This is a genomic window from Flavobacterium sp. W22_SRS_FK3 (genome assembly GCF_052113665.1).
Lineage (GTDB): Bacteria > Bacteroidota > Bacteroidia > Flavobacteriales > Flavobacteriaceae > Flavobacterium.
The window spans coordinates 57,672-115,342 of the sequence record NZ_JBGQOF010000009.1 but is presented as its reverse complement, the minus strand read 5'-3'; the positions used below and the strand labels follow the sequence as shown (position 1 = coordinate 115,342).

At 32.5% G+C, this 57,671-nt stretch carries 50 protein-coding genes (2 of these 50 cut by a window edge); 11 read left to right on the top strand and 39 right to left on the bottom strand.

The window, feature by feature from the left end; genetic code table 11:
* Together ACEN2I_RS10805 and ACEN2I_RS10800 are read left to right on the top strand one after the other, a co-directional pair.
* On the top strand, nucleotides 1–895 hold the 3' portion of the coding sequence (locus tag ACEN2I_RS10805; protein WP_441766115.1) for an OmpH family outer membrane protein. The gene continues 128 nt to the left of window position 1, outside the view; the window shows 895 of its 1,023 coding nt (coding positions 129–1,023); its start codon lies off the left edge, out of view; it ends in the stop codon at nucleotides 893–895.
* A gap of 14 nt (nucleotides 896–909) precedes the next feature.
* The gene (locus tag ACEN2I_RS10800) at nucleotides 910–1,413 is read left to right on the top strand and encodes an OmpH family outer membrane protein (protein WP_441766114.1); all 504 of its coding nucleotides are present in this window, start codon (nucleotides 910–912) and stop codon (nucleotides 1,411–1,413) included.
* Between the two features lie 58 nt (nucleotides 1,414–1,471).
* Here the strand turns inward: ACEN2I_RS10800 and ACEN2I_RS10795 are convergent, their stop codons facing one another.
* Both ACEN2I_RS10795 and ACEN2I_RS10790 read right to left on the bottom strand, forming a co-directional pair.
* Nucleotides 1,472–3,652, bottom strand: coding sequence for a TonB-dependent receptor (locus ACEN2I_RS10795; RefSeq protein WP_441766113.1), 2,181 nt, complete (start codon nucleotides 3,650–3,652; stop codon nucleotides 1,472–1,474).
* A 70-nt stretch (nucleotides 3,653–3,722) separates the two neighbouring features.
* Complete coding sequence (locus tag ACEN2I_RS10790) at nucleotides 3,723–4,052, bottom strand: DUF6660 family protein (protein WP_441766112.1); 330 nt, start codon at nucleotides 4,050–4,052, stop codon at nucleotides 3,723–3,725.
* A gap of 131 nt (nucleotides 4,053–4,183) precedes the next feature.
* Here ACEN2I_RS10790 and murI point away from each other — a divergent pair, with 131 nt between their 5' ends.
* Entirely contained in the window at nucleotides 4,184–4,960 is a 777-nt protein-coding gene (gene murI, locus ACEN2I_RS10785; RefSeq protein ID WP_441766111.1) for a glutamate racemase, read from the top strand.
* A gap of 4 nt (nucleotides 4,961–4,964) precedes the next feature.
* Here murI and ACEN2I_RS10780 read toward each other — a convergent pair whose 3' ends face one another.
* Both ACEN2I_RS10780 and ACEN2I_RS10775 read right to left on the bottom strand, forming a co-directional pair.
* Nucleotides 4,965–6,200: an aromatic hydrocarbon degradation protein gene (locus tag ACEN2I_RS10780; protein WP_441766110.1), complete on the bottom strand. Its 1,236-nt coding sequence runs from the start codon at nucleotides 6,198–6,200 to the stop codon at nucleotides 4,965–4,967.
* Nucleotides 6,201–7,523 (bottom strand): DUF4270 family protein, encoded by a 1,323-nt coding sequence (locus ACEN2I_RS10775; protein WP_441766109.1) that lies wholly within the window; start codon nucleotides 7,521–7,523, stop codon nucleotides 6,201–6,203.
* 232 nt (nucleotides 7,524–7,755) lie between these two features.
* On the opposite strand from ACEN2I_RS10775, the gene ACEN2I_RS10770 reads away from it, so the two are divergent.
* From ACEN2I_RS10770 to ACEN2I_RS10750, 5 genes are all read left to right on the top strand, one after another.
* On the top strand, nucleotides 7,756–8,598 hold the full coding sequence (locus ACEN2I_RS10770) for a DUF6268 family outer membrane beta-barrel protein (RefSeq protein WP_441766108.1): 843 nt from the start codon (nucleotides 7,756–7,758) through the stop codon (nucleotides 8,596–8,598).
* A 15-nt stretch (nucleotides 8,599–8,613) separates the two neighbouring features.
* Nucleotides 8,614–9,621: a Kelch repeat-containing protein gene (locus ACEN2I_RS10765; RefSeq protein ID WP_441766107.1), complete on the top strand. Its 1,008-nt coding sequence runs from the start codon at nucleotides 8,614–8,616 to the stop codon at nucleotides 9,619–9,621.
* A complete protein-coding gene (locus ACEN2I_RS10760) occupies nucleotides 9,605–9,946 on the top strand; it encodes a DUF4907 domain-containing protein (protein ID WP_441766106.1) in 342 nt (113 codons plus the stop codon). The genes ACEN2I_RS10765 and ACEN2I_RS10760 overlap by 17 nt, the downstream gene beginning before the upstream one ends.
* Nucleotides 9,947–11,062 (top strand): sensor histidine kinase, encoded by a 1,116-nt coding sequence (locus ACEN2I_RS10755; RefSeq protein ID WP_441766105.1) that lies wholly within the window; start codon nucleotides 9,947–9,949, stop codon nucleotides 11,060–11,062.
* Nucleotides 11,063–11,153: 91 nt separating this feature from the next.
* Nucleotides 11,154–11,867: a LytR/AlgR family response regulator transcription factor gene (locus ACEN2I_RS10750; RefSeq protein WP_441766104.1), complete on the top strand. Its 714-nt coding sequence runs from the start codon at nucleotides 11,154–11,156 to the stop codon at nucleotides 11,865–11,867.
* A gap of 96 nt (nucleotides 11,868–11,963) precedes the next feature.
* Here ACEN2I_RS10750 and ACEN2I_RS10745 read toward each other — a convergent pair whose 3' ends face one another.
* Nucleotides 11,964–12,476 (bottom strand): gamma carbonic anhydrase family protein, encoded by a 513-nt coding sequence (locus ACEN2I_RS10745; RefSeq protein WP_441766103.1) that lies wholly within the window; start codon nucleotides 12,474–12,476, stop codon nucleotides 11,964–11,966.
* A gap of 12 nt (nucleotides 12,477–12,488) precedes the next feature.
* Nucleotides 12,489–13,478, bottom strand: a complete 990-nt coding sequence (locus ACEN2I_RS10740) for a PorP/SprF family type IX secretion system membrane protein (protein ID WP_441766102.1) — start codon at nucleotides 13,476–13,478, stop codon at nucleotides 12,489–12,491.
* A 141-nt stretch (nucleotides 13,479–13,619) separates the two neighbouring features.
* Between ACEN2I_RS10740 and ACEN2I_RS10735 the strand changes: the two genes are divergently transcribed.
* Both ACEN2I_RS10735 and ACEN2I_RS10730 read left to right on the top strand, forming a co-directional pair.
* The gene (locus ACEN2I_RS10735) at nucleotides 13,620–14,519 is read left to right on the top strand and encodes a NifU family protein (protein WP_441766101.1); all 900 of its coding nucleotides are present in this window, start codon (nucleotides 13,620–13,622) and stop codon (nucleotides 14,517–14,519) included.
* A gap of 114 nt (nucleotides 14,520–14,633) precedes the next feature.
* Complete coding sequence (locus ACEN2I_RS10730) at nucleotides 14,634–15,461, top strand: mechanosensitive ion channel family protein (protein WP_441766100.1); 828 nt, start codon at nucleotides 14,634–14,636, stop codon at nucleotides 15,459–15,461.
* A 15-nt stretch (nucleotides 15,462–15,476) separates the two neighbouring features.
* Here the strand turns inward: ACEN2I_RS10730 and tsaB are convergent, their stop codons facing one another.
* The 7 genes from tsaB to ACEN2I_RS10695 all read right to left on the bottom strand — a co-directional run bounded on the left by tsaB (nucleotide 15,477) and on the right by ACEN2I_RS10695 (nucleotide 23,305).
* Nucleotides 15,477–16,145, bottom strand: a complete 669-nt coding sequence (tsaB, locus tag ACEN2I_RS10725) for a tRNA (adenosine(37)-N6)-threonylcarbamoyltransferase complex dimerization subunit type 1 TsaB (protein ID WP_441766099.1) — start codon at nucleotides 16,143–16,145, stop codon at nucleotides 15,477–15,479.
* Between the two features lie 35 nt (nucleotides 16,146–16,180).
* Nucleotides 16,181–17,470 (bottom strand): efflux RND transporter periplasmic adaptor subunit, encoded by a 1,290-nt coding sequence (locus ACEN2I_RS10720; RefSeq protein WP_441766098.1) that lies wholly within the window; start codon nucleotides 17,468–17,470, stop codon nucleotides 16,181–16,183.
* A 6-nt stretch (nucleotides 17,471–17,476) separates the two neighbouring features.
* Nucleotides 17,477–18,865: a TolC family protein gene (locus ACEN2I_RS10715; RefSeq protein WP_441766097.1), complete on the bottom strand. Its 1,389-nt coding sequence runs from the start codon at nucleotides 18,863–18,865 to the stop codon at nucleotides 17,477–17,479.
* Nucleotides 18,866–18,946: 81 nt separating this feature from the next.
* Nucleotides 18,947–20,062, bottom strand: coding sequence for an efflux RND transporter periplasmic adaptor subunit (locus ACEN2I_RS10710; protein WP_441766096.1), 1,116 nt, complete (start codon nucleotides 20,060–20,062; stop codon nucleotides 18,947–18,949).
* A gap of 36 nt (nucleotides 20,063–20,098) precedes the next feature.
* Nucleotides 20,099–21,364, bottom strand: coding sequence for an ABC transporter permease (locus ACEN2I_RS10705; RefSeq protein WP_441766095.1), 1,266 nt, complete (start codon nucleotides 21,362–21,364; stop codon nucleotides 20,099–20,101).
* A 2-nt stretch (nucleotides 21,365–21,366) separates the two neighbouring features.
* Nucleotides 21,367–22,611: an ABC transporter permease gene (locus tag ACEN2I_RS10700; protein ID WP_441766094.1), complete on the bottom strand. Its 1,245-nt coding sequence runs from the start codon at nucleotides 22,609–22,611 to the stop codon at nucleotides 21,367–21,369.
* Nucleotides 22,604–23,305, bottom strand: a complete 702-nt coding sequence (locus ACEN2I_RS10695) for an ABC transporter ATP-binding protein (RefSeq protein ID WP_441766093.1) — start codon at nucleotides 23,303–23,305, stop codon at nucleotides 22,604–22,606. Before ACEN2I_RS10695 ends, ACEN2I_RS10700 begins: the two co-directional genes overlap by 8 nt.
* A gap of 172 nt (nucleotides 23,306–23,477) precedes the next feature.
* On the opposite strand from ACEN2I_RS10695, the gene ACEN2I_RS10690 reads away from it, so the two are divergent.
* Entirely contained in the window at nucleotides 23,478–24,884 is a 1,407-nt protein-coding gene (locus tag ACEN2I_RS10690) for a DUF4403 family protein (RefSeq protein WP_441766092.1), read from the top strand.
* Between the two features lie 17 nt (nucleotides 24,885–24,901).
* Here the strand turns inward: ACEN2I_RS10690 and ACEN2I_RS10685 are convergent, their stop codons facing one another.
* The 26 genes from ACEN2I_RS10685 to ACEN2I_RS10560 form a co-directional block, all read right to left on the bottom strand.
* Nucleotides 24,902–25,198, bottom strand: coding sequence for a hypothetical protein (locus ACEN2I_RS10685; RefSeq protein ID WP_441766091.1), 297 nt, complete (start codon nucleotides 25,196–25,198; stop codon nucleotides 24,902–24,904).
* The gene (locus tag ACEN2I_RS10680) at nucleotides 25,191–25,730 is read right to left on the bottom strand and encodes a DUF420 domain-containing protein (RefSeq protein ID WP_441766090.1); all 540 of its coding nucleotides are present in this window, start codon (nucleotides 25,728–25,730) and stop codon (nucleotides 25,191–25,193) included. The genes ACEN2I_RS10685 and ACEN2I_RS10680 overlap by 8 nt, the downstream gene beginning before the upstream one ends.
* Nucleotide 25,731: 1 nt before the next feature.
* Entirely contained in the window at nucleotides 25,732–26,421 is a 690-nt protein-coding gene (locus ACEN2I_RS10675; protein WP_441766089.1) for an SCO family protein, read from the bottom strand.
* Between the two features lie 12 nt (nucleotides 26,422–26,433).
* Nucleotides 26,434–27,090, bottom strand: coding sequence for a hypothetical protein (locus ACEN2I_RS10670; protein WP_441766088.1), 657 nt, complete (start codon nucleotides 27,088–27,090; stop codon nucleotides 26,434–26,436).
* A gap of 78 nt (nucleotides 27,091–27,168) precedes the next feature.
* The gene (locus ACEN2I_RS10665; protein WP_194657958.1) at nucleotides 27,169–27,519 is read right to left on the bottom strand and encodes a cytochrome C oxidase subunit IV family protein; all 351 of its coding nucleotides are present in this window, start codon (nucleotides 27,517–27,519) and stop codon (nucleotides 27,169–27,171) included.
* An 18-nt stretch (nucleotides 27,520–27,537) separates the two neighbouring features.
* Complete coding sequence (locus ACEN2I_RS10660; RefSeq protein WP_441766087.1) at nucleotides 27,538–28,521, bottom strand: cytochrome c oxidase subunit 3; 984 nt, start codon at nucleotides 28,519–28,521, stop codon at nucleotides 27,538–27,540.
* A gap of 42 nt (nucleotides 28,522–28,563) precedes the next feature.
* Nucleotides 28,564–29,169, bottom strand: a complete 606-nt coding sequence (locus tag ACEN2I_RS10655; RefSeq protein WP_441766086.1) for a cytochrome c oxidase subunit 3 — start codon at nucleotides 29,167–29,169, stop codon at nucleotides 28,564–28,566.
* 2 nt (nucleotides 29,170–29,171) lie between these two features.
* A complete protein-coding gene (gene cyoE, locus ACEN2I_RS10650; protein WP_441766085.1) occupies nucleotides 29,172–30,074 on the bottom strand; it encodes a heme o synthase in 903 nt (300 codons plus the stop codon).
* A 154-nt stretch (nucleotides 30,075–30,228) separates the two neighbouring features.
* A complete protein-coding gene (locus ACEN2I_RS10645; protein ID WP_441766084.1) occupies nucleotides 30,229–32,367 on the bottom strand; it encodes a gliding motility protein RemB in 2,139 nt (712 codons plus the stop codon).
* Nucleotides 32,367–33,110, bottom strand: a complete 744-nt coding sequence (deoC, locus tag ACEN2I_RS10640; RefSeq protein ID WP_441766083.1) for a deoxyribose-phosphate aldolase — start codon at nucleotides 33,108–33,110, stop codon at nucleotides 32,367–32,369. The genes ACEN2I_RS10645 and deoC overlap by 1 nt, the downstream gene beginning before the upstream one ends.
* Nucleotides 33,111–33,229: 119 nt before the next feature.
* Complete coding sequence (locus ACEN2I_RS10635) at nucleotides 33,230–33,613, bottom strand: VanZ family protein (RefSeq protein ID WP_441766082.1); 384 nt, start codon at nucleotides 33,611–33,613, stop codon at nucleotides 33,230–33,232.
* A complete protein-coding gene (gene gcvH, locus ACEN2I_RS10630; protein ID WP_441766081.1) occupies nucleotides 33,606–33,986 on the bottom strand; it encodes a glycine cleavage system protein GcvH in 381 nt (126 codons plus the stop codon). Before gcvH ends, ACEN2I_RS10635 begins: the two co-directional genes overlap by 8 nt.
* Nucleotides 33,987–34,071: 85 nt before the next feature.
* Nucleotides 34,072–41,328: a cell surface protein SprA gene (gene sprA / locus ACEN2I_RS10625; protein WP_441766080.1), complete on the bottom strand. Its 7,257-nt coding sequence runs from the start codon at nucleotides 41,326–41,328 to the stop codon at nucleotides 34,072–34,074.
* Nucleotides 41,329–41,353: 25 nt separating this feature from the next.
* Nucleotides 41,354–41,935, bottom strand: coding sequence for a Holliday junction branch migration protein RuvA (ruvA, locus tag ACEN2I_RS10620; RefSeq protein ID WP_441766079.1), 582 nt, complete (start codon nucleotides 41,933–41,935; stop codon nucleotides 41,354–41,356).
* A 69-nt stretch (nucleotides 41,936–42,004) separates the two neighbouring features.
* Entirely contained in the window at nucleotides 42,005–44,293 is a 2,289-nt protein-coding gene (locus ACEN2I_RS10615; protein WP_441766078.1) for an NADP-dependent malic enzyme, read from the bottom strand.
* A gap of 157 nt (nucleotides 44,294–44,450) precedes the next feature.
* Nucleotides 44,451–44,876, bottom strand: coding sequence for a CBS domain-containing protein (locus ACEN2I_RS10610; RefSeq protein WP_441766077.1), 426 nt, complete (start codon nucleotides 44,874–44,876; stop codon nucleotides 44,451–44,453).
* A 232-nt stretch (nucleotides 44,877–45,108) separates the two neighbouring features.
* Entirely contained in the window at nucleotides 45,109–46,035 is a 927-nt protein-coding gene (gene queG, locus ACEN2I_RS10605; RefSeq protein WP_441766076.1) for a tRNA epoxyqueuosine(34) reductase QueG, read from the bottom strand.
* Nucleotides 46,032–47,378, bottom strand: a complete 1,347-nt coding sequence (locus ACEN2I_RS10600; RefSeq protein WP_441766075.1) for a cytochrome P450 — start codon at nucleotides 47,376–47,378, stop codon at nucleotides 46,032–46,034. Before ACEN2I_RS10600 ends, queG begins: the two co-directional genes overlap by 4 nt.
* Before the next feature lie 10 nt (nucleotides 47,379–47,388).
* A complete protein-coding gene (gene ruvB, locus ACEN2I_RS10595; protein WP_055096839.1) occupies nucleotides 47,389–48,411 on the bottom strand; it encodes a Holliday junction branch migration DNA helicase RuvB in 1,023 nt (340 codons plus the stop codon).
* Nucleotides 48,412–48,521: 110 nt separating this feature from the next.
* A complete protein-coding gene (locus ACEN2I_RS10590; RefSeq protein WP_441766074.1) occupies nucleotides 48,522–50,327 on the bottom strand; it encodes a cytochrome c oxidase subunit I in 1,806 nt (601 codons plus the stop codon).
* Nucleotides 50,328–50,358: 31 nt separating this feature from the next.
* Nucleotides 50,359–51,546: a cytochrome c oxidase subunit II gene (locus ACEN2I_RS10585; RefSeq protein ID WP_441766073.1), complete on the bottom strand. Its 1,188-nt coding sequence runs from the start codon at nucleotides 51,544–51,546 to the stop codon at nucleotides 50,359–50,361.
* A 19-nt stretch (nucleotides 51,547–51,565) separates the two neighbouring features.
* The gene (locus tag ACEN2I_RS10580) at nucleotides 51,566–53,101 is read right to left on the bottom strand and encodes a quinol:cytochrome C oxidoreductase (protein ID WP_441766072.1); all 1,536 of its coding nucleotides are present in this window, start codon (nucleotides 53,099–53,101) and stop codon (nucleotides 51,566–51,568) included.
* Nucleotides 53,102–53,128: 27 nt separating this feature from the next.
* Complete coding sequence (locus ACEN2I_RS10575; protein WP_441766071.1) at nucleotides 53,129–53,674, bottom strand: c-type cytochrome; 546 nt, start codon at nucleotides 53,672–53,674, stop codon at nucleotides 53,129–53,131.
* An 8-nt stretch (nucleotides 53,675–53,682) separates the two neighbouring features.
* On the bottom strand, nucleotides 53,683–54,207 hold the full coding sequence (locus ACEN2I_RS10570) for a DUF3341 domain-containing protein (RefSeq protein ID WP_441766070.1): 525 nt from the start codon (nucleotides 54,205–54,207) through the stop codon (nucleotides 53,683–53,685).
* A complete protein-coding gene (nrfD, locus tag ACEN2I_RS10565; protein WP_042566279.1) occupies nucleotides 54,200–55,600 on the bottom strand; it encodes an NrfD/PsrC family molybdoenzyme membrane anchor subunit in 1,401 nt (466 codons plus the stop codon). The genes ACEN2I_RS10570 and nrfD overlap by 8 nt, the downstream gene beginning before the upstream one ends.
* A 32-nt stretch (nucleotides 55,601–55,632) precedes the next feature.
* A protein-coding gene (locus tag ACEN2I_RS10560; protein WP_441766069.1) for a TAT-variant-translocated molybdopterin oxidoreductase crosses the window boundary here: on the bottom strand, nucleotides 55,633–57,671 show its 3' portion. It continues 1,015 nt past the right edge of the window; only the last 2,039 of its 3,054 coding nucleotides appear in the window; its start codon lies off the right edge, out of view; the stop codon is at nucleotides 55,633–55,635.

Genomic DNA, 57,671 nt, shown 5'->3' with positions numbered 1-57,671 from the left:
AGAAGCTAAATCTCAATTAGAACTAAAAGCGACTAAATGGAAACAGGAAATTGAAACCAAAAAATTAGAGATAAATAAATTAAAAGAAAGTCTTAAAACTGAAAAAGCGCTACTTACAAAAGAACTTATTGAAGAAAGGGAAACGGAAATTAAATTTCTGGAAAATGAAATGCTGGAATATCAACAAAAGCAATTTGGAGTTGACGGAAATTTAATGCATCAAAAAGCATCTTTAGCAAAACCAATACAAGATCAGGTTTTTACAGCTGTTCAGGATATTGCAGAAGCGAAGAATTATGATTTTATTTTTGATAAATCATCAGACTTGACCATGCTCTTTTCAGCAAAAAGATTTGATATAAGTGACCAGGTTATTCGTATTTTAAATAGAACAGAAAAAAGGGAACAGCTCAATAAAAAACAATTAAAACAGCAGGAAGCCAAAGAAAATCTTGAAAATGAGATTGACGAAAATCCGGCAATGGCAGAGAGACAAAAAGCCCTGGATGCAAGAAAAGCAGCAAGAGAAAAATTAGTTGCAGATAGAAAATTAGAACAAGAAGCTAAAAGAAAAGAATACGAAGATAAAAGAAACGCAATCGCTGCTGAAAAAGCTGCCAAAAAAAATGGCACGGTTTCTGAAACTGCTAAAACAACAACAGAAGAAGAAATAAAAACTGACGGAACAGCTAAACCGGCAACAGAGTCAACAACAATAGAGCCTACAACTACGACAGTTGATCCTAATATTAATAAAGCAGAAGAAAGACAGAGACTTTATGAACAGCGTAAAAAAGAGTTAGAAGAAAGAAAGAAAAAAATCTTGGAAGAAAGAGAAGCTGCAAAAAAAGCCAAAGAGGCAGAAACGGAGAAAACAAATACGACCAATAATTAATTAATATTTTTAAAATGATGAAACAAATCAAAACTTTACTAATTGCTGCAGTGCTTATTTTAACTGCAAACAATACAATGAATGCGCAGGCTAAAACAGCTCATGTTGATGTTAGCGAGATTATGTCGAAGATGCCAGCTATGCTTGATGCTCAAACCCAATTACAAAAATTAAGTGGTACATATGATGCTGAATACAAAAAAATGATTGATGAGTATCAAACAAAAATCAAAAAGTATGAAACTGAAGCGGCTACTGCTACAGAAGCTGTAAACAATGAGCGTTCTAAAGAAGTTCAGGACATGCAAAAAAGAATTGGAGATTACAGAGACAATGCTCAAAAAGAATTGCAACAAAAAGAAACTGATATCGTAAAACCTTTAATGGAAAAAGTAAGAGCTTCTATCCAAAAAATTGGTAAAGCTAAGGGTTACCAATACGTATTAGATGGTTCAACTCTTTTATTAGCAGATGGTCCAAATATTACTGCTGATGTTAAAAAAGATTTAGGATTCTAAGAAACAAATTTCTAATTACAAAAAATGGCTCAACTGAAATTGAGCCATTTTTGTTTTTTTATAATTTTATTTTTACACCTCCATTGATCGTAAATCCTTCGGTATGTGTCCAGATATCATCAAAGGTTGGTTTGTTATGAGGATCATTGACAACTCTTTTATAGTTACTTTGTCGTGTATCGGTAAAGTTTTCAAAATTGATAAAGAAAGCAAAATTACGCCACAAAGTCTTTTCGACCATAAAGCCAAATTCCCAATATGTTGGTGTCTTTGTTCCATCATACAAAAATTGCTCATCGGTAAAATAGCCTTCTAATCCCATTTTAAAATTATTTTCCTTTTCATAAATCAAAGCCAGATTTACTTTATTATTTGGGAGTAAAGGTAAAAATTGATTTCCCTTTAAATATTTGGCTGTTGCATCTGTAAAAGTATATCCTGCAAAAAGTTTAAAATCTTCCCGAAAAATTAACTTAATATTGGTTTCAAAACCTTTGCTTAAAACTGGATCCGATGCATTTACAAAAAATGAATAAACTGCATCGTTTTCCAAAACCAATGGTTTACTAATTTTTGTTATAAAAAACATTTGGTTGACAGAAAATTTCAAATCAGATAAAATATTTACTTTATAATTTATGTCTGCCGTACCTCCAATACTTTTTTCGGCCTTAACATTTTGTAGAGCCAAGACATTTTGATATTGAACAGATTCAGTTTGCTCTGTAAAAACAGTTGGAATTTTGTATCCTAATCCAGCTCCAATTCTGCTGCTCCATTGTGAATTTATTTTAAACAATGCAGAAATTTTTGGCAAAAAGAAAGTTTGGTTTTTAGAAAAATTATTATTTGAATACGACACATTATCGAATCGCAAACCGTTTTCTAATTTGATAGTTTCCGAAACATCCCAAGTATGTTGAACATACATCCCTGTAGTAAAAGATTTAGCATCTAAAACACCTGAATTTCTTTGTTCAAAATTATCATAAACGAAATTCGCACCGCTTATCAAAGTATACTTTTCTTTGTTTATCACATAAGATGCATCTGTAAAAGCATTCACATTTATACCTGAAAACTCATAATCCGGAATATTGATTACTCTGTCAAAAAAGCTAAGGCTTTGTTTTAACTTAAAGCTACTCTGGCTTTCAAATTTTTTGTCCAATTCAAAAGTAGTTGTATTTCTAAATGTTTTGTTTTCTTCAAAATAAGCATGATACAAATTTGCATCTCCTGCAATTACATGCATATCTCCTCCTTCCATATTTGTTTTAGTAAAACTATTGCCGAGCATAAAACTCAAATTTTCTGAAGGATAATAAAACAAACGTGGATTAATGGTGAAATTATGAGATTTTGGAGTTTCAGAGAAATCGTCATCATCTACATCAAAAGCCTTTTGAAAATTGACTAAGCCTAATATCGAATATCCAAATTTACCTTTTCGTTGTGATGCATATCCCCCAATATTAGTCTGAGTGATATTCGATTGATTCAAAATAAAATTGTATTCTCCTTTTTCCTTAGGTGTTTTTGAGATAAAATTAATAACACCAGCGATTGCCCCTCCTCCATATAATGTTGAAGATGGCCCTTTTATAACCTCAACTTGCTGTAAATCCAAGGGTGGAATTTCAAGAATACTCAAACCACTTGCAAAATTTCCAAAGTTAGCATAACCATCTTTCAATAACTGTGTATAACGACCGTCAAGTCCCTGAACCCGAATACTTGCATTACCGCTTGTAGCAGATGTTTGCTGCACCTGCAAACCTGTACTTTCATGCAAAACCATGCTAACATTTGCAGGTTTCATATTTGCTTTTTCATCGAGTTCTTCAGCATCTATTGATTCGATCCTTGTTGGTGTATTTCTAATTGTTCTGCTGGTTCGGGTTGACTGAACAACTACCTCATCCAGTTCTTCTTCTTCACTGGTAATCAATTGAACTTTTAAAATCTTTCCATTCTGTTTTGGAAAAATTACATTTAATGAAAATTCTTCATAACCTAAAAAATTAAAAATGATTTTTTGGTCACCGTTTTCAACTGAATTAAATTCAATCGCACCATTTTCATCCGTTATTCCGGAAAGTTTAGTGTTTTGAATCTGAACAGAGACTCCAATTAATTCCTTCTGAGTTTTGTTATCTTTCACGATAACTTTTAACGTGTTTTGACTATACGCAAACGAACACATCAGCATAGCCAAAATAAATATATATTTTGTCATTTGTTATTAAATTAAATAAGATATTAATACTATCCGAAGCGAGAAACTACGGATAAAAGTCAATACTGATTTAACTTAATTTTGGCGGCTGCCAGATTCCCAAATAAATTGTTTTGTAGTGGTTGTAAACATAAAAATCAATTAGATTTTTAGCATCAACAAAATTGAAATCTTTTTCTTTTTTGAAAAAGTGATTTTGAAATTGAAACCCATGGGTTCCACAGCATGCACAGGAACATAATGGAGTACATTGATCGTTTTGAGAATCAGATTTTTGATCCTGAGGATGATTTTTATGTAGTTCTGTTTTTGCCAAACTGCTACAATTATCAATGTCATTACAAGGCATCAATGACAATGAAACAAGATATATCGAAAACAAAAACCAAATAAACTTCATGTTGTAAATATAAAAAATATTTCAGGACTGGTTTAATTAAGTAGGTCACATTACATAAAATTTCTAATTTATTTAACTTAAAATACAATAAAAAGTACGAATTTAGATTCTGAAAAATGTAATTTTGTTTTATGAACAATAACAATCCTATAGGCGTTTTTGATTCTGGAATTGGAGGAACTTCCATATGGAGCGCGATTTACGAACTTCTTCCAAACGAGAAAACCATTTATTTAGCAGATAGTAAAAATGCTCCTTACGGTCAAAAAACCAAAGAAGAAATTATTGCTTTAAGTAAAAAAAATGTAGATTTTTTAATTGAGAATGACTGCAAATTAATCGTTGTTGCCTGTAATACAGCTACTACAAACGCTATTCAAGAACTTCGTGCTGCTTATAACATTCCGTTTATAGGAATTGAACCGGCCATAAAACCGGCTGCTCATAATTCGAAAACCCAGGTTATTGGTATCTTAGCCACAAAAGGCACACTCAATAGTGAGCTGTTTAACAAGAATGCTGAAATGTTTCATGATACAAAAATTATAGAACAAATAGGACATGGTTTAGTTGAGCTTATTGAAAATGGTAATCTTAATTCTCCCGAAATGACACGTTTATTAGATTCTTATTTACGGCCCATGATTGAAGCCAATATTGATTATCTCGTTTTAGGCTGCAGTCATTATCCCTATTTAATTCCACAGATTAAAAAAATACTACCGGAGCATATTCAAATTATTGATTCGGGAGAAGCAGTGGCCAGGCAAACCAAAAACATTTTACGTGAAAAAGTAGGATTTTCGAATACTGAAAAAAGCGAACCTGTCTTTTATATCAATTCAAATCCTGCTGTTTTAACATCAATTTTAGACAGTAAATATAGTGTCATCCAAAAAGATTTTTAACTGATTAGTCTATTTTTCGTTTTACGAACCAAATTCCGTCCAGTGATAAATTGAGTGATAATTTATGATAATTCTCTTTTATCAAACCTTCCCCAATTTTTCCTTTTTGTCCGTAAGAGTAAGAAATATTAAGAACCGAAAACGTATTGTCAACCGGTAAGGAAACCCCAAGAGAGATTGCGGTATTATTGACTCGTTTTCCATCAACTTCCAGATATCCGGTATCAAAATTTAATCCTGTTCCAAATTGAACTCTATCCCAATAACTTCTAATATCTTTATTTTTTCTAAAGCTAAATCCTAAAGCAAAACGATCCTGATTTACAAAATCACCATATAATTCAGATTGATTTGTATCGTTCCATAAACTTTTTTCATAATCCAAGGTCATCGTCAAATTGTTTTTGAAGCGTTTACTAATCCCAAAACCAATTTCTAAAGGCATATAATAGTCATCTGTATCAGAAGCTGCATCAGATTCTATAGTACTTTCATTTGAATTACTTATATTGGCAACTGACTGAATTTTAGAAGCTTTAATCTGAGCTGGCAATTTAAAAGTCGAAGCAATCGTAAAAGTAGAATCAATTTTATACTGAGTACCCAAAGTTGTACGTAAACCACTGTAATCTGTTTTTTTATTAATTGAAGTTATTGAATTTGAAATTGTATAACTTCTTTCATCAGTTATATTTCCAAACAATACACTTCCCGAAAGTCCTATTGATAATTTTTTGCTTATGCGATACCCGTATGAAAAATCAAAATTATTTAATCCGCCTGATCCTTCAGCATTTAAAGTATAATATTCTGAAGTATTCGAAATAGGTAATTTTAAATCTGAAATTTTAAATGAAGCGCTTGAATATGGTCGCAAAGCAATACTGAAAGCAGCTTTTTTAGTAACCGGAAATGCAAAAGCGATATGCGAAAACTGAAAATTATTACGTTTTTCAGTTTTAGAACTGCTCTGAAAAGCTGTCCCAATTGCCTTTCCGCCTACTTCAAACATAAAATGGTTTAGTGGAAAATTTCCTAATGAAGCCGGATTGAGATTATTGATAAAAGTTTCCGATGGAAGTGCTATTCCGGAAGAACCAATTGAAGGTATTGAACCATAATCAGCATCATATAAACTTCCTAATCCATACAAGGAATAAGGAGAACTCGAAATACTTTGCGAAAATGAGCTTACATATATTAAAATGAAGCAAATTAAAAAGGCGATTTTATTTTTCATTTAATAAGAGAGGTAGTAAATTTTCAATTGGATTTTATTATTCGAATGTTTTTGATCGCCCAAAACAAGCCTGTTAACCGCCTTATTAATGGTTGGCAAAACAAAGACCAGCGAAGATTTAGAGTCTGACTGCTTAAGCATTTCTGTCTGCAAAAAATTCCCAAGAGACAATGAATACTGAACATTTTCATTAAACTCATCACTTTTTTTATTAAGACTTGCATATAAAGCAGTTCCGGAAGAACTATTTAAAGTACCGCTGATCCTGTTTAATTTATCAGCAACAAAAACACGTAATGAATCAGATAAGGGGAATTTTTCAGAGTATGTATTATTAACGGGTTTCAAAATCAATTCTGCATCGACAATGGCGCCTTTATCAGATATGTATTTGAGCTGTTTTATGTTTGGAAAATCAATTCTGCAGGCAACTCCGGTTCCTGACTGAATAAAACCCTGATTATTGGTTAACAAACTTGATAATTTACTGCTTGAGGCCGGTAAATTTTGAATTAACGTACCTGTATTGTCCAGTGCAACAGCATTAAATTGTTTAGCAGCATCTGTAATGGCAAAATCTTTTATAAAGGAATCTACATCGTCACCAAGATATTTTGAATAATACAACCGTACTTTACTTGTCAAATCAAATCCAATGACACTTGAAGAATTTTCAGTTGAAGGAACAAGCACGAGCCCTTTAAAATACTCTGTAAAACTATCAAAGTCTGTAATCTCTCTTTTCTTAAACTTTAAAAAAAGTGCTTCACCAAAAGCAGCATCCATTTTAATATTAATAGAGTCTTTTTCTAACGGTCTTGGTTTATAAGAAATGGCCCCTAAAATTTCTGTACTATAATTCAAAACCGAATTATTATAAAAAGAATCATCATCAGTATTAGGTTTAACTTTTTGAATTAATCGATGAATATTAAATGTTTGCACTTTGGTCGTATCTCCGTAATAATAATTATCATATTTTAAGATCATGGAAATAGAATCAAAAACATAATTTGTCGCTTCAGTATCAGACGAACCACTAATTAAACTATATGAATCTGGTGCCAATTGAAAATAACTGCTTGATTTTACTTTACCAAAAAGAGGATCGTCATAGTTTCCAATCAAAATCCTGCTTTGATTAGATGTAATAAGAGAATCGAAATTTATTGTAGACATTTCGACCGTAACAGTGTCAATTAAAATTACTTTATTATTTACTGCCAAATAATCAGATCCAACGACAAACTCTCCGGTATCTGTATCTGTACCGCATGAAACTATTGAAAAAGCAAAAAACAACATCAATATAAACTTATACATAATCCAATTTTTTGGGCAAATATAAAAGGCACATTTCTGGACAACACTATAACATATACAATCCCGCATTTTTAGACTATAGAAAGCATAAAATCATCTACAACCGGTTGATGGAAACAAATAATTGATTAAACCTGTAAAATTGCCATTTAGTCTATCAGAATCCCCCATACATATATCTTCTTTTTTTTAAAACTGGTTGCCCCCTACTTTTGGACCAATTAAAAAAGCAATGAAAACAAAGGTTTTAGTTTGGTTAGTGTTTTTTGTTTGCCCTTTTAGCATACAGGCACAAGAAAAGTTTTATGCCGATTTTAATTTAAACACGGAAACAACAAAGGAAATTAATTTTAACGAAGCAAATACCGGCATATTTATTTCTAAAAAAATAGACGATAAAAATGAAATTACAAATACAACTGAATACACAAATCTTAAGATAAAGTACGAAGCAGGAACTTATAATTATTTTGAAAACCTTAATCAGTTCAATAGGATTCAAAACAAATTTGAAATTTCGCATACAGTTTCAGATGCGACCAAATTCAGTTTATCTGTTACGCCAACAATTAATTTCCAGCAAAATTTAGGTTTTTCGGATGTAAGTGTTTTAGGCAGTTTTCAATTTTATCAGAAGTTAAATTCAAAATTAGCTTTAAATATTGGCATGGAGAGGTCAACAGTGTTTGGTTCACCTAAATTCATACCTATATTGTCATTTTCAGGAAAAATAAATAATCAAAGCAGTTTATTAATAGGTTTTCCGGATTCTAAAATAGAGTATTCTAATAATGAGCGAAACAAATTTAGTATGAGTAATAGTTTTAATGGTAGTTTTTACAACTTGGATGAGTCTGTAGCTATGTACGATACGGCAGCAAAAATTAGTTCTCACCAAATGACAACTTCCTTTGAATATCAAAGAAATATGGACACAAACTGGTTCATAAATTTTAAAGGAGGTTATGATTTTGATAAAAAATACAATCTTTTGGACGAAAATAATCATAAACTATATGATTTTAATACCGGTAACGGATACATTTTTAGCATTGGGATCAAATACAAACAATAAATAAATTAATATACTATGAATAATTTAAAAAAGGGAATATTATTCGCGGCACTATTTTCAAGTCTATTTTTCACAGGCTGTAGTAACGATGATGAAGATGATGATTTAATAGGAAACTGGATTAAAAAATCATCATTTGATGGACCTGCCAGATCTAGTGCAACCAGTTTTGTGATTGGAGATTATGCTTACGTTACCACTGGGTATACAGGAGATGAATATTTAAAAGATTTATGGGCATACAATTCAAATGGAGATTATTGGGAGCAAAAAGCTGATTTTATTGGAATAGGGAGAAGTTCTGCTTCTAGTTTTGCATTAAACGAAAAAGGATACATAGGCCTTGGGTATGACGGAACAAATAAACTGAAAGATTTTTATCAATACGACCCGGACAGTAATTCATGGACACAAAAAACTGAATTTACGGGATCAGCTCGCTACGGAGCTGTTGGTTTTCAGGTCGGTGGAAAAGCTTATTTTGGAACTGGATATGATGGAAATTATTTAAAAGATTTTTATCAATATGATGATTCTGCTAATACATGGACACTTGTTAGCGGTTTCAGCGGAAACAAAAGACGTAATGCTACCGTTTTTATTATAAATGACAAAGCGTATTTGGGGACTGGTGTAAATAACGGAACCAATCAGGTAGATTTTTGGGAGTTTGATCCATCTACCGATGTATGGACCAGAAAACGTGATATAGATCAGGACGATGATGACGACTACAGTTATAATGATGACTATGCAATAACACGTTCAAATGCGTCAAGTTTCAGCTTAAACGGACTAGGTTATGTTGTAGGTGGTGAGGGGATCAAAACGGTATGGGAATATAACCCCTCTACCGATATCTGGATCGAAAGAACACCTCTTGAAGGAGCCACCAGAACCGATGCAGTAGGTTTTGCAATTAATAACAGAGGTTTTTTAATGCTAGGACGAATTGGCTCCACTTATTTTGATGATGCTTGGGAATTTAAACCATTAGAAGAACAAAATGACGACGATAATTAATAACTCAAATGCTAAATTCTTTCAGAATAAAACCTGGAAGAATTTGTTTTTTATTTTATTTTTCCTGTTGCTAACGGGTTGCTCAAAAAAAGAAACACTACAAGTTGCTTCTATAAAAACAGCAACTGGCTGGGGTTATACAATTTTATATAAAAACAAAATTATAATCAAACAATCGATTATTCCTTTTATTAGTGAAAATAAAAGTTTTAACTCAGAAGATGATGCTTTAAAAGTAGCCGCTTTAGTCGTAAAAAAACTAAATCAAAACACATCGCCATCGGTAACCAAAAATGATTTAATTTTATTAAAAATAAAAATGTAAATGAATATCGGTGATCTTAAAAATATAAATTCAGATAAAACTTTGTTCCATATAACCATATGGACTTTCTTTATCTTGACATCATTAATTCAGTTTTACGAAAGTCCCTTTAAAATCAATAATGATTTTTATGTGCAATGGGGAACAGGAATTATTTTGTTTTATCTGAACTATTTTTATTTCGTACCTGTTTTACTTTTAGAAAAAAAATACTGGCTCTATTTTGTCATTATTCTGGCTCTTATTTTATTTTTTATGATGATCAGAATCCATTATTTTATTCCTGAATTTAATCATTTAAGGCCGCAAAACATGATGCCCCCAAAAATGATGCCTGAGGAAGAAGCAAGGATATTTATGAAAGACGGAAGAGTAAAAATGGGATTGCATAAACAACCACTCTTTTTTAAGATAGGCCCCTCTTTTTTTTATCTTTTAATTACAGCCATTAGTGCAATTATTAGAACCTTAACCGAATTTTATCAAAATCAACAAAATAAATTAATTGCCGAGACACATAGAACAAATACTGAGTTGAATTATTTACGAAAACAGACTAATCCGCACTTTCTGTTTAATTCTCTTAATAGCATCTATTCTTTAGCTCACAAAAAATCTGATTTGGTCCCTGATGCCATCGTAACATTGTCTGAATTAATGCGCTACATGCTGTATGAAACAGATAATAAAACGGTGGCTTTAGAAAAAGAGATTAATTATATTCAAAATTATATTGAATTACAAAAATTAAGGCTCAACAATATTGAAGACATTGTTATAAACGTTCACGGAAATACTAAAAATAAATTTATTGAACCTTTATTATTAATTTCATTTATAGAAAATGCTTTTAAATACGGAACCGATTACAAAGGAGCTACACATGTAAAAATTAAGATCATCATACTTGAAAATAATCTTGATTTTTGGATAGAAAACACAATCAAAAACTATGCAAAAGATCCTGAAAATTCCGGTATCGGATTAGCAAATATTCAAAGCAGACTGGATTTATTATACCCAAATGCACATGAATTGACAATAAAACAAGATAACAGATATTATCGTGTACATTTAAATTTAAAATTAGACAAAATTCAAACTGACATTCATTAAAATCAGTATTTTAACTAAATTTTAAAATGTAAGTTTTTCGTTTAAAGCTACTTTTGACCTGAACAATTTATTAAATTAAAATCTAAACCGAATGAAATGTGTAATTATAGATGATGAACCTTTAGCAGTAGATTTGTTAAAAGATTTTGTTAGCAAAGTAGATTCATTAGAATTAATCAGCACTTTCAACAATGCTATTGATGCAGTGTCATTTATTAATCAAAACAATGTAGAATTAATTTTCCTGGATATTCAGATGCCTCATTTTTCAGGGATTGAATTTTTAAATACAATCGAAAAAAAGCCTTTGATTATTTTTACAACAGCTTATTCTGATTATGCTGTTGAAGGTTTTAATCTTGGTGCGGTAGATTATTTAGTAAAACCTATTCCGTTTCATCGCTTTTTAAAATCTGTTGTCAGAGCACAACAAATTTTAAATCCAACAGCGGTTCAGGCTATTTCAGAAATCACAACAGTTCCTGATACAGAGCAGGATTTTATGTTTGTAAGGGCAGAATATGAAAATGTGAAAATGAATTTTTCGGATATTTTATTTATCGAAGGTTTAAAAGATTATGTGAAAATTTATACGACAGACAATAAATTTACGCTGACCTTAATTAGCTTGATAAAATTAGAAAATTTGCTTTCCAGTAAAGGATTTTCAAGAATTCACAGATCTTACATTATCAACATCAAACATGTAAAATCAATACAAAAAAATAAGGTTTTGATTAGCGACAAACGAATTCCGATTAGTGAAAGCTATAAAAATGCTTTTTTCGAAAGAATCAATTTATAACTTTTTAAAATTTCAAACAAAAAATTCCAAGTTCCAATAGTGTTCAAGCTAAATCGGAATTGGGAATTTAAAATATTGTTTTTTTATATTTAGAAATTATTCTTTAAACCAGCCCGAATACATCACATAGTTATTAGAAATACGTTCAATTTCACCTGCAAAATCAGACTGGTCTATATCTTTCACTTTTCTGGCAGGAACACCAGCATAAATACTTCCTGAAGTTACCACTGTATTTTGTGTCAAAACGGCTCCTGCAGCAATAATCGAATTACTTTCTACAACACAATTATCCATTACAATAGCACCCATTCCAATCAAAACATTGTCATGAATAGTACAGCCATGAACAATGGCATTATGTCCTATAGAAACATTATTACCAATAATAGTTGGATGCTTTTGATACGTACAATGAATAATAGCTCCGTCCTGAATATTGACTTTATTACCAATTTTAATAAAATTGACATCTCCCCGAATCACCGTATTAAACCAAATACTGCATAAATCACCAAAAGTTACATCTCCAACAATAGTAGCATTTTCAGCAACATAGCAATCATCAGGAATTACTGGAGATTTACCATTTACAGTTTTTATTAACATGATATTTTAAATTTAATTAATCGCAGGACATTCACAATCGTAACGCTCTTTGGTACAAAATAAATTAATTCCAAGAGTTATCTGATGATACCCACCTGTATCAAATTTCACATCACCTGTTACGTTTGAATAGGTATATGCAAACATGAAATTTTTATAATTAAGTCCAATAACCGGAGTGATATATTGTAGCTTTTGATCACCAATTCCACTGCCTGAACTATTCTGTACACCATCAAAACTTCTTCTATAAGATAATGCTGCCCATATACTTCCGAAGTCCAGATTTTTGTAAACTTTTAAATTCAAGTCAATAGATTTCTCTTTTGTTCTTTCAAACAATTGAAATAAAATGGAAGGCTCCCAGGTGAAGCTTTCTCTTTTTCCAAAAACATAACCGGCACTTAACAAAAACTTTCTCAAATTATCATTTTCATAATCGGTATATAATTCTCTTCTGGTTTCTATAAGTCCCTGAACAGTAGCGTGAGCATAAAAATTTAAAAAATTATAAGAAGCCCCAACATCAATATTGAAATAAGAATCATTTTGAATTGATCCAAAAACGATAGGGTCAAAAACACCTCCAAATTTAGTTTCATCTAACTGACTTTGAATTAATCCACCGCTGATACCAAATGAGAGCTGATTTAAATCAAGTTCGCTCCTAGAAAACATGATATGATGAGCATAGGTAAGTTTTACTCCTTTTTGTGAATGATAACCGTTTTTATCGTTAAAAATAATTATTCCGGCACCAGATCTCTCGCCAATTTTACCATTAAAACTTAACGTTTGCAAAGACGGGGCATCATCCTGACCAAACCATTGTTTTCTGGCTGTCAATCTTATTTTTGCGCAATTAGCTGCACCTGCCATAGAAGGATGGATCAAATAATAATTATCAGATAAATAATCAGAATATACAGGAATTCCTTCTTGTGAATAAGAGTAAAATGAAACAAAAATAAAAATGAAAGATATCCTGAATTTTAATTTCATGAAGAAAATATATTGGAGCCTTTAAGTTTTACGGAGATTTAACAAGACCGATTACAAAAAGAATCATAATTATTTTATTAAAAAATCAAATATAGGTATTAGTAGAAAATAACTTTAGTAAATTTGCAAAAAAATACAGACATGGCAAAAATCACTATAAAAGAAACTCAAAACCCGACAATTATTAAATTCGAATTTGAAGATTTCATTACTCAGAATCAAAACTTTGAATTCAAAAATATTGATGAGGCACAATCATCACCTTTGGCACAACAATTATTTTATCTTCCATTTGTAAAAACAGTTTATATATCCGGAAATTTTATCGCTGTTGAAAGATACAGCATCGTAGAATGGGACGATGTAAAAGATGCAGTTGCCGAACAAATTGAAGCTTTTGTAGATAAAGGAGGTATTATCATTAAAACTGATGAAACTACAACAAAAAAACACCCGATTACTGTTTATGGCGAAACAACACCAAATCCGGCAGCTTTAAAATTTGTAGTAAGCAGAATGCTAACTAAAAATGCTGTCGAGTACAAAAACATAGACCAGACTGCTTCTTCTCCGTTGGCGAAAGAATTATTCAAATTTCCTTATGTAAAAGAAGTTTTTATTGATGAAAATTATATTTCTGTTACAAAATACGACATTAACGATTGGCAGGAGATCACATTAGAAGTGAGAACTTTCATCAAACAGTTTATCGAAAATGGAGGAACTGTTTTAGACGAAAGTCTAATTGAAGTTGCAACTAAAAATGACGTAACCAAAGACGAAGCTTTCGATAAACTAGATGTTACATCACAGCAAATTATTAACATTCTTGAAGAATATGTAAAACCGGCTGTTGCTGCAGATGGTGGAAATATCGCTTTTGATTCGTATAATGAGGATAACAAAGTTGTTAAAGTAATTTTGCAGGGAGCTTGCAGCGGTTGTCCGTCATCAACGTTTACTCTAAAAAGTGGTATCGAAAACATGCTGAAAAGCATGCTGAATGACGAAAAAATTACTGTGGAAGCTTTGAACGCTTAAAAAGATTTTTTTTAAGGCAAAGAAAATTATAAGCTCTATATAAATTAAATGTTTTTTTATATTTGCATTATTAATTCAAACCTTCTCAATTGAGAAGGTTTTTTTATCTAAAAAATGTATATCAACTCAAATCAGTTATCGAATTACGCTACCACATTTATTAATGTATTAATTGATTATTCTCCAAAATTAATCTCGGCTGTTCTAATTTTATTTATAGGTTTATATGCTATCCGATTAATCAACAGATTGATTAGAAAAGTAATGATCAAAAGAAATTTAGACCCAACTTTAACTAAATTTCTTGCTGATATTTTACTTTGGGCTTTACGAATTTTATTATTTGTAACGTTTATTTCCAAACTCGGAATAGAAACTTCATCATTCGTCGCTATTTTAGGTGCGATGGGACTTGCTATAGGATTATCATTGCAAGGATCTCTTTCTAATTTTGCCGGCGGAATGCTAATTATACTTTTTAAACCTTTTAAAGTAGGAGATACTATAGAAGCACAAGGTGTTATTGGAACCGTAAGTGAAATTCAGATTTTTGTAACCAAAATACTTACTGCAAATAACCAAACCGTTTTTGTCCCTAATGGAGCTTTATCAAATGGAAATATCATGAATTATTCTATGCAGGGACAAAGAAGAGCTGATTTTACCTTTGCAGTTTCTTATGATACTGATTTAAAAAAAGCGAAAGAAATACTTAATAAAATTTTAAATGAAAATACAAAAGTACTTAATGATCCTGCTCCTGTCGTTTTTGTTCAAAGTTTAACAGACAGTGCCGTTGTTTTTGCGGTAAGAGCCTGGGCTACAAATGAAAATTTCGGAAACGTATCTTTAGAAACTTTAGAAAATTGCATAATAGCTTTTGATAAAGAAGGTATAAAAATACAGCCCTATGTAAAGGAATTAAGTAAAAGTCAAAATTAATTTATAAAATCAGTCTTATTTCTTTGAAGTTGTAATCATAAAATCTTTTAAATAATAAGGTTCAAAATAAGCGACATCAACAGTGTTGCTTTTTTTATACTTATCATAACTGATTTTACTCATTGCTGCGGCTGAAGGGTACTTGATATCTTCTAAAAATACAAAATTTTCTTTCGTTAAAACTGACTTGCATTTTTCTGCACAATCACCAACAAAATATAGTGTTTCGTTAAAATCTTTAAAAGAATTTTCATCAATTATTTCAGCTAAAATTGATCTTTTAATTTCTAAATCAGTATTAAAAATAGCGCTATAAACTTCCATTCTTCTGGCGTCAAGCATTGGAATTATTTTTCCATCAGAGACTTTTGCCTGAGATGCCAAAGTTTGTAAAGTATCTACAGCTATCAGTGGAATATTTAATGCATAACACAATCCTTTTGCAGCTGAGACTCCTATTCGCAGACCAGTATAAGAACCTGGTCCCTGACTTATGGCAACGGCTTTTAAATCCTGAACAGAAATTCCGCTCTCTGCAATTATTTCTTCAATAAAAACATGCAATTTTTCGGCATGCGAATAGCCTTCTTCTGCGATTTCTTTACATAAAATAGTTTCGCCATTTTTAGCAATGGAGACTGAACAATTTTTAGTAGCTGTTTCGATATTGAGAATAAAAGACAATGTAATTATTTTTAAAAGTTAATTTGAAAACCTAACTATTTTTTAGATTCGTCTGATTTTTTAGGTTTTACTTTATCTCCGGAATTTAATTCTTTAGAAACAGTTGTATAAGGTCCAGTAATAACAACATCCCCAGATTTCAAACCTGACATTACTTCAATATTAGTATCATCCTGAATTCCTGTTTTAATGATTCTAATCCTAGCCTTATCACCTACTTTCACAAAAACACATTCAAATTTTTTATCGCTTTTTGGAGTTGCTTTTTTCTCGTTAGGATCTTCCACTTTAAAATCTTTAACAGCCGTAGTATCTGATTTTACGACAACAGAACTTATTGGTACAGCCAGAACATTCGTCTTTGTTTTTGTTACAATATCAACCGTTGCAGTCATTCCAGGTCTGAATGGCGAATATGAGGCTGGTTTTCCTTCCAAAAGATCCTGATAAGATTCTTTTAAAATTCGAACTTTTACCTTAAAATTAGTTACTTGATCTGAAGTTAAAGTACTGCTGGCCGAGTTCGAGATACTCGTTACAACTCCTTTAAATTTTTTCTTCAGATAAGCATCAACTTCAACATTAGCTTCATCTCCAATTTTGATTTTTACAATGTCATTTTCATTTACATCAACTTCAACCTCCATATTATTAAGGTTTGCTACTCTTAAAAGTTCGGTTCCGGCCATTTGTTGAGTTCCTAAAACACGTTCTCCCAATTCAACATTCAATACAGAAATAGTTCCGTCTGCAGGAGAATAAATAGTAGTACGCCCTAGGTTGTCTTTTGCTTCATTTACTGATGCAGAAGCACTCTGAACTGTAAAATAAGCATTTTGCTTAGTAGCTTTCGCAACTTCAAAAGAAGCAATTGCTTTATCCCAATCAGATTTTGAAATAACACCTTTATCATACAAGGTTTTATTTCTGTCATAATTTGCTTTTGCTTCTTTAAAACTAGCCTCAGATTGAGTTAAGCCAGCCTTTGTTCCTGATAAATTAGAAATAGAACGCTTATAGCTTGAAGTATATAAATCAGGATTTATTTTTACCAATAAATCTCCTTTTTTAACAACCTGTCCTTCTTTTACATTCAATAAAATAATTTCACCTGAAACTTCAGGTGCTATTTTAACTTCTATTTCCGGCTGTATTTTTCCTGTTGCCGAAACTGTTTCAACAATTGTGGAAGCTATTACTTCTGATGTTTCTACTTCTTTGCCTTCATCCTTATTTCCTATCACTCCCGATTTCGAAAGCCCTATTAAAGCAGCGATTATAATTATTGTACCGCCAATTAAGAAATAAATTGTTTTTTTTGACATAATAAATTAGTTTTTTATAATTGGAACAATTGGAATTCCAAAATAGAATTCAAGTATCTTTATTTTGAACATGTAATCGTATTTTGTTCTGATAACATCTGATTGGGCATTGGTCAACAACGTCTGTGCCTGTGTAAAATCAAATGAATTCATTAAACCTACGTCGTACTTTTCTTTTGCATAATTGTAAGATTGCTGTCTTGCTTCTAAAGATACAGTTGATGATTCATAAGCATTTAATGCTCCTTTAGCATCCGTAAAAGCAGTATAAACGTTACGCTGCAAATCTAAACTTTTTTGTTCCAAATCTATTTTAGATTTCTCTAAATTTACTTTATTACGCTCTACATTATTTTTTACAGAAAGCCCATTGAAAATTGGTATTTGCAAATCTAACCCAAAGTTGTGCCCTTTATTGTCACTAAACTGATCAAAAACAGGAGCTGGAGCCCCATAAATTGGTTCATTAGTTATTGGATCTATTCCTGTAACTATATCACTGTAACTGGCGCTTGTTCGAAAAGAATAAAATCCCGTAAGTCTTGGCTGATAAGCACCTTTTGCAATGTCCACATTTTTCTCTGCAATCTCAAGATTAGTCTGTGCCAACTTTAATTCTGTTCTTATTTCCTTTGCTTTATTATAAATATCAATTGGACTTTGAGCCATGATATTATTTTCATCTTTAGCATTTGTATCATCAACTACATCAAAATCAGCAAATTCTTTTAATTGTAAAAGCTGAGCTAAACTTAACTTAGAAATCAATACATTGTTTTCAGCAATAATGATGGCCTGTTGATCAGTTGCAAGAGTTGCTTTCAGGTCAAATAAATCACCTCTTGGTATTGTTCCTGCATTTACCATCTCTTCAGAACGTTTTAATCGTTTTTGATCAATTGAAAGCTGTTCTTTTTTCACTTTTAAATCCTCTTTAAAAGATAAAATCTGAAGAAAAGCATTTGCAACGTTCAGCGAAATATCCTCTTGCATTTTTAACAATTGATATTGAGAGGCAATGATTGATAATTTTGCTCTTCGATAGTTATTTTGATTTTGCAGACCTTTATATATATCTACACTTGAACTAACTCCTAATGAAGTATATTGCGTGGTTTGTGTACTGGCAAGATTCGTAACCGGGTTAACATTTCGACCAATATTCCAGGAATGAGAAGCACTACCGTTTACTGTAGGAAGATAACTCCCAAATGCGTCTTTTTTGTCAATATCTACATTTTTGACATCAAGCTCTGATTGTTTAATTGTGATATTATTATCTAATGCATATCGTACACATTCTTCCAAAGTCCAAAGTTTTGTTTGCGTTTGAGCGGATAGCCCAAAAGAAAAAAACAAAACAAAAACAAGACTATTATATTTATTTATTTTCATATATTTTGAATGAAAGCATAGTTAAAAAAACTATACAAATTTAACATTTTTTTAAAACCCAAAAAACCTTTCTGTTATCTATTATTTTTTATCTCCTTCATTAATCAGTCCCTGATTCCAGATTTTAATTTTATCAGAAGCTTTGATTCCGCTTTTTACCTGAACATAAATTCCGTCACTAACTCCTAAAACTAAATCTCTTCTTTGAAATTTTTGTGGAGCTGTTTCTACTTCGACATAAGGCTTTTGAGTTTTTTTATCAAACTGAACTAATGATTCTTTGATTGCTAATACCTTATCTGCTTTTTCTAAAATAATCGAAGCATTCGCACTTAAACCCGCTCTGATAAAAGTAGCATCTTTATTTTCTAAAGAAGCCTTAATTTCAAATTGAATAGCTCCGTTTTCAGTTACTCCTTTTGGTGCAATATAGGTTAAAACGGCATCAAATTTTTTATTCTCAATTGCCCCAACTGTAATCTCAATTGGCATTTTTTCTTTTATTTTACCTACTTCTGATTCATCAATTTTTCCAACAAAAATCATTCTTCCAACATCTGCAACGCTTGCTATCGTTGTTCCTTCGTTAAAATTATTACTTTCTATAACCTGATTCCCCACTTTTACCGGCACGTCTAAAACCATTCCGTTTACAGTAGAACGAATCAAAGTATTTGCATAACTCCCTAATGACGATGTTGTTCCGGTTTTTACAATATCCAGACTTTGTTTCGCAGATTGATAATTTTGTTTTGCCTGTTTATAAGCTAGTTGGGCTGCATCAAAATCATTTGCAGAAATTACATCTTTCTCAAATAATGTTTTTTGTCTCTGAAAGATTTTTTCCTGATTATCTAACGCAATTTTAGCTGTCTGAACCTGATTTTGAGTGCTGCTTACATTTGACACATTAGCAACTACTTTAATTTTTGCAATCATATCGCCGGCTTTAATTTTTTCTCCGGCTTTGATATAAACGTGTTCAATAATACCGGAGATATTTGGCTTGATTAGAACCTCTTCGTCAGGTTGAATATTACCTGTCGCTATGGTGTTTTTTACAATCGTTTTAATTTCCGCTTTTTCTGTTTTAAAAACAACTGGTGATTCTTGATTTTTAGCATATAAATAATATAAAGCGCCAAAAAAGACAATGGCAATAAGAACTAAAATAGTTATGGTTATTCCTTTTTTCATTTGTTTTTATTTAATCGATTATTTTGATTGATAATTTTATTCTGTTCGTAAAGCATCTACTGGTTTTACTTTAATTGCAATCTGAGCCGGAATAAAACCAGCTAATAGTCCTGATCCTACTAATATTAATAAAGCAACAAATACAACTCCTAAATCAACACTAGGATTTGCAAACATAGTATTGCTGTTAGGGGGCATCGAATCTAAAGCCATATTTAAAAGTGCAATAATTCCTGTTGCTACTGCGATCCCCAACATACCTGAAATGATGGTTAAAAATATAGCTTCAGATAAGATTTGACCTCTAATAGCAGCCGGAGTGGCTCCAAGAGCTCTACGTATTCCTATTTCTTTAGTACGTTCTTTCACCACAATAAGCATAATATTTGAAATACCGATTACACCTGATATCAAAACCAGAGTTCCTACAAAATAAGCTATAACTTTTAAAATATTAAAAAGACTTTGTACTTTATTAAACTGTTCATATAAATCAAAATTCCCCACCGCTCTTTCATCTGCAGGATTAACAGAATGAAGTGCTTTTATTTTTTCTAAAATCTTTGGTTTTAAATCTGTAATAGATGTTTCGTCTTTTGCCGTAAGAGCCATCCATCCCACTTTATCTCCATAATTAAAAGCCTGCTGAAAAGTTGTAAATGGAACAAAAATATTTTTTTGCTCCTGTTCAGCATTTCCTCCTTGCTGTTTAGAATTATAAACCCCGACAACCATAAAATTAATTCCGTTAATTTTTATGTATGTTCCAATAGCTTCTTCTTCTTTTCCATACAGTTCCGCAATAACACCTTTTCCAATTACTGCAACTTTTCTTCTTTCAAATATGTCCTGTTGATTTACAAAACGCCCTTTTATGATATCCATTGGTTGTTGCTTAATCAATTCAGGATAATCACCATAAATTGTAAATGCAGAAGTTTTTGTGCCACGGACAACATTATTGGTTCCATTAAAATCTCCTAATTGATTTCGGGGTGAAACGTATAATAAATCTGGCAAAGCAGCTTTTAAAGCCGCAACATCACTATTTCTAAAATCATAACGACGTACTTTGGGCAAGCCTTTATATGCTTTTGAGGTGGTCTGGCTCCACATAAACATGGTATTTGTTGCTATTCCGTCAAAACCTTTTTTTACTCCATTTTCTAAACCATTACCTGCTGCAAGTAATATTACCAAAATAAAAATTCCCCAAAACACACCAAAAGCAGTCAGGATTGTCCTGAATACATTAGCCGTCAAAGCCTGTAAAATCTCGTCCCAATTATCTTTTTTAAACATAATTATTCGTCTCTAAGTGCTACAATAGGTTTTATTTTAGCAGCTCTGTATGCCGGAAAAAAACCAGCCATTGCTCCTGCAAATACAAGTAAAACAAGTGTCGTTAAGGCTACACTAAAATCAACTTCCGGATTTCTGAAATATTCGCTTTGAACCATTGGACCAACAAATTCAAGTAATAACAAACTAGCTAAAAGCCCCGTAAAACCTGCAATCGTGGTAATAAAAATAGACTCATGGAGTATCATTGAAATAATGGAAAATGGAGAAGCTCCTAATGCTTTTCTAATTCCAATTTCTTTTGTTCTTTCTTTGACAATGATCAGCATGATGTTACTTACACCAACAACTCCAGCAATAATAGTGCAAATACCAACCCACCAAAAAAACAATCTGATATAAAGATTCAAGTCATAAAATTGTTTCGCCTCTTCAACAGAATTATAAACTCCTATGGCATTTTCATCATCCGGGGCAATAATATTTTTACTTTTTAATAATGTTTTTACACCTTCTGTAAATCTTTTGGATTGTGCCAAAGCTTCATCATAATTCGCTTTTTTATTTAAAACAAACTGCATTCCGCTTATTTTATCCCCTGCACCAAAAGCACGTTGATTAGTCGTCATGGGCATATAAACCCTTGATTCTTCTCTTTCTCCAGAAGGATCTGTAAAAACCCCAACAACTTTAAAATTAATGTTATTAACTAAAATTTCTTTTCCTATTGGATCTTTATCTTTAAACAAATCTTGCTTTACCTTCAAACCAATAGCCACTACTTTCTCATTATTTATCATGTCATTACTATTAATGAAACGTCCATTAATTATAGTAGCATTTTCAAGAGACAAATAATCCGGGCTAATTCCTCTAAATTGGTAATTTCCGGATTCTTTTCCGTAACTCACAATCCCTCCCCAAGTATTTCGTACAGGTGATTTTTTATCAATCTCTTCATTAAATTTTTTAACTGGAAGGTCATAATCACTGTTTCTTAATTGGATTTCTCTACCAGGATTCATTCCTTTGTATTCTTTGGTTGTTGTATTCGACCAAACTTCAATTATTCCTTTAGCATCATTTTCAAATTGCTTTTCAATTCCATTTTGAAGCCCTTTTCCAGCTCCAAGTAAAATCACTAAAATAAAAATTCCGGAAGCCACAGAAATTCCGGTCAGAAATGTTCTTAACCTATTCTTTGATATTGCTTCAAAGATTTCCTGCCAACGCTCAATATTAAACATAAGATGAAGCTCTAACTTGTTCTACCATTTTATCATCAATGATCAATCCATCTTTCAGGACTACATTTCTTTTGCACATTGCGGCAATATCAGGTTCATGAGTAACAATCAAAATGGTTTTTCCTTCATCATTAATTCCCTGAATAAGTTCCATAACCTCATATGAAGTTTTAGTATCTAACGCTCCTGTTGGCTCATCTGCTAATAATACTTTTGGATTTGACGCTAATGCTCTTGCAATTGCCACACGTTGTTTTTGGCCACCCGAAAGCTCATTTGGCAAGTGGTGAGAATGCGAACCCAAACCTACTTTCTCTAAGTATTTCATCGCAATTTCGTAACGTTCTTTTCTCTTTACTCCTTGATAATAAAGCGGCATAGCAACGTTATCAAGTGCTGTTTTATAATTTATTAAATTGAAAGATTGAAAAACAAATCCAAGAAACTTATTTCGATATTTTGATGCGATTGTTTCATTGAGTTTTTTTATAGGCGTTCTATCTAAGATGTAACTGCCCGAATCTGCTTCGTCCAAAATTCCTAAAATATTAAGAAGTGTTGATTTTCCAGATCCGGAAGATCCCATTATAGCAACAAGTTCTCCTTCTGCTATGTTAAAATTTATCCCTTTTAACACGTGTAACTCTGAACTCCCCATTTTATAGGACTTATGCAAATCTTTGATTTCGATCATGATACTGTTAAATTTTAAAACAATAATAACATTTTAATTACGTATTTTATGGTAATAAAAAGTTAATAAATTTTATCTGGCTTTTAGAATAAGACTACATTATTGACTAATTGTTACACTTTTTTTAAAGAATATAATTCTTTTGCTAATTTTACTAACTAAAACAATACTGATGAGAAAAATTTCTTTTATAAATCTTTTCATAACTTTAACTTTTTTAGCTGGTTGTTCTACTTCTCAAAAATTAGCAACTTTAAAACCTGAACCAGATGATGCAAGTCCGTTAATTTATGAGAGCAATCCTTCTTTTATTAATTTACCAATTTCGATTAAACTCAATGACATTCAAAATCAAACAAATAGTGTTTTAAACGGACTAATTTACGAAGATAATAATATTGAAGATGATGACATTGAAATAAAAATTTGGAAACAAGGTCCTATTATAATTCAAAATGATCCTGAAAATCGAGACAAAAAAATAAAAACCATCCTACCATTAAAGGCAAATATAAAATACAGAATTGGGACTAAAAAACTAGGTATTGAACTTTACGATACCCGGGAATTTAATCTAAATGGAGTAATTACTTTATCGAGCGAAGTGGCGCTGACAAACTGGAAATTAAATACAAAAACAGAATTTAAATCTCTTGACTGGAACGAAAGTCCTACAATGACTGTCTTTGGAAAGAATATGCCAATAACCTATTTAGCAAATCCGGCAATTTCTGCTTTTAAATCAAAAATTGAAAAAAGCATAGATGATGCAATCGAGAAATCTATGGATTTTAAGCCCAATGTTTTAGCAGCTTTAGAAAAAATATGTACTCCTTTCCAGATGAGTGATACATATGAAAGTTGGCTGCGCATTGTACCTGTTGAAATTTATTCAACCAATGCCAAACTAAAAAACGATTTGTTTTTATTAGACATGGGAATGAAATGCAATATGGAAACCATTGTTGGAAAACAACCTGAAGCAAAATTTAACCCAAATAAAATTGTTTTAAAACCAGTAGTTAAAATTCCAAATCAAATTACAGCAAATATTGCGGCTATATCAAGTTACACAGACGCTTCAAAAATCATGACTAAAAATTTTGCAGGACAGGAATTTGGTTCAGGAAGCAAAAAAGTTACTGTTAAAAATGTGGAAATTTGGCATAAGGACAGTAAAATGGTTATTGCACTCGATGTTTTAGGCAATGTAAACGGAACAATTTATTTAAATGGATTTCCAAAATACAATTCTCAGACTAAAGAAATTTATTTTGACAAACTAGATTATGTTTTAGATACAAAAAGTAAATTAATGCTAACAGCAAACTGGCTTGCGCAGGGTTTAATTTTAAAAAAGATGCAGGAAAACTGCCGATATTCAATACAGCAGAACTTAGAAGAAGGCAAAAAAAGCATGGCCACTTATCTTAAAAACTACTCTCCAATGCCGGGCGTTTTTGTTAATGGAAAAATGGAAGACATCCAATTTGATAAAATTCAATTAACGAATCAGGCTATGATTGCTTTTATCAAGATAAACGGAACAGTAAATGTTTCAGTTGATGGATTGAAATAAAAGCTTAATAAAAAGTATTAGGCTTTTTTCCTTTTTGATTGGTACATTCTATATATTAAAACTCCAATTATAGCAACAAGCAAATATGGAATTACCATTAAATACACGATTCCATCATTTACAGCCTCGGCCTTTTTCATGTTTGACTCTCCGGAAAGGGCAGCACGACACATCGCACATTGAGCATTTGCAGTAAGAGAAAAGAATAGAGAGAAAAGAATGTAGAAATATTTTATTGATAATAAACTCTCTAACATACTTCTGTTTCCTAATCTATCTTCTTTATTCTTTATTCTATTTTCTATTTTATACATAATAAGGAGAAATCATTAAATAAACTACTACACCCGTTATAGCAACATATAGCCAAAGAGGAAATGTAATTCTGGCAATTTTTCTATGTCTGTCAAACCGTTTTGCAAGAGCTCGTACATAGGTAATTAATACTAAAGGAATAATCGCAATTGATAATAAAATGTGCGTTATTAAAATAAAGAAATAAACATATTTAATAATTCCTTCTCCACCAAACTTGGTCGAATCAGCAGTCATGTGATACGCCACATACATCACTAAAAAAGCAACTGACAATGCTATTGCACTAGTCATTAAACGTTCGTGAATTTTCTGATTTCCTTTTTTAATTGCTATAACAGCCAAAATTAAAACAATAGCCGTAATACCATTTATTGCTGCATATATTGGAGGTAAAAATGAAAGTGGTTCCACATCAAAACCAAAATCTTTAAGTTTTACCGTAAATAAAATTGCTACCGCAACTGGTATAATAATCGAAACAATAGCGATGAACTTACTGTATTTTTTTTCTAATGAATGATCTTCCATTTTACTCTTCTAATAATATTTTAATGTCTTGCTGAATGTCTCTAACTCCTTTTTTTTCTAATCCGTCATAATATAAAATTGGATTTCCAAAATCATCTTTTCTACAACGAATATTTCCATCTTTATCAATTAATGCAAACAATCCTGAATGTTCAAAACCACCATTTACTTTAGCATTTTCTCCCGCATACAAATTAAATCCTTTGTTAGACAAATCTATAATAGTTGTTTTGTCTCCAGTAAGGAAATTCCAATTTGAAGACTTTACGCCTAATAACTTTGCATGATCTTTTAGAACTTGTGGTGTATCATGAGTCGGATCAATTGTAATAGAAACGATTCCGAAATTAGGATTTCCAAAAAAAGTTTTCTCTATTTCCAACATACTCAAATTCATCTTTGGGCAAATTGACGGGCAAGTAGTAAAGAAAAATTCTAACACATATACTTTTCCTTTATAACTTTCATTAGAAATTTTAAGATTGTCCTGATTTGTCAATTCAAATTTTGGAGCAGGTCCAATCGTTACTAATTTAGCATCCGATTTAGAAGTTTTCAAACCTACATTATCCAAACGGTTTCCTTTTACCACTTCACCATTTTTTATTCTGTCAACAATTTTAGGTATTGCATAAATTCCGAAAATTAAAATAATAAACGAAATTCCTATATATGATTTGTTTTTAAACATTATGATTACAATTTAGAGTTGTTTAGTAGCATTATGATTTTTTTTAAGAGCAGCACGATATTCATACAAAATAATCTTAAAGTCATCCAGCATTTCGTTGCTTAATTCAGAAGGATGAAAAGTATCATAACCTTCTTTATACTCATCTTTTTTATCTTTGGTAACACCTTTTCGACCTCTTAAATTTCTTTGTTTGTCTACTATGTAAACATTCGATGTTCCTAAATTATCACTCAATTTTCCTTTTAAATGCAATTGATTATAGAACATCTTGATTTCATCAGGAGAGGCAAAAATAAAATGCCACCCTGAAACATCTGTAAAAGGTGAAAGTGCATCTACAACTTTCTGTGCTTCTTTTTCTGTTCCTAATGGACAAACAACCACAAATTGAAGATCTTCAAAACCATGATAGCGTTTGTAAATTTTTTCATTTAGATTAAAATAATTACCACGACTATTTAAAATATCAGAACCTGAAAAACCTAAAACAGTTATCTTTTTATCAAGAGAGACTTTTTTACCATTTAGAGATTTCCAATTACCAAAATCAGCAATTTTTGATGTAATAACGGGCAATGTTGTAAAACTATTTACGCCCGAAGCAAAAAACAAATAAGCTACAATTGGCAAAACAAAAAGTACAAAGAGAACTATATTTTTTTTCATTGTAAATGCGGAAGTTATTGGAGTACAAAAATAAAAAAAGCTCCGTTAAACGGAGCCTCTTTTCGAATTAATATCATGTTAAAAATTCCATTTAATAGTAGAATCTTTAAAAACCCCATAAATATAATGTCCTTCTGTTAAGAGAATAAACAATAAATATAAAACCAGGAAAATAACTGGTGAAACAACAGACCATCTAAGACTGCTTTTTTCACCTTCCATGTGCATAAATGCCCATACTATATAATAAGCTTTGAAAATTGTCAGGATATAGAAAATCCAGTTCAACAAATTCAAACCTACAAAATGATTAAATTCTAATGCTTCTGGCTTTAAAATACCCAGAATAACTTCTACTGTAGTTACTACAGATAGTAATGCAAAAACAAACCAGATTCTTTTTGTATTTGATACGTGTTCGTGTGACATAATAATTAAAATCTAAAATTAAACTAAGTAGAAAACTGTAAATACAAATACCCAAACTAAATCGACAAAGTGCCAGTATAAACCAACTTTTTCTACCATTTCGTAGCTTCTTCTTTTCTCGTAAGTCCCTAACAATACATTAAAGAAAATAATGATATTAATGATAACTCCTGAAAATACGTGGAAACCGTGGAATCCTGTAATAAAGAAGAAGAAGTCAGCAAACAATTTACTTCCGTATTCATTTCTTGTTAGGTTAGCTCCTTCAACTACATATTTTGCAGTACCTAAACGCGCCTCAGATTCAGCTCTGTCTAAAACAGTTTTTTTCTTTTTTTCTGTAAGCTTTTCTGTTCTGATAAGTAATTCCGGATGTGCTTTAAAACCAGCCTGAACTTCAGCAACAGTATACGTTGACTGCGTTTCAGCATCTTGCATAAACCAAGTAGAATGACTTCTAGTCAAAGCTACTCTTTGTTCCGGTAATTTTACTGCAAAATCAGCCAAAGCCACTCTTTCACCACTTTCATCAACAAATTGCAATAAACTTCCACCTGCTGTTTCTACTGCCCCATATTCTCCTTTAATGAAGTTTTTCCACTCCCAGGCCTGAGAGCCAACAAAAATAAAACCACCAATAATAGTTAAGAACATATAAATAGCAACTTTTGTTTTTTTCAATTGATGACCTGCGTCAACAGCCAAAACCATTGTCACAGATGAAAAGATCAAAATAAAAGTCATTAAGGCTACATAATACATCGGAGCCGAAACACCATGCATAAATGGAAAGTGAGTAAACACTTCATCAGCCAAAGGCCAGGTTTCAATAAATTTAAATCTAGAAAAACCATAAGCTGCAAGGAATCCAGAGAAAGTCAAGGCATCTGATACGATAAAAAACCACATCATCATTTTACCATAACTTGCTCCTAATGGCTGTATATCACCGCCTCCCCAAGTTTTTTCGTCATTATTTGCAGTAGTAACTGTCGCTTCCATAAAAGATATTAGTTAAAAAGTTCCCAAATTTACGTTTTTTTCTTATTTAAAGAAATATAAAAATAAAAATAAATAAACCCACAATAAGTCTAGAAAGTGCCAATACATTGCACCTAGTTCTATACCAAGAGTTTGAGTCGAATTGTATTTTTGTTTAAAATGATTATAAATTACAATTAAAAGAGAAATTAATCCTCCTGCCAGATGTAATAAGTGTGTAACCGTAACTACATATAGAAAAGTAGTCGTAATTGAGCTCCCCTGACCTGTAAAATAATATCCACTTTCTACAATTTGCCCAAAACCGGCAAACTGCAAAATCACGAATAGAATTCCTAATGCTAAAGTAGTCAAAAGAAAACTTGTAGTAGCACTTCTATTATCTTTTTGAATGGCTTTTTTTGCCAGATAAAAAGTAATACTACAACCAATAATCACTGCGGTACTATAATAAAATGCAGATGGAAGTTCAAAATTCTTCAACCAATCAGCTCTTGATTTACTAACTACAAATGCACTTGTAAGTCCAGCAAACATCATAGTCATACTCACCATGGCGAACAACAAAATCAATTTAGCTGACTTTGATTTCCTTAGTTGCTCTTCACTTATTTGTTCTATTTTATCATTTGTCATTGTCATTTCCATAACTATCTTAAAAATTTATCCACTATATATACAATCTGCAATAAAGAAATATACGAAACACTCACCAACATTAACGTTCTGGCAGCTTTCGGTGTTCTTAATCGATGTAATTTCACTGCATAAAATAACATCCAAAGCCCTAATATAAAAACCAAAACAGCTGCAATTGGCGATATTAATAACTGACCTGTATAACCGAGTACCGGCAATAAAGAGGCAATAATCAACCAAACTGTATATAAAATAATCTGCAAAGCTGTTCCTTTATCTTTTTTTCCGGTTGGAAGCATAAAAATTCCCGCCTTTTCATAATCTTCATACAAAAACCAGCCAATAGCCCAAAAATGAGGAAATTGCCAGAAAAACTGAATTAAAAATAGAGTACCGGCTTCTATCCCAAATTCTCCCGTCGCAGCAACCCATCCTAACATAAAAGGAATTGCACCTGGAAAAGCACCTACAAAAACAGATAATGGAGTCACCGTTTTTAGGGGTGTATAAATACTTGTATAGAGAAAAATGGATACAGCTGCAAACATAGCCGACTTTGCATTTATTGTATAAAGCAATGCGATTCCAATAACAGTGAGCAGACTCGCCACAAACAAAGCCATTTTTGGAGACATACGCCCGGAAGGAACCGGACGGTTTTTGGTGCGATCCATTAAAATATCAATGTCTTTTTCTATGACCTGATTAAAAGCATTTGAGGCTCCAACCATACAGTAGCCTCCTATTGATAAAATTACCAAAACACCCCATTGAAAAGGGTGCTCATTATTAACACCTAACAAATATCCTGCAATAGAAGAAAACAAAACACTAATAGCTAAACCAGCCTTAGTAATTTCTTTGAAATCAAGAAATATTGATTTTAATGAAAATGTGTATTTTGTAGCGTTCAATACGGTAATTGTTTGTGTGTTTTTTTGAGTGGTGCAAATGTACAAATTAGATTATAGAATCCTGAACTATAAAATTAGATTTTTTCAATAAAACCTTTATAAAATAAGGACTTGTAAATCTTTAACACATTTACTTCGAAAAATCTTATTAATTTTAATAATCAAAATACCAATTAAAGACATCTGAACGCAAACCCAAAGTAAACCAGCTTGTACTTTGTTTAAAAGTAGTTGTCGTATTTTGCAATGGATCAAAATTTCTATAAATAATACTTCCAAAAAGCTTTAAATTAGTCATTGGATTTATTAAATATCCTCCCTGAATATCAGCAATAAAAATATTAGTTTTATTACCCTGGCCTACTTTTACACCAGAATCAAAAGGACGGTTATCGTCGTAACTTTTATAGATATTTCCCCCATAATTAAAACCATCTTCAGCAGTATCAAAATCGAAACCTCTTTTTCCAATTGTAAATTTAGCATCGGTAAAATAACGGCCTTTATGATAACGGCCAATTGCAACAAGTTCTTCAAAACTACCTCCCCATTGATGACCAAGACTTTGATTATTATGAGCATAATTTGTTAGTATGGCACTATGAGAATACACGTATGGACGAACATGATTATATTCCAGCTGCAATAACAAATCTTTTATTTTAAAAGCATTGAAATACTTAGCACCTAGCTGATATCCAAGTTTATTTTTCCAACTATTATCACCTGCTTTTATATCCCCAAACGAAAACTCATCAATTAAAAACTGTCCGTATAAATTAATTTGATTATTCCATTTGTATTTAGATGTAAATCCTAAAAGAGCATTTCCACTTTTTGAAGAAGAAGCGAACTCAACAGAGCGATAAAAAATAATTGGATTAACAAAATTTACATCAAAACCTCTATTATTGGTATCTGTCCAAACCACAGATTCAAAAAAACCTAAATTCAATTTGTTTGAAACATTCCAGCTCAGATAATGATTTGCCATATATTTTGAAGCATATGTTTTATCTACCGTAACATCAGGACGAACATCTTTGAGCCACATGTAGGTATTGGTATATTTAATTTTCCAAAAAGTAGTATTGATTTTAAAATAAGGATACGGACTTGCTCCGTCACTTTCCAGCAAAGAACGATATCCATCACCAATAAAATTTCTTCCATAACCCAATTGAAAATCAAAAATTTTGCTTGGCGCATACGTTATATTGGCTTCTGCCAAAGGAAAATCATACGAGTCTGTTTTAAATTGTTTCGCAATACCCATTCCCGGAATAATGGCAGGGTTTCCTCCTGAAGGTTTTAAAGAGTTTGCATAATCATTAAAATATCCTGCAAATCTTCCCTGACTTTCAAAAATAGTGGTTGTAAAGTTAATTTGTTTACCTAAACCTCCCCTAAGATTAACAGCCCTGGTGTTTACATAAGTATACGAATCAAGATCAGAAGCTTTACCCATTTGCAAATCAACGATAGGATTTAATGCCAGCCAATAATCTTCGCCTTGTATCTGAACCATATTTTCATTCCACCATTTTCTTCCTAACCATGTGGAGGTCTTTTTTTGAAGGGATTCATTTACTGCTTTAAGGTTATAATATTTTGAAACCTCTGCATATGTATACGGTTTTGAAGCTGTGTGATTGTTACTGCCAACCTTATTCATGGCACCATCAAATTGTGCATAGTAACTATGGGAAAACGGAATATTCAAATGACTTTCGAATTCAGGATTGTTGTATTTTTTATATATAATACTATCCAATTCTGTCATTGGTTTTTCTATTGGTTTTTCAATTTGCGACGCAGCTAAAGCTTCTGCAGCAATTTGCTCTGAGCTCTTTAAAGGTAAGTCTATTGAAATCGTATATTTAGAATAAGTTGGTACACCGTTATAAGTCGAAGGTTTTATAATGGGAAATTTACCAAAAACGCGTTTGGCCTCTTTAGCCAAAGCATCATTTGCTGCGTTTACATAAATTACTTTAAAAATTCCATTTTCATCAACTTCAAAAAGCACTTTAACTTCACCTTTATAATTTGCCTGCTTTAAATTTTCCGGAATCTCAAAATTATGATAAACAAAATCCTGAACTTCTTTATAAAAACAATTTTCTAATTTTTTTTTATCTAAATTTTCGCAGTTAGGAAAGACTGGAAATTGTTCAGTAGTAAAACCTGATTTTACAGAAGACCTGTTTGTTTCCTGAGCAAAAATATATAATGATGATAAGGCCAGACAGAAAGTTAAAAAACTTTTATTCAAAATATTCTTGATTTTCATTAGTATTTATTTGTGGTATTTTCTCCTTTTGCAATTGCTTTTGCAGATGAAGTTCCGATACGTTTAACTCCTAAACGAATCATTTCTATTGCTTCTTCATACGTCTTAACACCTCCGGCAGCTTTTATTGGTAATGGCGAGGCGTTTTCTAACATCATAATAGTTGTCGGAATTGTAGCTCCATTTGGCAAATTATTCTGTGTTTTATAAAATCCGGTTGATGATTTTACAAAAACTGAAGTATAATCTTCTTCTTTAAAATTTGAAATAACAACATTTTTTATCAAAGAAGAAAGCTGAATAATTTCTTTTTCGTTCAAAGCAGCAACTTCAATAATCCATTTAACGGTTTTATTGTTTGCTAAACCTATTTGTGTTGCTATTAAAACTTCTTGTTTTATTAATTGAACATCTCCATTTTTAAAAGCTTGATAATTACAAACAAAATCTAAATCGTCTGCACCATCTGCAATTGCTTCATTTGCTTCTTTTATCTTTATTTCAATAGCGGAAGTACCTTTCGGAAAATCAATTACAGTCCCTATCAATAATGATGAATTGGCTTTTGTAATCATTTCTTTTGCCAGAGCTACTTTATCAGGCCGAATCATTATCAGTTTAAATCCGTAAGAAATAGCTTCTGCAATAGCATTTCTTACCACAATATTATTTTCCGTTTCAGAAAGACCGGCTTGAGAGGCAGTTTTTAAGTAAGTAGAATCTAAATATTGCTTAATATTCATGATTTTAAAAAATTACAGGAATTGTGACAAAAATACATTTAAAATTCAAAAAACAGCATACTTTTTCAACCTTGATTTTTGGTAATAAAAAAACCCACCGAAGTGGGAATTAATATTTTTTATATTTTATCGATTTGCCTTTTTAAAGCAATTGCCGCAAAAACACCAGCTGTGGCTCCAATTGCATTCGCTAAAATATCTGTTACATCTGCTGTTCTTGTTTTAGTAAAAACACTTTGTAAAATTTCGATGGTTATGCCAAAAAAAACTGAAAATATAAACGAAATCAAATAAGCCTTAAAATCATCAGTTGTTTTTCCTTTCAGTTCTTTTTTGAAAAACAAAATCCACGAAATCGTAAATCCAAAATGGAAACAAAAATGTACTATTTTATCCATACTGGGAAAATTTACTGTCGGAATATTACTAGAGTCTGTCAGACAAAAATAACTAATGATTCCTGAGCAAATTATAGCCCATAATAAGAGCAGTTGTTTAGGCACCTATGAGTTGTTTATATGCTTCATCTGACAATAATGAATCAATTTCTGAAGCGTTAGCAATTTTTATTTTAATCATCCATCCAGCTCCATATGGATCAGAATTAACTGTTTCCGGTGTGCTTTCCAAATCTTCATTAAAGGCAATAATTTCACCCGTTAAAGGTAAAAACAAATCAGAAACCGTTTTTACTGCCTCCACAGTTCCAAAAACTTCATCTTTCTCTAATGTCTGATCTAAAGTTTCTACTTCAACATACACAATATCCCCTAATTCTTTTTGAGCAAAATGAGTAATTCCTACTGTTGCAACATCTCCTTCGATGCTAACCCATTCGTGATCTTTTGTATACTTTAAATTTGCCGGTATGCTCATAATACTATGTTTGAAAATTGATAATTTAATTTTAAAGCAACAAATGTAACAATCTTCCAATAAAAATTAGTTTATAATCACAAAATTAATTTCCAAAATTATATCGAAGTGTAAATCCGGATCGAATGTTAGTTAATGGGAATGATGTTGAAATTACTGCTTTCGAAAACGAATGATCATAATAAAAGATAGCTGTAAGATTCTTACTAAAAGCATAATCAGCAGTAAGCTTTAATGACCAAATGTTTTGCCCCGCTGCCAGTTGATTATTGTTATAATCCAAATAACGAACCAGAGTCTGATTATTTCTATAGGAGAAATCTGCTTTGATGTTAATATCACTTTTTATAATTCCAGTTGGATTATCCGCTAAAGTCGATGAAAAAATCACATCTTTAAAACGATATCCTAAACCAACAACATATTCAACACCTTTTACTTCTGTCAATAAATTATTATCAAAACTCATTGACAAAGCCCTGTCTTTCTTAACTTCTGTAAGAACTCTTAACGATCCTTTCAATTCAAAATCTACACGAAGCAACGGACTAAACTGCTCTACCAAATTGACGTTAGACATAATCGTTTTATTGAAGAAATTACCATTTACATCTGTACCTTCCGGATTTTCGTTGTAATCAAAATTTGATCTAAATTGATTAATAGTGTAAGAAGCGCGATAATTATGCTGCAATGAAAAGCGTTTAAATCTGTCTTTAAAATATTTATAACGCATCAATCCATTATATTTTACACTCCAGTTTGGAATAGGGAAACTTTTAAAAATTCCGGTAGAAGCACTTGACGCATCTGTTCCAGAATAAGCCGCTAAAAAAGCCGGTAATAAAACTGCCTGATTGCTTTTTCCATACCCGACAGGATAACCATCATTTGCTATGATTTGTTTTCTTTGTGGGTTATTAGGATTGGCAAGATTGTCTATCGGCAGAGCGGCATTCTCTGGTGGAAGATTTCCTATATCATATCTTGGAATTGCTGTTCCGTATCGATCTTCAGCCAAACGATTGGCTATTGTTAAACGATTTTCTCTAAAGTCATCAAAAGCAGCCGATACATTTTCATCGCTTGCAGAAAATGCTGTTTTGATTAATACAGTAGAAATAGAAAACATTCCATAAGTATAAGGAGATAATGAAAGATATTCTCCTGAATCCGAAACACTATACTGTTCTGAAGAATTTTCAGAATATGACCTGTCCATTGTTAAATCTATTTTTAAATCCGGAAACAAATCAAGATTAGCCGTTATCTTTAATAATTTATTATTTACCTGTGTGAAATTTTGATTGAAATTTTCATAAGTAGTCAACCACCCATTTTTGGCCGCTTCATATCGTACATCATCCTGACTTCCAAAAATAAAACCTAACGTAGGTTTTGAAGTTCCTAAAAACCCAATACTTGGTGTATAACCGGGTAAAACTGTTCCGCTGTTCTCTGTAAAATTTACCTGAATATTTTTTACGCTGGTCAAAACTCCAATTAATCCATCATAAAAAGGTCTACTGGTTGGAGCCGCTTTATTTGTATTAACTATTTTTTCTCCAGGTTTTGGAGGCCCGGCCGGTTTTGGCTTTGCTGCTTTTTTGGCGCCTGGCGTTAATCCTAAATACTTGTACAACGTTGTCATATTAAAAGTGGTACTTAGTGTATTTGAATTTGCATTTTGAATCGTATTTCCTAAATTATAGATCGTTGTGGATCCATCAGGATTTTCCTCTTCATACTGAGACAAAGCCGTTGAAGAACGCTGCCAGTTATAATCTGCAGTATAGGAATAATTTGCTTTTACAAAACTAAAAATTGGTAACTTATTGATTGGAATATCATAATTCAAAACCAATTGCTGTGTATGCTGATTTGGTGTCCCAATATCAAAATAATCGTCCCAAATATTAAAATTATCTTTTGGAGTATTGTCATCGTTCAAATAATTTTTAACAATATTATTGGATGCAGCCGTATAATTTAATTTTAAAGATTTGGTCAGATTAAACCCAAATCCATATTGATAATTATAGGCAAAGTTTCTTCTGTAAAGAGTTTCCAGACCAATTCCGGGAACATCTTCTATTTGCCTGAATTGTTGGCGATTGCTTTGTCTTATAATATTGGTATTAAACGAAATATTAGACGGCAAATAATTAAAATTGAAGTCACTCAAAAGCTTCCAATAGTTACTTTTTTTCATGAATTTATTCTGCTTAAAAGGAACTATCTCTTTTGGCTGAAATGTATAAGCATAATTTACAGAGGAATTTGATAATTCGTCTTCATAATCTTCGATCTCATAATCATGGCGTTCAACCTGATTGTAAGATTGCGATAAAGTAAAATTCTCAACATCATAAACATGTGGTTTTTGCTCGGGTGCCCTGTCTTTTCTTACGCCAATAAAATTAATGCTTTTACGCTTGGTATAATCAATAGCTCTGTTTTTGATATTATCTTTTTCAGCCTTATCTGCAGTTTCGTTCAACAACTGCTCTAACTTGATGTCCTGATTAAAAGGATCATATTCCGGAGTGATTATTTCTTCTCCAATTGCATAATTAAACGGAAGGTTTATTCCCCATTTAGTTGGTAATAATTTCCCTAAATTTAAATTGGTAACGATATTATATTGCTGAATATCTTCTCGGTCTCTTTCGTTTGCCCCTTCTTCAAGAGATCCAAAACCAATTGTGCTTTTTCTACCTGTTGCAGAAACTGTAGCAAAATCCGCCATATTGGTATCAATACTCAAGATAGCTGCCATACCCCCTTTATTATCCATATCAGATAATCGAAGTTCGTTAAACCAAACTTCTCCTTTTATATTTTTATCAACCGTATTACCATTTTTTATTCCCACCATTAAATTACGAACCATACCAAAATTAGGATTCCCTTTTATACCTAATTTCAATTTACCATCCCCATCACCTCCATCCGGTATTAAATCAGGGTCGTTATCAGGATAATAAATTCCGTTTATATCACGTTTAGGAGAATTAATATCTATTTTCATCCCCTTAATCTTCATTTTAGTCAGTAAAGCCAGAGCCAAATCCATTTCATTTTCTTCCGGCCAAACCTGATCGGGGTTTATATTACATGATACCCCGTCTGATTGAGTTATTTTTAATGGAATCTCGACCTGATAGAAGTTTTCTGTAAAGTCATTTCCAAAACGAATAAATGCTACCATTTCGTCATTACCAACGGGTACTTCACCTTCCAGGGATTCAGCATGCAAAAACATTTTTAGTTTTTTATACTGACGCATATCAATGCTTACATTTTTAAAAGCAGCTCTTGAATCTTGTTTTTCTAATCCATTTCCTGAGACACGCAATGCCAACGATTGCTCATTTTGATTAATTACTGTATTGTTATTATACAATTGTTCTCTTTGAACACCTGGCGGAACGACATAATTTACAGGACACTTGGTACTATTCTCCTGAATATTTACTGCCTGAACATCAAAATCTGTCCCATCTGCATCTGGAGTTGCATCTGATGCATCAAGAGTACCATCATATCTTCTCCATTCTCCCCTAACTAAGTCCAATGCTCCAAAACGTACTGTAACCTGATCATTAAATCCGGTCATAAACATTCTCATAAATCGGATTGATCTAAAATCAGAAATATTTCCAATCGTATTTTGAGGTTGAGCAACCGGTATTTTAAACTGAATCCATCTGGCCGTTGTATTTCCTCCATTTGGCAATTCAACATTGTTTACTACTTTAATATCTGTAATATAATTTTGCCCAATAATCATTTCAGGTTTCATATCAATGCTATACTCATAATATGCATTAATTGTATTCATGGTATTATCGCGATTAATATCTTCAACGTCCGGCAAAGTTGTAGATCCTCTGTTGGCATCGTTTATATCTACGGCGGAGTTTCCATCAACACCATTATATTTTTTATAACGATCCTGAACACCTCCAGTTGTATTTAAATAATAGGTATAATTATCTGCTGCAGGATCCGATTCAGAGGCATAATTAGTATAAATAGCACCTTCTTTTGCATCTGGCAAACCATCTAAACCTACGTCCTGATTAGTTCTGTTACCCGCATTATTATCAAAAGCATAAATTAAGGATTGCGACGCAGGAACATCTCCCCAAATTGGTTGAGGGTTTACTACTAATTGATCCGGTCCAAGTCCATTTTCATATTGTTTTCTTCCGTCTTTTAAAATATCTTCAGATACTTCACCTAGGTTAAAATAAATTTTTCCGACATTAGAAGGCTGCGCTGCTGCATTTCCTACATAAGGATCCAATACCCAAAACTGAATATATTCTACATTGCTTTGCTCAAAGTTGGTAGAATTTAATGAGCGCATAATTCCACCAAAATTACCAGTTACAGGATCTGAACCAAAATTAATGTTGTTATTATATGGTCCTCTTTCTGAAGGATAATAGCTTAAATCAAGGGTATTGATTACTTGCAACTGACCTTGCGCAATATCTGTATTTGGATATAATTCTTTGCTATAAATTCTTCTGGTAGTATTTAGAGACAAATCATCATTTGATATTCCGGATGGTTTTTGAGTGTAAAAAATAGGATCTATAGAATACCATGCGAGTTTTGCTCTTTTATACCCATATTTTAAATCGTCAAATTGTGCATTAAAAGTAGGGTCTCCAGCCGAATTAATAAAGGGTACTGAAGCCAGACTCCAGGCATAAGCAGATCGCATGTCTATAGTAGATTGTGAACCTTCAAAATCATCTACATATATAGTAGCTTCTCCATCAAAATCACTTGCTTTTGGCGCATCTGGTTTTAAAAAAGCCACTTCTCCTCTTATCGAAAGATTGGAAGGAACATCTGTATCAATGTTAGGCAGCTTATTTACTAATCTGGTAAAAAAGGGGATTTCAGTTGAATAATTCCCGTTAACACCGAAAATAGTATTATTTACAGATTCCTGACCATAACTTGATTTTTGAGTAAATGGTTTTTCTGTCATTTTTAAATACGTACCGCCAACTACAAATTTATCTGAAATCTTATGTTCAACATTAAATCCCATAAACCTCCTGGTCTGTTGACCAAAAACTGAATTATTCTCTAAGGAAACTTCTATTGGAGTATTTGAAGCCTGTAAAGATGCATCTAAAATCTGAACTCTTCCTAATTGATAATCGACACTGTAATCAATTCCTTCAACCAAAACTCTTCCTCCGGCAGTAACTACAACAGAACCTTGCGGAACATTAAAAGCACCAATCGGAATTCCGTCACTTCCTGATGACTTATATTTTCCTCTTAGTAAAAATTTATTTTTATCACTGTCCTGTAAAGCACCTGACTGTGTTGTTTTATACATACTTTGAAACACATATTTCTTTTGATTCGGGTTATAAGTTGAAGGGACATCGTAATTTTCTCCCGTTCCTGTATTTAATTTATCGAATAATAACTTCCCAAAAGGCTCTTTGGTAGTGAAAATAATTCGCCCATTTTGCGCATCAAAAGTAATCCCCTGAAGATAATCGAAGAAACCATCTCCACCAGCTTGCGGGTCATTATTATAATTTAACTTATCCAGATTAAAAACTTTTAATAATGGAGTTTCGGTCACTTCATTACCTGGCGTTGGATTAGTTGGGAAAGGATTCGCAGTATCGACCGGCTTGATATAATTGATAGGTGAAGGATCTGTATAAAGGATGTTAAATCTAAAATCATCCTGTTTTACCTGATAGGCACCCGGTATTTGATAGATGTTTTTCATCATCAAATTCCAAACAGGATTATTAACATTAGTCAAGCTGCTTTTCAGCATTTTCAAAATCAAACTTTGAGTAATTACAGCCTGATTGTTATTTGCAGCACTTCCTGTTACCACTGTTCCATCAACTCCGTCGCTTCCAAATTCTCCTACCTGATAAACTACTCCCCCAACAGTATATTCGTATGCAACTGCTAAAATTTCATCGTTCGCCAAACGTTGTTGTAATGAAATATAACCTAACTGAGGGTTGAATGTATATTCGTTAGTAGTTAATTTTCTTGCATTTTCAAGTACTGAATAATCTGTACCTTCGTTTACATTCCCTTGAGTAAAGCCTGATTTTGCAGTAACGATTTCTCTAATATTCGAATTTAAAAACCCACCTTTATCTATTAAATCGGGGTCATATTGATTATTGTTATTGTCTGTTGGAGAATCTATAGGTTTGTTAAAAAAACCTGCTGAAGGATCAATCACAACAACTTCAGCATCGGGTATTCCTGTAAGTTGTGCTTCTCCTAAATCCTGAAGGGCAATAACATTTCGCAAGTTATTGCTTGTAGTACTTACACGATTTTGCTTGTTTGTGACCCAAATCTCTAATCTTGTAATTTGTACACGACTATCAATAAAAGGATAATTTCTTAATGAAGCATCGTATTTGTTTCTAAAATATTGCGATAAAAAGAAATGTCTGTCGTTATCATAATCCAGTGCATATAAATCAAAATTCTGAATTGTTCCGCCACCCTCGGCAACTATACTTTTTGTTTGTGACTTTTGTTCAGAAAAAACTCCCGTGAAAGTCGTTTTTCCAAATTGCAATTGTGTTTTAACCCCAAACAAACTCTGAGCTCCTCGAATTAAGGTACTGTTTAAAGGCATACTTACGTTACCCACTTCTACCTTTTGAACGATATCATCTTCTGTAGGTGTGTAAGCAAGTTTGAATAAATTTTGAAAAGCAAATGTAGACTGGGTATCATAATTAGCGTTTACCTCTAATCTGGTACCTACTTTTCCCATCAAACTCATGCTTATCCTCTGATCAAAATCAAAAGTCAGACTTGATCTGTTTTGTGGAGAGAATGATGGATTATCTTGTTTGTTATATCGTAAACCTAAATCCATTTCAACAGAACCTGTAGGCTTTACATCGATTGTATTACTACCAAAAATAGATTCAAAAAGACTGGAATTGATATAATATCTTGGCAATAAATCTTTTTTACCGTCTTCACTGCCTGTCTTTTTACCATCAATAGCGTCCATTTTTTTTCTAAAATAATCTCTTCTTGATTCTTTCAGAACCAAATCTTCATATTCTTTAGGTGTTAGAACTAACGGATAATTTATAGAAAAACCATCTACCGTACTTGTGTAGATATATCGATCTGTAATGGGGTCGTATCTGTATGCTGAAAGTATACTTGGCGGGTTTTCTAATTCCAGTTTTCCAACTGAAAATCCGGTTTTAACAGTATCCTGAATTGTTGGATTTACCTGTGCACGCAAAGCATTACCACAAAATAAAAACAGTAAAAAAAGTAAAATTTTACGCATACAATTCAAGTGTCTTAATAGTAATTTATAAAGTCTTTAAAGCTTTTTTGATAATAGTTTCTACAGTAGCTTCCGGATTTTCTTTTACAATTTTCTCAACAACTTTCTCCGATGTTTTTCTAACAAAACCTAAAACCTCTAAAGCAGATAACGCTTCATCTCGATTTGTATTGTTTTGAACAACAGAAACTTCATCTAAATCATATAATTTTAAAACTTTTTCTTTCAAATCAAGTATGACTCTTTGGGCCGTTTTATTACCGATTCCTTTAATAGACTGAATAATACCTACATCTCCTGAAGCAATTGCATTTATAATTTGCCTTGGTTCAATAGAAGACAGCATGGTTCTGGCAATATTTGCACCAATACCAGAAACAGATAATAACATTCTAAATATTTCTCTTTCAGATTTTTCGGCAAAACCATATAAGGTATGCGCATCTTCCTTGATTAGAAGATGCGTATATAATTTTATAAAATCAGTATTTGGAATTAACGAAAAAGTATGCAAAGAGATATTTACCTGATATCCTACCCCTCCACAATCAATTACAACTTCTGTTGGATTTTTCTCTACTAATTTTCCTTGCAAATGTGCTATCATAATATTATTTGTGGTGCCAAATATAATAAAATTAAGACAATATTAACAACACCTTGTGTCATCTGTTATTTAAGCCAGCTTATTTTTCTTTGATTCTTTTTCCTGAGCATCAATAACAGCAATCGCTGCCATATTTACCATTTCCTCTACACTGGCACCTAATTGAAAAATGTGAACCGGCTTGCCCATTCCCATCATGATTGGGCCAATAGAATTTACTTTATATAATTCTTTTAGCAGCTTATATGTAATATTTGCAGAGTCAAGATTAGGAAAAATGAGCGTATTTACTTTTTTACCAGCTAATTTTGAGAATGGAAATTTTTCCTGAAGCATTTCTGGATTCAGAGCAAAATCGGCCTGGATTTCTCCATCTACAATCATGTCTGGATAATTTTTATGTAAAAAAGCAACTGCTTCCCTTACTTTTGAAGCATTTTGATTGGTCGAAGAGCCAAAATTCGAATAAGAAACCATTGCAATAACAGGCTCTATACCAAACATTTTTGCTGTTTTTGCAGTCATAACAGCAATGTTAATCAAATCTTCCGCTGAAGGATTTATGCTAATGGCTGTATCAGATAAAAACATTGGTCCACGCGCCGTCATCATCATGTTTGCTGTTGCCACGAGTGAAGCGCCTTGTGCTTTATCAATTAATTGTAACATAGGTTTTAAAACCGTCGGATAGCTGCGGGAATAACCTGTAACCAAAGCATCAGCTTCACCTTCATTAACCATCATGGCTGCAAAATAGTTTCTCTCTCGCATTAATTTTTGAGCATCCAATAATGAAATACCACGTCTTTCTCTGGTTGACCAATAGGATTTTGCAAACCTTTCTAGCCTTTGCTCTTCTTCTTTAATTTTAGGATCAATAATTTCAATATCTGCATCAAAACCTAATTCTTCTTTGAGCTCTAAAATAATTTCTTTATTCCCCAATAAAACTGGAATACCAATTCCGTCCTCAAAAACAATTTGAGCTGCTTTCAATACATTTAGATGATCGGCTTCTGCAAAAACAACTCGCTTAGGATTTAATTTAGCACGATTTGTAATCAAACGTACCATTTTATTATCATTACCCATGCGCTCAAGAAGCATATCTTCGTAAGCAGCCCAATCAGTAATTGGATTTTTTGCTACTCCAGACTCCATTGCTGCTTTTGCAACAGCAGGCGCTACAACTGTAATTAATCTTGGATCAAATGGTTTTGGAATAATATATTCCTGACCAAAACCTAATTTTGTTGCACCGTAAGCTACATTAACCTGCTCTGGTACGGGTTCTTTTGCTAAAACAGCTAAAGCCTTTACAGCAGCCATTTTCATTTCTTCGTTAATTTTGGTAGCCCTTACGTCAAGCGCTCCTCTAAAAATATATGGAAAACCTAAAACATTATTTACTTGATTAGGAAAATCTGAACGACCTGTAGCCATAATGACATCTTTACGGGTTTCTACGGCTAAGTTATAATCAATTTCAGGATTTGGATTTGCCATTGCAAAAACGATCGGATTATCCGCCATTGTCAATAACATTTCTGCAGACATAATATTTCCTGAAGATAGTCCTATAAAAACATCAGCACCTTTTACAGCTTCGTCAAGCTCAATTTTGGAGCCATCCACTGCGTATTTCATCTGTAATTCTGATAAAGCAGGATTATCTTTTGTTAAAAGTCCTTTACTGTTAAACATTAAAATATTCTCTACCTTAACACCTAATAAAACATATAAATCAGTACAGGCTATCGCTGCAGAACCTGCACCTGAAACTATTACTCTTACATCTTCTGCCTTTTTTCCAGCCAATTCAAGCGCATTAATTAAGGCTGCAGAAGAAATAATAGCTGTACCATGCTGATCATCGTGCATAACCGGGATATCCAACTCTTCAACCAATCTTCTTTCTATTTCAAAAGATTCAGGTGCTTTAATATCTTCTAAATTAATTCCTCCAAAAGTTGGGGCAATATTTTTAACGGTCTGAATAAACTCTTCAACATCTTTTGTCCCAATTTCAATATCAAAGACATCAATATCAGAGAAAATTTTAAACAACAATCCTTTTCCTTCCATTACTGGTTTTGAAGCTTCAGGGCCAATATCTCCTAATCCCAGAACAGCAGTTCCGTTTGATATTACGGCAACCAAATTTCCTTTAGCTGTATATTTATAAACATCCTCAATGTTTTTTTCAATTTCTAAGCATGGTTCAGCAACTCCTGGCGAATAAGCCAAAGATAAATCTCTTTGGGTTGCATATTTTTTAGTTGGAACTACTTGAATTTTCCCTGGAGTCGGTTCTGCATGATATAGTAACGCTTCTCTTCTTTTAGTCTCTTTATTCATTCGTTTTTCGCTTTTATTTGCCTTACAAAGATATAAGACTTGGTTTAAAACAGCCCTTTTTTGAGTATTCTTTTCCCTAAAAAATATTTGAATACATCATAAAAAAAATAGCCCAATGTATTTTTGGACTATTTCTAAAATTTTATTTTTTAAATCGTTATTGCGAAATATAAGAATTGAGATGATTGATAGTGTCTTTTTGCAGTTCGATAATCGCTTTTACGACATCACTTATCGAAATAATACCTACAACAATCTCGTCTTCTAAAACCGGGAGGTGTCTTATTCTTTTTGTACTCATAAGTTCCATGCAGTCTTCTAAGTTATCAGAAAGTTTCACCGTAAAAACAGTGCTTTCCATGATTTCATGAACGAAAGTTTCTTTTGAAGATTTATCTTTCAAAACAATTTTTCGTGCATAATCCCTTTCAGACAAAATTCCTTTTAATTCAGAACCATCAATAATAAGAATAGCACCTATATTTTTTTGCCCCATTACTTTTAGTGCTTCGTAAACAGTTGTCGTTGAAAGTACGGAATAAACATTTTTCCCCTTTGCGTTTAGTATTTGATTTACAGTCATATCTGAAAAATTTTAGGATTATAAAGTTAAAAAAAATAGCATACAAAAAACAAGTACACATATTTTTTAACACATAACCATTTCATTTTTAATATAATACAACACTTTTAACCATTTCAAAAGATTCCAATAAAGAAAAGAATGATTCATCACTTTTTATTGTGAAAAAGTCAACCTTTCTTCTTGAAGATACAATGTGATTGAAATATTGCAAAAAAGTAATTTATCCAAATTATTCTAAAAACTTAATATTTCTTTTTAGACCATCAAATTTGGTTCTTTTGACAGGAGAATTTTTAAAAACTGTACGGAACGTTTCTTCCGTAATTTCAATCCAATCTTTTTTGGAAAACGAAAGCAACTCAGGGTTTGGATTAAACAACGGTTCTGAATGTGATTTTGAAAACCGATTCCAGGGGCAAACATCCTGACAGGTATCACAGCCAAACATCCATTCATCGAATTTACCTTTCATCTCATAAGGAATATTTTCTTTTAGTTCAATTGTGTAATATGAAATGCATTTACTTCCATCTACAACGTAAGGAGCAACTATTGCTTGTGTTGGACAGGCATCAATACAGGCAGTACACGAACCACAATGGTCAGTTGTTGCATGGTCGTATTCTAAATCAAGGTCTAAAATAAGTTCTGCAATAAAGTAAAAAGAGCCTACTTTTTGAGTTAACAGATTGCTGTTTTTTCCAATCCAGCCCAAACCGCTTTTAGCCGCCCATGCTTTATCTAAAACAGGTGCAGAATCCACAAAAGCCCGACCTGAAACATCTCCTATAGTGGACTGAATAGAATGAAGAAATTCTTTCAGCTTTTCTTTAATGACAAAATGATAATCCTGTCCATATGCATATTTGGAGATCTTAAAGCTTTCATTGTTTTGAATTTCAGAAGGATAATAATTTAGTAAAAGTGATATCACACTTTTGGCATCATCAACTAATAGTGTTGGGTCAAGGCGTTTGTCAAAATGGTTTTCCATATAAGCCATTTGACCGTTGTGATTATTTTTTAACCATTTTTCAAGCCTCGGCGCTTCTTCTTCCAGAAATCCTGCTTTGGATATTCCGCAAGAAAGAAAACCAAGTCGTTTTGCTTCAGATTTAATAAATTTCGAATATGTCTCTTTAGAATTAATACTCATCTTTTAGAAAATAAAACTTCTGCTCCAACAGGTTTTAAAGTAATTAACGGATTAAACTCAATTTCAGTTTTACTTGATTTAATCACATATTTTTTTACGATATAAGATAATGTCAGACACATTTCGTAAATAGCAAACCCAGTTCCAATACACATTCTTGGTCCAGCCCCAAAAGGATAAAAATATTGCATCGAATGTTTTTTTTGTTCACCAAGAAATCGCTCCGGATTAAACTCATTTGGATTTTCCCAATATTTAGGATTACGATGCAGTTCATAAAAAGAAACTCCAATTAATGTTCCTTTCTTTATATAAAACTGACCAATAGTATCATCCGCTACATTCTGTCTGTCAGTAATCCATGCTGGTGGGTATAAACGCATCGATTCATTTAAAACAGCATTTAAATAAGTCATTTTCTGTAATTGCTCAACAAGATCATTTGTTGTGGATTCAATTTCAATAATTTCCTGAAATACCTTTTCCTGTACTTCAGGGTATTTTCCTAAAAGGTAAAAAGTAAAAGTCAGTGCATTTGCAGTTGTTTCATGTCCGGCAATGAAAATAATTTTTATTTCATCTATTAATTGCTGTATGGACATTCCTTCTCCAGTATATTCATATCTGGTTTCTAGAAGCATATTAAGTAAATCATTAACTTCTTTTCGGGAAGCGGTCCTTTCTTCTATAATTTCTTTAATAATAAGATTATTCTCCTGAGCTAATTTCAAGTGTTTTTTAACTTGTCCGCTTAAAGAAAACCACCATGCTTTATGAGGAAGCCTAATTTCTTTGATTAAAAAATTCTGAACTTCTTCAATAATGAATTTTATACGATTTAGCTTTTCTTCAGAAATAGAAAGTTCAAATAGAGACTTGGCCACAACATTAAAAGCCAGCTTGCTCATTACAGGAAAAAGATCAACCGATTCTTCTTCAACTAAACAATCCAGTTCTGAAACAATTGTTCGATTCATATTCTCGACTAACTGATTCATTTTTTGTTTATGAAAAGCAGGCTGAATAAGCCTTCTTTGTTTTAACCAGAAATCTCCATCCACAGTTAAGAGTCCATGTCCTAAATACTTTGAAAGATAAACAGATTGAAACCTAGATTTGTGATAATTCTTCTGATTCTTCTGCAATATATATTGTGCAATTTCATTATCCCTGGATAAAATGATATGCTTAGAATTACCGATTTTAAGAGAAAATGAATCCCCAAATTTTTCAAAATATCTTTTATGAAACGGAATAGGGTTTTTACGCACACCTTCAGCATCCAAAAAGAATCTCAATATGGAAAGTCTATTTGGATAATTATATTTTTTATTCTCAGACATCGATAATAAATTAAAATAACCCGCCTTGAATGTTTGTGTTTATTTTTCCTAAATGTTTATAGGCTTTATCAGTAACTTCACGTCCACGAGGCGTGCGCATAATAAATCCTTCCTGAATTAAAAAAGGTTCATAAACTTCTTCAATTGTTTCACTGCTTTCAGAAACTGCTGTTGCCAAAGTCGAAAGCCCAACTGGACCACCTTTAAATTTATTAATAATAGTTAACAATATCTTGTTATCCATTTCATCTAAACCATGAGCATCAACATTAAGTGCTTTAAGAGCGTAACGAGCAATTTCAAGATCGATAGTTCCATTGCCTTTTATTTGTGCAAAATCACGAACCCTTCTTAATAAGGCATTCGCTATACGAGGTGTACCACGGCTTCGTCCGGCAATTTCTATAGCAGCATCAAGCGAAATTGGCATTTTAAGTATAGAAGAACTTCTTTCGACTATGGTTGTCAAAAGTTCAGTAGTATAATATTGTAATCGGGATGATATTCCAAAACGAGCTCGCATTGGAGCAGTAAGTAGTCCTGAACGTGTTGTGGCACCAATTAATGTGAAAGGATTTAAATTTATTTGAACGGTTCGGGCATTTGGACCCGATTCAATCATAATATCAATTTTGAAATCTTCCATTGCCGAATATAAATATTCTTCCACAATTGGACTTAAACGATGAATTTCATCAATAAACAAAACATCTCTTTCGTCTAGGTTTGTAAGCAAACCTGCTAAGTCACCCGGTTTATCTAAAACAGGTCCGGAAGTAATTTTTATTCCAACTTCAAGTTCATTTGCTAAAATATTGGCCAGAGTGGTTTTTCCAAGTCCTGGAGGTCCGTGAAAAAGCGTATGATCAAGTGCTTCTCCACGTTGATTAGCAGCAGCGACAAAAACCTTCAGATTTTCTAAAACCTGATCTTGTCCTGCAAAATCATCAAATGACAGTGGACGCAATCTTTTTTCAAGATCAAGTTCTTCTGGATTGTATCCGTTTGTAGTAGGATCTAAATTTTCGTTCATCTTACAAAGATATACAAAGTAATCATTTTGTAAAACAGTAAAATTGAACGGATAAAACTTTAACTAAAATAAAAAAGACTATCGAAATGATAGTCTTTTTTGAAATATTTTTAGTGGTGTAAAACTTCTTCACCTTCTTTCATCGGTACATTTTGTGGTACAAAATCTACATCATGATTTGGGTTACTGTAGTCATATGGCCAACGATATACATGAGGAATTTCACCTGGCCAGTTACCGTGAATATGTTCTACTGGAGTTGTCCACTCTAATGTTGTTGACTTCCAAGGATTCTGTATAGCTTTCTTTCCGTAGAAAATACTACTAAAGAAGTTGTACAAGAATACTAATTGGAACGCACCTCCTACAAGAGCAAATGTTGTAATTAAAACATTCACATTTTGTAAATCATCAAATAGTGGAAAGTTCGTATTAGTATAGTAACGTCTTGGTAAACCAGCTAATCCAATAAAGTGCATTGGAAAGAATACTCCATAAGCACAAACTGCAGTTACCCAAAAGTGAATATAACCTAAGTTTTTATTCAACATTCTTCCATACATTTTAGGAAACCAGTGGTAGATACCACCAAACATCCCGTAAAGTGCAGATATACCCATTACTAGGTGGAAGTGAGCAATTACAAAATAAGTATCATGAACGTTAATGTCTAAAGTACTATCTCCTAAAATGATTCCTGTTAAACCTCCAGTGATGAAGGTAGAAACCATACCGATAGAAAATAACATTGCTGGATTGAATTGTAAGTTACCTTTCCACAAAGTTGTAATCCAGTTGAATGCTTTTACAGCAGATGGAATTGCAATTAATAATGTAGTAAAAGTAAATACAGATCCTAAGAAAGGATTCATTCCTGAAAGGAACATATGGTGACCCCAAACAATTGTTGATAAAAATGCAATTGCAAGAACTGACATAATCATCGCTCTGTATCCAAAAATTGGTTTACGAGAATTTGTAGCCATAATTTCAGAAACAAGACCCATTGCTGGTAAAATTACAATATATACTTCAGGGTGTCCTAAGAACCAAAATAAATGCTCGAATAAAACTGGTGAACCACCTTGGTAATGTAAAACCTCTCCTGCAATATAAATATCAGATAAGAAGAATGAAGTACCAAAACTTCTATCAAAAATCAATAATAATGCAGCTGATAATAAAACCGGAAAGGAAATAACTCCAATAATAGCTGTTACGAAAAATGTCCAGATTGTAAGTGGAAGTCTTGTCATAGACATTCCTTTAGTTCTTAAGTTGATTACAGTAACAATATAATTCAAAGAACCCATCAAAGAGGATGCGATAAATATTGCCATCGAAACTAACCATAAAGTCATACCTGCTCCAGAGCCTGGAATAGCTTGTGGTAAGGCACTTAATGGAGGATAGATTGTCCAACCTGCAGAAGCTGGTCCAGCTTCAACAAATAATGAGCTTAACATAATTACTGCAGATAAGAAAAACAACCAGTATGAAATCATATTCATAAATCCGGAAGCCATATCTCGTGCTCCAATTTGAAGAGGAATAAGCAAGTTACTAAAAGTTCCACTCAAACCAGCAGTCAATACAAAGAATACCATTATAGTACCGTGAATTGTAACTAAGGCTAAATAAATATCATTTGCCATTACACCATCAGGTGCAAATTTATCTCCTAATAAAACATTAAATATCTTGAAAGACTCTTCTGGCCAAGCCAATTGCATTCTGAAAAGCAAGGACATTGCAATACCAATTACTCCCATAACAATACCAGTAATCAAGTATTGTTTAGCAATCATTTTGTGATCAATACTAAAAATATATTTAGTAATGAAAGTGTCTTTATGATGATGTTCGTGCTCGTGATGATCGTGTCCGTGATCGTGATCGTGCGCTTCTGCTGACATATATGTATACTTTAAATTTTCTTAATAATATTTATTTCATAGCAACTTTAGCTACAACCGCCTTAACAGTATCAATTACTGTATTAACAGTATCCTGAACTTTAGAAATAGTGTCTGTAGCCTCAACTCCTCCAGCTGGTTTTTCAGCAGCCGCAGCGGCTTTAATATCCTGAGCTAATGTTGTTTTTTCGCTTAACCATTTTTTATAATCTTCTGGAGTATCAACTACAACTTTCATTTGCATGTTATAATGAGAAGCTCCACAAATTTTATTACATAATAATAAATAATCAAATGTATAAGGATCTAAAGCAGTACCACCTTTAGCAACTAACTCAATACTTTTTTCTGCTCTAAGTTTATTAATATTAGAAACTTTCTCAACCATAAAAGGTAACTCTCTATATTCAGCAGTCGTATAGGTTGGCACAAAAGCAAACTCAGTAACCATTCCTGGCACACAGTTCATCTGCGCTCTAAAATGAGGAAAATAAGCTGAGTGTAATACATCTTGAGAACGCATTTTAAAATGTACTTTTTTTCCTTTTGGTATATGTAATTCAGAAACTACAATATCATCCTCAGAATTTTTATCTGACATATCAACACCTAAAGTGTTTATACCCTGAATCAATCTTACGTTTGCTTTTCCTAAAGTATTATCTGCACCAGCATATCTTGCAGTCCATTTAAATTGTTGAGCGTATAATTCAATTTCTATTACATCTTCATCTTTATCAACAAACATGATATTGTTCCATGCGTACAATCCATAAAGAATCAAAACAGCTAAAACAACAGATGGAATAATACTCCAGATTGCTTCTAGTTTATTACTATCAGCAAAAAACAATGCTTTTTTATCTTTATTCCCTTTATATTTAAAAGAAAACCAGTATAATAAACCTTGTGTAATAACTTGTACTGTAAAAATCAATACCCAAGTAATATTCATTAAACTGTCTACTAAAACACCGTGCTCAGAAGCTGGTGTATGAAGTGCTAAATTACCCCACTTTAGTAAGCCATAAATTGTGAAGATATAAATGAAAGCTAAAAAGCCAAACATAATATATCCCTGAACATTATTATCATTATCTGATGCAACTTGCGAATTGTCCGAAGAAACCCCTACCTGAGTAAGATCAAATATCTTGGTCAATTGCCACAATGCAACTGCTAATAAAACTAAAACTACAATTACCAACAAACTTGTCATCTGTTTATTTCTTTAAATATTAATAATGAAAATGTTTACTTTCTTCTATGAAAGGATTTCTTTTTGCTAACAAAGGAGATTTACTCAAGGCAGTAAACACTACGAAAATAAACAAACCTAAGAAGAAAAGAATAGATGCAATCTCAGAAACTCCAATAAACCATCTATCACCTACTGTTCCTGGCATAATCATATTAAAGAAATCAACATAATGCCCTAATAAGATAACAATTCCAGCCATTATAATAACCCAGTTAAGACGTTTAAAATCAGTGTTAACCAATATCAATAATGGGAAAACAAAATTCATAACTACTGCTCCAAAGAAAGGCAGATTATATAATTGGATCCTTGTAATGAAATAAGTAACCTCTTCTGGAATATTTGCGTACCAGATCAACATAAATTGAGAGAACCATAAATAAGTCCAAAAAATACTAATACCAAACATAAATTTAGCTAAATCATGAATGTGGCTTGTGTTTACATATTCTAAATATCCTTTAGATTTTAGGTAGATCGTTACTAATGCGATAGATGTAATACCACTTACAAAGAAAGAAGCAAATACATACCATCCAAATAAAGTACTGAACCAGTGTGGGTCAAATGACATAATCCAATCCCAAGACATAATAGACTCAGAAACAATAAAGAAAACTAAGAATCCCGCAGACATCTTAAAGTTCTTTTTGTAATATAGATCATCATTAGCTTCATCCTGAGCTAAACAGTTTTTTCTAGAAAAATGACGATATAAATTCCAACCTATCAAAAACAAAGCAGCTCTAAAAATCCAGAAAGGAAAATTTAAGTAGCCAGCCTTACCTGCAATGATAGCATCATAATTTGGGCTATTCGGATCTGTAACCCCTTCTCCTAACCAAACAAATATATGATTAAAGTGTAATCCGCAAAGAATCAAAAGAATAAAGAAAATTATAGAACCCACTGGTAAATAAGCTGTGATTCCCTGCATAACTCTAAATAAGACCGGAGACCAACCTGCCTGAGCAACTTGTTGAATAGCATAGAAAGCTAAAACTCCCATCGAAAGCAATAAAAAGAAAATACAAGCGACGTACAAAGCAGACCAAGGCTTGTTTTGTAATTGGTGTAAAACGTGTTCAGTATGTGCTTTAGGATCATGCTCATGAGATACGTCATGTTTGTCCTCTTTTACTTCATGTGCAACTGCAGTTTCATGTGATTCTTCAGATTTTATTTCATGAGTAATTTCCTCTTTTGCAATAACTGAATCATTATTTGCAACAACTGAATCATTATCTACAATAACTTCAGAATGAACCGCTTTAACTTCCTCAGTATGGGCTTCAGATGTTTCCTCATGATGTGCTAATGCTGTAGATTCTTCATGATGAGCTGCTGCAGCTTCACCATGTCCTCCACCATGCTCAGATGATTCTTTTGCAAGAAGAGTTTCTACCTCTTCAATATTTTTAGGAGCAGTTAAAAAACCATATCCAATTCCTAATATACCAAGAGCCATTAGGATGATAGAAAAAGTTTTTAATTTACTTGAAAATGTATACATATCTATTACGATCAGTTTGTTCAACAATTATAATTGGCTTTTTAGTTTTAGAACATAGTCAGCAACTAACCAACGTTCGTGGGCACTTAATTGATTGGCATGAGAACCCATTGCATTTAAACCATAAGTTTCAACATGAAAGATACTTCCTTCAGTAATTACTCTGTCTTTATAGCTAGGTACTCCAAGAAATTTTTCTCTTTCAACCAATTTACCTTTACCGTTTCCAGCTGCACCATGACAACTGATACAATAAATTTCGAAAAGTTCTTTTCCTTTTCCAGAATTTCTTTCTTCTTCACTCAAAGGTGATTTTAAATTAGCTTTAGCCAATTCATAACCAGCAGTTGTATTTGGGTATTCATAAGGTTCAAAACCTCTATTAATAGTTCCTTCTACAGGAAGTTGTCCTTCTTTTCCGCCTTTAAATACAGAAGCTTCAGAATATGTTTCATATCCTACAGATTCATACATATTTGGGAAATACTGATAGTTTGGTGCCGAATTATTGTGGCAAGATGAAACTAAAATAGTTATACCAACTAAAAGTGTTATTTTATATATCCTTTTCATAGCTACAATTAATTCTTTTCAATTACTTTAACTTCAACAGCTCCTGTACTTTCGAAAAAAGAAACTAGTTCAGCTTCATTATCACTTACAGCAACTTCCATTAAAAAATGGTCATCTGTTGTTCTTACATCAGGATTTTCAGCTTGCTTAAATGGCCATAATCTACTTCTCATATAAAAAGTGATTACCATTAAGTGAGCAGCAAAAAATACAGTCATCTCAAACATAATTGGCACGAAAGATGGCATATTCTGGATGAAACTAAAACTTGGTTTACCTCCAATATCTTGTGGCCAGTCATGAATCATTATATAACTCATCATAAATGTTGCAAAAGAAATACCAACACATCCATATAAAAAAGCACAAATTGCTAATCTTGTTGGCGTTAAACCCATTGCTTTATCCAATCCGTGAACCGGGAATGGAGTAAAAACCTCTTCAATATGATGATGAGCAGCTCTGGTTTTCTTTACTGCATCCATCAAAATATCATCGTCATTATAAATGGCGTATATTACTTTATTACTCATGATGTGAATCTTTATTTGCTCTTTCTCTAATGTAATTATCTCCTGTTCCTTTCAAAATTGTTTTTACCTCTGCTTGAGCAATAACTGGGAATGTTCTAGAGTATAATAAAAACAATACAAAGAAGAAACCAATTGTTCCGATGAAAATTCCAATATCTACAAATGTTGGTGAGAACATTGTCCAAGAAGATGGAAGGTAATCTCTATGTAAAGAAGTTACAATAATTACAAATCTTTCAAACCACATTCCAATGTTTACCACTATCGAAATGATGAATGAGAACATGATACTTGTTCTTAATTTTTTAAACCACATAAATTGTGGAGAGAAAACGTTACAAGTCATCATTGACCAATATGCCCACCAGTAAGGTCCCGTAGCTCTGTTTAAGAATGCATATTGCTCATACTCTACTCCTGAATACCAAGCTACAAATAACTCAGTGATATATGCCACACCAACAATAGAACCAGTAATCATAATAATGATATTCATTAATTCAATATGTTGTAATGTGATATACGCTTCAAGGTTAGAAACTTTTCTCATAACGATCAACAATGTGTTTACCATCGCAAATCCAGAGAAAACCGCTCCAGCAACAAAGTATGGAGGGAAAATTGTTGTATGCCATCCAGGAATAACTGAGGTAGCAAAGTCCATAGATACAATCGTGTGTACAGAAAGTACAAGAGGCGTAGCCAAACCAGCTAATACTAAAGATACTTCTTCAAAACGCTGCCAATCTTTCGCTCTACCGCTCCATCCAAAACTCAGGATTGAATATACTCTTTTATTAAAAGGTGTTATTGCTCTATCTCTTAGCATTGCAAAATCAGGTAATAAACCAGTCCACCAGAAAACTAATGATACCGAAAGATATGTTGAAATTGCGAATACGTCCCAAAGCAATGGTGAATTAAAGTTTACCCATAAAGATCCAAACTGATTTGGAATAGGTAAAACCCAGTATGCCAACCATGGACGTCCCATGTGAATAATTGGAAATAGACCTGCCTGAACTACCGAAAAGATAGTCATTGCTTCTGCAGAACGGTTAATAGCCATTCTCCAACGTTGACGGAAAAGTAATAATACCGCAGAAATTAATGTTCCAGCATGACCAATACCAACCCACCAAACGAAGTTTGTGATATCCCAGGCCCAACCAACTGTTTTATTTAATCCCCATGTTCCGATACCGGTAGATACGGTGTAAATGATACAACCTAACCCCCAAAGGAAGGCTATTAATGCGATTGAAAATACAATCCACCATTGTTTGTTTGCAGGCCCCTCAACAGGTGCAGCTACATCTACTGTTACATCGTGATAAGATTTATCACCTATAACTAAAGGTTTTCTAATGGGTGCTTCGTAGTGAGACGACATAATCCTTTATATTGTTTCTAATTAATAATTTACTAAGTATTTCTAACTTTAACATGGTAAACCACATTAGGTTTTGTTCCTACATGCTCTAACAAGTGATATGATCTTTCATCAGCCGCTAATTTAGCTACTTTACTTTCAATATCATTAACATCACCAAATATCATTGCTCCAGAAGAACAAGCATTAGAACAGGCTGTCTGAAACTCGCCATCAGCAACTGGTCGACCTTCATTTTTAGCTTTTAACTTAGTTGCTTGTGTCATTTGAATACACATAGAACATTTTTCCATAACTCCACGAGAACGAACGTTTACATCAGGATTTAATACCATACGTCCTAAATCGTCATTCATGTGATAATCGAATTCACTGTTTTTGTTATACAAGAACCAGTTAAAACGACGTACTTTATATGGACAGTTGTTTGCACAATAACGAGTACCCACACATCTGTTATATGCCATGTGGTTCTGACCTTCACGTCCATGAGATGTTGCAGCAACAGGACAAACTGTTTCACATGGTGCGTGATTACAGTGTTGACACATTACAGGCTGAAATGCTACTTGTGGATTTTCTCCAGCTTTTTCCATTTCATTAAATGTAGATAATGAACTAGATAAACCAGCAATATTCTCTTTTCTTTCATTATCACCTTCAAAAGTACTTTCAGAAGAATAATATCTGTCAATACGCAACCAGTGCATATCACGACTTCTTCTTACCTCGGCTTTACCAACAACAGGAACGTTGTTTTCAGCATGACAAGCAATAACACATGCTCCACATCCTGTACAAGCATTTAAGTCAATAGAAAGATTAAAATGATGACCAGTAGAACGATCAAAAGACTCCCATAAATCAACAGTTGTAGCTTCAACCTCTTGATGATCTAATGATACCATTGGCTTTTCATTCCAATGTTCAGCATCTTCTTCATTGAACGTTTTAAGAGTAGTTTCTTTTATAATATCTCCCCTACCCATTAATGTTTTCTGACCTTGAACACAAGCAAACTCATGAACTCCATTTGCTTTTGCAATAGATACAGATTGAACACTATTAAAGTTTTTATATAAAGCATAGGCATTTAAACCCACCTGCATTTCATCTTTTAAAGCCGCTTTACGACCATAACCTACAGCTAAACCAACTGTACCAACAGCTTGACCCGGCTGAACTATTACCGGAACGTTTTCTAACTTAGCACCATCAGCAGTAGTAATTGTAGCATAACTACCATTCAAACCACCATTTGCAACAATTTCATTTGTTAAATCAAGCTTCTTAGCATCAGCATTAGAAATAGTTATATAATTATCCCAAGAAACTCTTGTGATAGGATCCGGAAATTCCTGTAACCAAGGGTTATTTGCCTGTTGACCATCACCCATACCCGTTTTAGTATATAATACTAATTCGAAATCTCCAGCAGATCTTGACTTAGAAACTGCATTAGCCGCAGCAGCATAATCAAAAGAACCACCAGATAAAGCAGTAGAACCAACTACAAAAACGCCATCGTGTAAAACTTTATTCCAAGAAGATCCTGCAATAATCTCAGCCGAATTGGCTTTTAGATAATCATAGAAATTTCCAACAAAACCATTTAATGATAATAAAATTTCTTGAAATTGTTTAGTATTAAATATAGGACGAATAGTTGGCTGAGTTAAACTATAAGTTCCTTTGGTTATTTCAACATCTCCCCAAGATTCTAAATAATGTGGCGCAGGAGCAGCAACTGTAGTAATAGATGCAGTTTCATCCTCTTTTAAAGAGAAAGCAACCGAAGTTTTTACTTTTTTCAATCCAGATACAAAAGAAGCTGAATCAGCTAATGTATAAACAGGATTAATTCCACTCATGATTAAAGTATGAACACTGCCAGCATTCATGTCTTTTATTAATTGAGATACAACCGCATTTGATCCTTTTCTAATTTGTCTTGATCCAGCAGTATTAAAAGCTTCACTAGACAATCTTTGATTAATAGCAAAAACTAATAATTGAGCATTTTTATCTTCAATTCCAGATACTAAAACCCCTTTTGAACCGGCCGCTTTTA

Coding starts and splice junctions, on each gene's coding strand:
- ruvA (WP_441766079.1), bottom strand. CDS start 41,935: ATGATAGCACATTTGCAAGGAAAATTAGTAGAGAAAAATCCAACAGAA.
- ACEN2I_RS10745 (WP_441766103.1), bottom strand. CDS start 12,476: ATGTTAATAAAAACTGTAAATGGTAAATCTCCAGTAATTCCTGATGAT.
- ACEN2I_RS10615 (WP_441766078.1), bottom strand. CDS start 44,293: ATGAATAAAGAGACTAAAAGAAGAGAAGCGTTACTATATCATGCAGAA.
- ACEN2I_RS10610 (WP_441766077.1), bottom strand. CDS start 44,876: ATGACTGTAAATCAAATACTAAACGCAAAGGGGAAAAATGTTTATTCC.
- ACEN2I_RS10765 (WP_441766107.1), top strand. CDS start 8,614: ATGAATAATTTAAAAAAGGGAATATTATTCGCGGCACTATTTTCAAGT.
- ACEN2I_RS10790 (WP_441766112.1), bottom strand. CDS start 4,052: ATGAAGTTTATTTGGTTTTTGTTTTCGATATATCTTGTTTCATTGTCA.
- ACEN2I_RS10740 (WP_441766102.1), bottom strand. CDS start 13,478: ATGAAATTAAAATTCAGGATATCTTTCATTTTTATTTTTGTTTCATTT.
- ACEN2I_RS10695 (WP_441766093.1), bottom strand. CDS start 23,305: ATGATCGAAATCAAAGATTTGCATAAGTCCTATAAAATGGGGAGTTCA.
- ACEN2I_RS10735 (WP_441766101.1), top strand. CDS start 13,620: ATGGCAAAAATCACTATAAAAGAAACTCAAAACCCGACAATTATTAAA.
- ACEN2I_RS10680 (WP_441766090.1), bottom strand. CDS start 25,730: ATGGAAGATCATTCATTAGAAAAAAAATACAGTAAGTTCATCGCTATT.
- ACEN2I_RS10675 (WP_441766089.1), bottom strand. CDS start 26,421: ATGTTTAAAAACAAATCATATATAGGAATTTCGTTTATTATTTTAATT.
- ACEN2I_RS10715 (WP_441766097.1), bottom strand. CDS start 18,865: ATGAAAATAAATAAATATAATAGTCTTGTTTTTGTTTTGTTTTTTTCT.
- ACEN2I_RS10585 (WP_441766073.1), bottom strand. CDS start 51,546: ATGACAAGTTTGTTGGTAATTGTAGTTTTAGTTTTATTAGCAGTTGCA.
- murI (WP_441766111.1), top strand. CDS start 4,184: ATGAACAATAACAATCCTATAGGCGTTTTTGATTCTGGAATTGGAGGA.
- ACEN2I_RS10760 (WP_441766106.1), top strand. CDS start 9,605: ATGACGACGATAATTAATAACTCAAATGCTAAATTCTTTCAGAATAAA.
- ACEN2I_RS10600 (WP_441766075.1), bottom strand. CDS start 47,378: ATGTCTGAGAATAAAAAATATAATTATCCAAATAGACTTTCCATATTG.
- queG (WP_441766076.1), bottom strand. CDS start 46,035: ATGAGTATTAATTCTAAAGAGACATATTCGAAATTTATTAAATCTGAA.
- ACEN2I_RS10655 (WP_441766086.1), bottom strand. CDS start 29,169: ATGGAAATGACAATGACAAATGATAAAATAGAACAAATAAGTGAAGAG.
- ACEN2I_RS10580 (WP_441766072.1), bottom strand. CDS start 53,101: ATGTATACATTTTCAAGTAAATTAAAAACTTTTTCTATCATCCTAATG.
- ACEN2I_RS10710 (WP_441766096.1), bottom strand. CDS start 20,062: ATGAAAAAAGGAATAACCATAACTATTTTAGTTCTTATTGCCATTGTC.
- ACEN2I_RS10755 (WP_441766105.1), top strand. CDS start 9,947: ATGAATATCGGTGATCTTAAAAATATAAATTCAGATAAAACTTTGTTC.
- ACEN2I_RS10670 (WP_441766088.1), bottom strand. CDS start 27,090: ATGAAAAAAAATATAGTTCTCTTTGTACTTTTTGTTTTGCCAATTGTA.
- ACEN2I_RS10685 (WP_441766091.1), bottom strand. CDS start 25,198: ATGTATAAAATAGAAAATAGAATAAAGAATAAAGAAGATAGATTAGGA.
- deoC (WP_441766083.1), bottom strand. CDS start 33,110: ATGAATATTAAGCAATATTTAGATTCTACTTACTTAAAAACTGCCTCT.
- ACEN2I_RS10795 (WP_441766113.1), bottom strand. CDS start 3,652: ATGACAAAATATATATTTATTTTGGCTATGCTGATGTGTTCGTTTGCG.
- ACEN2I_RS10660 (WP_441766087.1), bottom strand. CDS start 28,521: ATGGAAGCGACAGTTACTACTGCAAATAATGACGAAAAAACTTGGGGA.
- ACEN2I_RS10775 (WP_441766109.1), bottom strand. CDS start 7,523: ATGTATAAGTTTATATTGATGTTGTTTTTTGCTTTTTCAATAGTTTCA.
- ACEN2I_RS10570 (WP_441766070.1), bottom strand. CDS start 54,207: ATGAGTAATAAAGTAATATACGCCATTTATAATGACGATGATATTTTG.
- ACEN2I_RS10575 (WP_441766071.1), bottom strand. CDS start 53,674: ATGAAAAGGATATATAAAATAACACTTTTAGTTGGTATAACTATTTTA.
- ACEN2I_RS10720 (WP_441766098.1), bottom strand. CDS start 17,470: ATGTCAAAAAAAACAATTTATTTCTTAATTGGCGGTACAATAATTATA.
- sprA (WP_441766080.1), bottom strand. CDS start 41,328: ATGCGTAAAATTTTACTTTTTTTACTGTTTTTATTTTGTGGTAATGCT.
- gcvH (WP_441766081.1), bottom strand. CDS start 33,986: ATGAGCATACCGGCAAATTTAAAGTATACAAAAGATCACGAATGGGTT.
- ACEN2I_RS10770 (WP_441766108.1), top strand. CDS start 7,756: ATGAAAACAAAGGTTTTAGTTTGGTTAGTGTTTTTTGTTTGCCCTTTT.
- ruvB (WP_055096839.1), bottom strand. CDS start 48,411: ATGAACGAAAATTTAGATCCTACTACAAACGGATACAATCCAGAAGAA.
- ACEN2I_RS10705 (WP_441766095.1), bottom strand. CDS start 21,364: ATGTTTAAAAAAGATAATTGGGACGAGATTTTACAGGCTTTGACGGCT.
- ACEN2I_RS10645 (WP_441766084.1), bottom strand. CDS start 32,367: ATGAAAATCAAGAATATTTTGAATAAAAGTTTTTTAACTTTCTGTCTG.
- ACEN2I_RS10665 (WP_194657958.1), bottom strand. CDS start 27,519: ATGTCACACGAACACGTATCAAATACAAAAAGAATCTGGTTTGTTTTT.
- ACEN2I_RS10590 (WP_441766074.1), bottom strand. CDS start 50,327: ATGTCAGCAGAAGCGCACGATCACGATCACGGACACGATCATCACGAG.
- ACEN2I_RS10780 (WP_441766110.1), bottom strand. CDS start 6,200: ATGAAAAATAAAATCGCCTTTTTAATTTGCTTCATTTTAATATATGTA.
- ACEN2I_RS10730 (WP_441766100.1), top strand. CDS start 14,634: ATGTATATCAACTCAAATCAGTTATCGAATTACGCTACCACATTTATT.
- ACEN2I_RS10690 (WP_441766092.1), top strand. CDS start 23,478: ATGAGAAAAATTTCTTTTATAAATCTTTTCATAACTTTAACTTTTTTA.
- nrfD (WP_042566279.1), bottom strand. CDS start 55,600: ATGTCGTCTCACTACGAAGCACCCATTAGAAAACCTTTAGTTATAGGT.
- ACEN2I_RS10800 (WP_441766114.1), top strand. CDS start 910: ATGATGAAACAAATCAAAACTTTACTAATTGCTGCAGTGCTTATTTTA.
- ACEN2I_RS10750 (WP_441766104.1), top strand. CDS start 11,154: ATGAAATGTGTAATTATAGATGATGAACCTTTAGCAGTAGATTTGTTA.
- ACEN2I_RS10700 (WP_441766094.1), bottom strand. CDS start 22,611: ATGTTTAATATTGAGCGTTGGCAGGAAATCTTTGAAGCAATATCAAAG.